The sequence below is a fragment of the Alteromonas sp. MMG017 genome (genome assembly GCF_018100795.1).
Taxonomy (GTDB): domain Bacteria; phylum Pseudomonadota; class Gammaproteobacteria; order Enterobacterales; family Alteromonadaceae; genus Alteromonas.
The window spans coordinates 519,042-576,712 of the sequence record NZ_JAGJDY010000001.1; the positions used below are offsets into that span (position 1 = coordinate 519,042).

General features: G+C 42.0%; 51 protein-coding genes and 1 tRNA gene (1 of these 52 only partly in view). 22 read left to right on the forward strand and 30 right to left on the reverse strand.

Going from position 1 to position 57,671, the window contains the following annotated elements:
• From J8L84_RS02205 to J8L84_RS02230, 6 genes are all read right to left on the reverse strand, one after another.
• Positions 1-1,993, reverse strand: partial view of an ATP-binding protein gene (locus tag J8L84_RS02205; RefSeq protein WP_211069250.1) — the 5' portion only. It extends 152 nt beyond the left edge of the window; the window shows 1,993 of its 2,145 coding nt (coding positions 1-1,993); it begins with the start codon at positions 1,991-1,993; its stop codon lies off the left edge, out of view.
• Positions 1,994-2,046: 53 nt separating this feature from the next.
• Positions 2,047-3,912, reverse strand: a complete 1,866-nt coding sequence (locus tag J8L84_RS20635) for an AIPR family protein (protein WP_211069251.1) — start codon at positions 3,910-3,912, stop codon at positions 2,047-2,049.
• The gene (locus tag J8L84_RS02215; protein WP_211069252.1) at positions 3,912-4,874 is read right to left on the reverse strand and encodes a PD-(D/E)XK motif protein; all 963 of its coding nucleotides are present in this window, start codon (positions 4,872-4,874) and stop codon (positions 3,912-3,914) included. Before J8L84_RS02215 ends, J8L84_RS20635 begins: the two co-directional genes overlap by 1 nt.
• Positions 4,874-8,038 carry a Z1 domain-containing protein gene (locus tag J8L84_RS02220; RefSeq protein ID WP_211069253.1) on the reverse strand — a complete coding sequence of 1,055 codons (3,165 nt, stop codon included), beginning with the start codon at positions 8,036-8,038 and terminating at the stop codon, positions 4,874-4,876. Before J8L84_RS02220 ends, J8L84_RS02215 begins: the two co-directional genes overlap by 1 nt.
• Positions 8,038-9,564, reverse strand: a complete 1,527-nt coding sequence (locus J8L84_RS02225; RefSeq protein ID WP_211069254.1) for an ATP-binding protein — start codon at positions 9,562-9,564, stop codon at positions 8,038-8,040. The genes J8L84_RS02220 and J8L84_RS02225 overlap by 1 nt, the downstream gene beginning before the upstream one ends.
• A 245-nt stretch (positions 9,565-9,809) precedes the next feature.
• Positions 9,810-10,448, reverse strand: coding sequence for a hypothetical protein (locus J8L84_RS02230; RefSeq protein ID WP_211069255.1), 639 nt, complete (start codon positions 10,446-10,448; stop codon positions 9,810-9,812).
• Between the two features lie 253 nt (positions 10,449-10,701).
• On the opposite strand from J8L84_RS02230, the gene J8L84_RS02235 reads away from it, so the two are divergent.
• Positions 10,702-10,950, forward strand: coding sequence for a DUF2960 family protein (locus tag J8L84_RS02235; RefSeq protein WP_211069256.1), 249 nt, complete (start codon positions 10,702-10,704; stop codon positions 10,948-10,950).
• A gap of 151 nt (positions 10,951-11,101) precedes the next feature.
• Here the strand turns inward: J8L84_RS02235 and nhaC are convergent, their stop codons facing one another.
• Positions 11,102-12,487 carry a Na+/H+ antiporter NhaC gene (gene nhaC, locus J8L84_RS02240; protein ID WP_211069309.1) on the reverse strand — a complete coding sequence of 462 codons (1,386 nt, stop codon included), beginning with the start codon at positions 12,485-12,487 and terminating at the stop codon, positions 11,102-11,104.
• 430 nt (positions 12,488-12,917) lie between these two features.
• On the opposite strand from nhaC, the gene J8L84_RS02245 reads away from it, so the two are divergent.
• Complete coding sequence (locus tag J8L84_RS02245) at positions 12,918-13,178, forward strand: helix-turn-helix domain-containing protein (protein WP_211069257.1); 261 nt, start codon at positions 12,918-12,920, stop codon at positions 13,176-13,178.
• 1 nt (position 13,179) lies between these two features.
• Positions 13,180-14,466, forward strand: a complete 1,287-nt coding sequence (locus J8L84_RS02250; RefSeq protein ID WP_211069258.1) for a type II toxin-antitoxin system HipA family toxin — start codon at positions 13,180-13,182, stop codon at positions 14,464-14,466.
• A gap of 72 nt (positions 14,467-14,538) precedes the next feature.
• Here J8L84_RS02250 and J8L84_RS02255 read toward each other — a convergent pair.
• Positions 14,539-14,615: transfer RNA gene (locus tag J8L84_RS02255), tRNA-Arg, on the reverse strand.
• A gap of 277 nt (positions 14,616-14,892) precedes the next feature.
• On the opposite strand from J8L84_RS02255, the gene J8L84_RS02260 reads away from it, so the two are divergent.
• Together J8L84_RS02260 and J8L84_RS02265 are read left to right on the forward strand one after the other, a co-directional pair.
• Positions 14,893-15,300 carry a c-type cytochrome gene (locus J8L84_RS02260; protein ID WP_013786129.1) on the forward strand — a complete coding sequence of 136 codons (408 nt, stop codon included), beginning with the start codon at positions 14,893-14,895 and terminating at the stop codon, positions 15,298-15,300.
• A gap of 107 nt (positions 15,301-15,407) precedes the next feature.
• Positions 15,408-18,008: an EAL domain-containing protein gene (locus tag J8L84_RS02265; protein WP_211069259.1), complete on the forward strand. Its 2,601-nt coding sequence runs from the start codon at positions 15,408-15,410 to the stop codon at positions 18,006-18,008.
• 116 nt (positions 18,009-18,124) lie between these two features.
• Here J8L84_RS02265 and rep read toward each other — a convergent pair whose 3' ends face one another.
• The gene (gene rep / locus J8L84_RS02270; RefSeq protein ID WP_211069260.1) at positions 18,125-20,140 is read right to left on the reverse strand and encodes a DNA helicase Rep; all 2,016 of its coding nucleotides are present in this window, start codon (positions 20,138-20,140) and stop codon (positions 18,125-18,127) included.
• Between the two features lie 172 nt (positions 20,141-20,312).
• Here rep and J8L84_RS02275 point away from each other — a divergent pair, with 172 nt between their 5' ends.
• Positions 20,313-20,576 carry an accessory factor UbiK family protein gene (locus tag J8L84_RS02275; RefSeq protein WP_211069261.1) on the forward strand — a complete coding sequence of 88 codons (264 nt, stop codon included), beginning with the start codon at positions 20,313-20,315 and terminating at the stop codon, positions 20,574-20,576.
• Positions 20,577-20,687: 111 nt separating this feature from the next.
• Here J8L84_RS02275 and ubiA read toward each other — a convergent pair whose 3' ends face one another.
• Together ubiA and J8L84_RS02285 are read right to left on the reverse strand one after the other, a co-directional pair.
• A complete protein-coding gene (gene ubiA, locus J8L84_RS02280) occupies positions 20,688-21,545 on the reverse strand; it encodes a 4-hydroxybenzoate octaprenyltransferase (protein WP_211069310.1) in 858 nt (285 codons plus the stop codon).
• A 22-nt stretch (positions 21,546-21,567) separates the two neighbouring features.
• Positions 21,568-22,137, reverse strand: coding sequence for a chorismate lyase (locus tag J8L84_RS02285; RefSeq protein ID WP_211069262.1), 570 nt, complete (start codon positions 22,135-22,137; stop codon positions 21,568-21,570).
• Positions 22,138-22,335: 198 nt separating this feature from the next.
• On the opposite strand from J8L84_RS02285, the gene J8L84_RS02290 reads away from it, so the two are divergent.
• Positions 22,336-22,749, forward strand: coding sequence for a flagellar basal body-associated protein FliL (locus J8L84_RS02290; protein WP_211069263.1), 414 nt, complete (start codon positions 22,336-22,338; stop codon positions 22,747-22,749).
• Between the two features lie 41 nt (positions 22,750-22,790).
• Here the strand turns inward: J8L84_RS02290 and glpG are convergent, their stop codons facing one another.
• The 8 genes from glpG to J8L84_RS02330 all read right to left on the reverse strand — a co-directional run bounded on the left by glpG (position 22,791) and on the right by J8L84_RS02330 (position 31,576).
• Positions 22,791-23,669, reverse strand: coding sequence for a rhomboid family intramembrane serine protease GlpG (glpG, locus tag J8L84_RS02295; protein WP_211069264.1), 879 nt, complete (start codon positions 23,667-23,669; stop codon positions 22,791-22,793).
• Positions 23,666-23,983 (reverse strand): thiosulfate sulfurtransferase GlpE, encoded by a 318-nt coding sequence (glpE, locus tag J8L84_RS02300; RefSeq protein ID WP_013786137.1) that lies wholly within the window; start codon positions 23,981-23,983, stop codon positions 23,666-23,668. The genes glpG and glpE overlap by 4 nt, the downstream gene beginning before the upstream one ends.
• Positions 23,983-25,008, reverse strand: coding sequence for an L-threonine 3-dehydrogenase (tdh, locus tag J8L84_RS02305; RefSeq protein WP_211069265.1), 1,026 nt, complete (start codon positions 25,006-25,008; stop codon positions 23,983-23,985). Before tdh ends, glpE begins: the two co-directional genes overlap by 1 nt.
• Positions 25,005-26,201: a glycine C-acetyltransferase gene (gene kbl, locus J8L84_RS02310; protein ID WP_211069266.1), complete on the reverse strand. Its 1,197-nt coding sequence runs from the start codon at positions 26,199-26,201 to the stop codon at positions 25,005-25,007. The genes tdh and kbl overlap by 4 nt, the downstream gene beginning before the upstream one ends.
• A 154-nt stretch (positions 26,202-26,355) precedes the next feature.
• On the reverse strand, positions 26,356-28,809 hold the full coding sequence (locus J8L84_RS02315; RefSeq protein WP_211069267.1) for an EAL domain-containing protein: 2,454 nt from the start codon (positions 28,807-28,809) through the stop codon (positions 26,356-26,358).
• An 8-nt stretch (positions 28,810-28,817) separates the two neighbouring features.
• Positions 28,818-30,011: a hypothetical protein gene (locus J8L84_RS02320; RefSeq protein ID WP_211069268.1), complete on the reverse strand. Its 1,194-nt coding sequence runs from the start codon at positions 30,009-30,011 to the stop codon at positions 28,818-28,820.
• The gene (locus tag J8L84_RS02325) at positions 30,008-30,340 is read right to left on the reverse strand and encodes a hypothetical protein (protein ID WP_247670497.1); all 333 of its coding nucleotides are present in this window, start codon (positions 30,338-30,340) and stop codon (positions 30,008-30,010) included. Before J8L84_RS02325 ends, J8L84_RS02320 begins: the two co-directional genes overlap by 4 nt.
• A gap of 234 nt (positions 30,341-30,574) precedes the next feature.
• On the reverse strand, positions 30,575-31,576 hold the full coding sequence (locus tag J8L84_RS02330) for a glycosyltransferase family 9 protein (RefSeq protein WP_211069311.1): 1,002 nt from the start codon (positions 31,574-31,576) through the stop codon (positions 30,575-30,577).
• Between the two features lie 94 nt (positions 31,577-31,670).
• Here J8L84_RS02330 and J8L84_RS02335 point away from each other — a divergent pair, with 94 nt between their 5' ends.
• Together J8L84_RS02335 and coaD are read left to right on the forward strand one after the other, a co-directional pair.
• A complete protein-coding gene (locus tag J8L84_RS02335) occupies positions 31,671-32,387 on the forward strand; it encodes a 3-deoxy-D-manno-octulosonic acid kinase (protein WP_211069269.1) in 717 nt (238 codons plus the stop codon).
• 65 nt (positions 32,388-32,452) lie between these two features.
• The gene (gene coaD / locus J8L84_RS02340) at positions 32,453-32,941 is read left to right on the forward strand and encodes a pantetheine-phosphate adenylyltransferase (RefSeq protein WP_057794951.1); all 489 of its coding nucleotides are present in this window, start codon (positions 32,453-32,455) and stop codon (positions 32,939-32,941) included.
• A 94-nt stretch (positions 32,942-33,035) separates the two neighbouring features.
• Here coaD and mutM read toward each other — a convergent pair whose 3' ends face one another.
• From mutM to rpmB, 4 genes are all read right to left on the reverse strand, one after another.
• The gene (mutM, locus tag J8L84_RS02345) at positions 33,036-33,845 is read right to left on the reverse strand and encodes a bifunctional DNA-formamidopyrimidine glycosylase/DNA-(apurinic or apyrimidinic site) lyase (protein ID WP_211069270.1); all 810 of its coding nucleotides are present in this window, start codon (positions 33,843-33,845) and stop codon (positions 33,036-33,038) included.
• A gap of 95 nt (positions 33,846-33,940) precedes the next feature.
• Positions 33,941-34,417, reverse strand: coding sequence for a hypothetical protein (locus J8L84_RS02350; protein WP_348771796.1), 477 nt, complete (start codon positions 34,415-34,417; stop codon positions 33,941-33,943).
• Positions 34,418-34,552: 135 nt separating this feature from the next.
• Positions 34,553-34,708 (reverse strand): 50S ribosomal protein L33, encoded by a 156-nt coding sequence (gene rpmG, locus J8L84_RS02355; RefSeq protein ID WP_013786148.1) that lies wholly within the window; start codon positions 34,706-34,708, stop codon positions 34,553-34,555.
• Positions 34,709-34,719: 11 nt separating this feature from the next.
• A complete protein-coding gene (rpmB, locus tag J8L84_RS02360) occupies positions 34,720-34,956 on the reverse strand; it encodes a 50S ribosomal protein L28 (protein ID WP_013786149.1) in 237 nt (78 codons plus the stop codon).
• Between the two features lie 365 nt (positions 34,957-35,321).
• Between rpmB and J8L84_RS02365 the strand changes: the two genes are divergently transcribed.
• Complete coding sequence (locus J8L84_RS02365) at positions 35,322-36,398, forward strand: CDP-glycerol glycerophosphotransferase family protein (RefSeq protein ID WP_211069271.1); 1,077 nt, start codon at positions 35,322-35,324, stop codon at positions 36,396-36,398.
• 12 nt (positions 36,399-36,410) lie between these two features.
• The gene (locus tag J8L84_RS02370) at positions 36,411-36,809 is read left to right on the forward strand and encodes an adenylyltransferase/cytidyltransferase family protein (protein ID WP_211069272.1); all 399 of its coding nucleotides are present in this window, start codon (positions 36,411-36,413) and stop codon (positions 36,807-36,809) included.
• Between the two features lie 95 nt (positions 36,810-36,904).
• Here the strand turns inward: J8L84_RS02370 and J8L84_RS02375 are convergent, their stop codons facing one another.
• From J8L84_RS02375 to radC, 5 genes are all read right to left on the reverse strand, one after another.
• The gene (locus J8L84_RS02375; RefSeq protein ID WP_211069273.1) at positions 36,905-39,016 is read right to left on the reverse strand and encodes a YjbH domain-containing protein; all 2,112 of its coding nucleotides are present in this window, start codon (positions 39,014-39,016) and stop codon (positions 36,905-36,907) included.
• Positions 39,013-39,756 carry a capsule biosynthesis GfcC family protein gene (locus J8L84_RS02380; RefSeq protein ID WP_211069274.1) on the reverse strand — a complete coding sequence of 248 codons (744 nt, stop codon included), beginning with the start codon at positions 39,754-39,756 and terminating at the stop codon, positions 39,013-39,015. The genes J8L84_RS02375 and J8L84_RS02380 overlap by 4 nt, the downstream gene beginning before the upstream one ends.
• Positions 39,757-39,761: 5 nt before the next feature.
• Entirely contained in the window at positions 39,762-40,445 is a 684-nt protein-coding gene (locus J8L84_RS02385) for a YjbF family lipoprotein (protein ID WP_211069275.1), read from the reverse strand.
• Positions 40,446-40,542: 97 nt separating this feature from the next.
• A complete protein-coding gene (locus J8L84_RS02390; RefSeq protein ID WP_211069276.1) occupies positions 40,543-40,896 on the reverse strand; it encodes a hypothetical protein in 354 nt (117 codons plus the stop codon).
• A gap of 94 nt (positions 40,897-40,990) precedes the next feature.
• On the reverse strand, positions 40,991-41,668 hold the full coding sequence (radC, locus tag J8L84_RS02395) for a DNA repair protein RadC (protein WP_057794966.1): 678 nt from the start codon (positions 41,666-41,668) through the stop codon (positions 40,991-40,993).
• 197 nt (positions 41,669-41,865) lie between these two features.
• On the opposite strand from radC, the gene coaBC reads away from it, so the two are divergent.
• Positions 41,866-43,083: a bifunctional phosphopantothenoylcysteine decarboxylase/phosphopantothenate--cysteine ligase CoaBC gene (gene coaBC / locus J8L84_RS02400; RefSeq protein ID WP_211069277.1), complete on the forward strand. Its 1,218-nt coding sequence runs from the start codon at positions 41,866-41,868 to the stop codon at positions 43,081-43,083.
• A 160-nt stretch (positions 43,084-43,243) separates the two neighbouring features.
• Positions 43,244-43,831, forward strand: a complete 588-nt coding sequence (gene slmA, locus J8L84_RS02405; protein WP_057794968.1) for a nucleoid occlusion factor SlmA — start codon at positions 43,244-43,246, stop codon at positions 43,829-43,831.
• A 110-nt stretch (positions 43,832-43,941) separates the two neighbouring features.
• Here slmA and J8L84_RS02410 read toward each other — a convergent pair whose 3' ends face one another.
• Both J8L84_RS02410 and J8L84_RS02415 read right to left on the reverse strand, forming a co-directional pair.
• Complete coding sequence (locus J8L84_RS02410) at positions 43,942-44,778, reverse strand: glycosyltransferase (protein WP_211069278.1); 837 nt, start codon at positions 44,776-44,778, stop codon at positions 43,942-43,944.
• Between the two features lie 280 nt (positions 44,779-45,058).
• On the reverse strand, positions 45,059-46,696 hold the full coding sequence (locus tag J8L84_RS02415) for a M28 family metallopeptidase (RefSeq protein ID WP_211069279.1): 1,638 nt from the start codon (positions 46,694-46,696) through the stop codon (positions 45,059-45,061).
• Between the two features lie 151 nt (positions 46,697-46,847).
• Between J8L84_RS02415 and J8L84_RS02420 the strand changes: the two genes are divergently transcribed.
• The 9 genes from J8L84_RS02420 (at position 46,848) to J8L84_RS02460 (ending at position 57,212) form a co-directional block, all read left to right on the forward strand.
• A complete protein-coding gene (locus J8L84_RS02420) occupies positions 46,848-47,183 on the forward strand; it encodes a DUF1820 family protein (protein WP_211069280.1) in 336 nt (111 codons plus the stop codon).
• 41 nt (positions 47,184-47,224) lie between these two features.
• Positions 47,225-48,979: a DUF885 domain-containing protein gene (locus J8L84_RS02425; RefSeq protein ID WP_211069281.1), complete on the forward strand. Its 1,755-nt coding sequence runs from the start codon at positions 47,225-47,227 to the stop codon at positions 48,977-48,979.
• Positions 48,979-49,494: a hypothetical protein gene (locus J8L84_RS02430; RefSeq protein WP_211069282.1), complete on the forward strand. Its 516-nt coding sequence runs from the start codon at positions 48,979-48,981 to the stop codon at positions 49,492-49,494. The genes J8L84_RS02425 and J8L84_RS02430 overlap by 1 nt, the downstream gene beginning before the upstream one ends.
• A 130-nt stretch (positions 49,495-49,624) precedes the next feature.
• A complete protein-coding gene (gene imuA / locus J8L84_RS02435) occupies positions 49,625-50,338 on the forward strand; it encodes a translesion DNA synthesis-associated protein ImuA (RefSeq protein WP_211069283.1) in 714 nt (237 codons plus the stop codon).
• Positions 50,338-51,741 (forward strand): DNA polymerase Y family protein, encoded by a 1,404-nt coding sequence (locus tag J8L84_RS02440; protein WP_247670498.1) that lies wholly within the window; start codon positions 50,338-50,340, stop codon positions 51,739-51,741. The genes imuA and J8L84_RS02440 overlap by 1 nt, the downstream gene beginning before the upstream one ends.
• Entirely contained in the window at positions 51,741-54,812 is a 3,072-nt protein-coding gene (locus J8L84_RS02445; RefSeq protein WP_211069284.1) for an error-prone DNA polymerase, read from the forward strand. Before J8L84_RS02440 ends, J8L84_RS02445 begins: the two co-directional genes overlap by 1 nt.
• Before the next feature lie 68 nt (positions 54,813-54,880).
• Positions 54,881-55,678: a hypothetical protein gene (locus tag J8L84_RS02450; protein ID WP_211069285.1), complete on the forward strand. Its 798-nt coding sequence runs from the start codon at positions 54,881-54,883 to the stop codon at positions 55,676-55,678.
• Between the two features lie 63 nt (positions 55,679-55,741).
• Positions 55,742-56,548, forward strand: coding sequence for a hypothetical protein (locus J8L84_RS02455; RefSeq protein ID WP_211069286.1), 807 nt, complete (start codon positions 55,742-55,744; stop codon positions 56,546-56,548).
• A gap of 136 nt (positions 56,549-56,684) precedes the next feature.
• A complete protein-coding gene (locus J8L84_RS02460) occupies positions 56,685-57,212 on the forward strand; it encodes an acyloxyacyl hydrolase (RefSeq protein ID WP_211069287.1) in 528 nt (175 codons plus the stop codon).
• Positions 57,213-57,671: the final 459 nt, after the last annotated feature.

The following is a 57,671-nucleotide window of genomic DNA, read 5'->3' on the forward strand; positions in this document are numbered from 1 at the left end:
TAGTTGTTTTAAACGGCTTTATTGCTTCATTTAGAGCTAGATTAAACCCAGGTCCATTGTCTAAAACGGCTAACGCAGGCCCTTCTTTGAAAAAAGTAGGAAGTGATTCAATTCTAATTGCAGGCTTATATGAGTTATCTTCTTTTTCGGCTTTCAAAGAGGTCCAATGAATAGAGTTATCAATTAGGTTATTCATTGCTGCTTGAAGTAAACCAAAGGGTGCGGTAATTTCGAATAAATCGGACTCTCCTGTGATTAGAGGACAAGAGATAATGATGTTATGGTGTTCAAATCGGTGCTCAGTCAATTCGACAACGCGTTGAACCAACGCCTTTATATTGAACTTTTTACGCTCATTTCTGCGAAGCAACGGTGCAAAGCCTTCCAAAAGTTTAGCTAAGTGGTCAGCGCGTTTTAAAAGCTTAGAGTAATCGTCGGCTCTCTTGATTGACTCATTTAGCTCGTCGACTCCCCGCTCAACCTCGTGGAAAATTACTGCTAGATTGATACCTGCAATCCCCGACGAGACAGTAACGTCTCTCATTTGTTTAAAGTCAGATTCTATTTGATTTAGCTTCCCTCCAAGCTCATCTTCGATACCATGTTTTCTTATACTTTTTCTCACATCTTCAATAACTTCAGAAAACTTTGCAGTGGTATCAGAGCTATCAGTAGCTTTTCCTGTCAAATATTGAGTCAATTTTTCGCGATCATGTCTATGACATATGTGGAAATGCTCTACCACGCTAGCCATTATCCACTTCAACCTTCTAAAAGTGGAGTTATCGTCAAAACCTTCTCTGTTCGTCTTTTCTTTTAATCCAGAACTGTCCTCTAAAGACAAGTCAATACTTGCAATAACCATTCCTGTATCTATTTTCTTTCCTGGACTGTTTATCCTACCCGCGTTTAAACCTAACCAATCATCATTAGGCTCCCCATAATTGAATACACGTATACCATCCCTGTAAACACGAACCCCAGTCTGCTCTTTTAAATAGCCTTTAATTGTCTGTGATGCACCTTGGGCATTTAATACTTTATTGTCCCTCATGAAAACATAAAAAGTGCCAATAATCGGTCCAATGTCCTGTATGTCGGCAGCGTTTAAAAGAAGCTTTTCTCTTATGTTTTTATCACGTGCTAAAGCTTCTTCCTTGGTGGGCTTAACTAATTCTAATTTGATATTACTTTCTTGTTTTTTATTATCTGATAGTTCTTTGAAAAGAGTCGGGGGTACATAACTGTAGGAGTACGAAAATTTACCCTCCTCATCTAAAGTGAATTCATACTTCCATAGCGCACTGTCTAAAATGTCTTGGCTTTCCATTACGTCTAATAAGTCTTTTTCTCTGCCTGGAACTGAGAAATTTACTTTAAAATCAGATGCAGATTCAAAGGGCGATACTAAACTAGTTAACAGCCGTTTTAATTGTCTTATTTCACCTCTAGTCCAACTTTTATTGTTAAGCTCTTTTATTTCAATACGCGTTCCAGTTTTATCGTTTTCAAAAAAATCTGGAGTAATAAGTTCTTCAATTTCTACAACAGTATCTTCAAGGTAATTTGCATTATTGATAAGCGAAGGCCAGTCAATTGTTATTCTGAATTCAGAATTCTCTTTAGTTTTTGTGTTTAACGTAAGTTTTGTTCCCAATTTATGAACAGCTAACCTACCCACCCCTTTTTCTCCAAGGGGTAACCTGTCAAATTTTTTACTTCTAACTTTATTTTTACTTCTTTTACTATCCGTACCAATTTCCATCCATTTGGATAAGATAGTATCCTTATCCATTCCATGCCCATCTTTATCCCAGACAATTATACTTGATTCTGACGATTCAAGGTTCAGTTCGACCTCGACGATCGTGGCATCGGCGTCGTACGAATTTTTAACAAGTTCAAAAATGGCTAGTCTATCGTCACCAATTAATTCATCACCTAGAAGTTTTAACAAATGAGCATTAGCTTTGAATGGTGCTGTTGTCTTCATAAATCAATTACTCTTTATATTACAAATAGTCGAAGCCTAGTACACAAATTCATCTATCGAGCTCGATATTTATTTATTGAATAGCTAAATACTTTTGACTCGTAAAAGGCTGTCAATTCTCTAGATGTTTTAATAACATCCCACAATTCGGACTTTTTGGCATATTCACCACAGTCGTCGCTAAGCGAATACTGTTTTATTAAATCGTTCATCAAAGAAAGTAACTTAAACAACATATCTTCTAGTTCGCCCCCGATAACTTCTTGCTTCCATAGCTTATCTAAAGCAAAGTTAACAGAATCTGGATTCCCCTCTGTATATGCATATATAGCAGCTATAGAGTAAGGAACGGCAGCTGAACGCAGTTGACCAATAGCATTTTTTCCAGACCCATAAATCTCTTCCATCTTTCGAAAGAGAATCATTTTGGCTACCAATTGTTCATAGAAATCTCTATTCACCTCAATACCGTCACCCTCTTCAGGTTCGAGTTCTTCTATAAATAATCTAAATATTTTTTCACCACCTTTCTTTACTAAGTACGGAATATCTCCCCAAGCACAATAGTATTTAGCGAGTAATTCTTTTGTAAATCGCTTTTTCGTGGGGAATTCATTCTTAAGTTTAGTTGGATTACTGACTTTTCGTACTCTGGTATTAAATTCACCTTTTGCACGTTCAAAGAACCAATAGCCGCCAGAAGGCGTCATTACGCTTTCACTTAGCCTTTTTAACTGAACGAGTTTAGGGCTTCTAGATCTGAGGTCTACTTTCGAAACTCTTGATTGACTGTTTGAATATTCACTGATTTTAGAGATTAAATCGTCTAGTTCAGAAGTTTTGTTGTTTTTGGCAACGTTTATCTTTGCCATAACTTTAACCTTGGAAATATCCAGTCCTTCTTTACGCGAAAAGTAAATACTTGCCGTAGTCTGACCACCATTTACAATTTGAAAATCTTCTAAGGAGGATAAGTACCAAGATTTTTTCTGGTAATAGACTTTGGCATCAGTAGCCGTAATTGTTAAGCCGTTATTGTATGCGATAAACTTTTCGGGCTCATTCTTAATTGTGGATTTGATACCGCGATTGACACCTTTAAATTGTAAGAAAGACCTCACATTCTTTTCTAATAATTGGGAAGAATAGCGCTTATAAAGGTCAGCAAGCATATTGGCATCTAATACACATAGATAAGATTCAAACTCACTTTCCTCTGCAGCTTTTATAACCTCGATGTCTTTGTTTACAACATCCTTAAACACAACTTTAAGAGGCTTCCCCCTACCCTGAGAGGCTAAGCAATTGGCTATGTAGTTTAAGTCAATTACTCGCCTTACAAATAGGATATCTTTTGAAAACTTCTCGCCATTTTGCTTTACGTTGAATGTTTTATTTTCTTCAGGGAAATAGATGCTTTTTAAATGTGCCTCTCCACCACGGGTCATAACTGTTATTGACAACGAAACTAAGAATATTTCTATTACGTCAAAGGCTTTTAAGCCCTCAATAGACTTTAATATAGAAACAAGTGGCTTTACTGGTTCCGAATCTTGCAAATCATCTAAATTCCCTTTAATCGCAGAAGTGATGAATCTGATGACTTTCTTAAACTCGGCATCATATTCTGAACGCTGAGAAACTAGGATTTCATTATCGCTTTGTGACAGATAGTTATCATTAACAATAAAAATCTGTAGACGCTCTCCAGTAAAATTAATGGTGTATCCATTTAGTTTTAAGTTATCAGCTTCTGAGGAAAAGTAAGCGCTATTAATGTCCTCAGAATCAATTAACTTTGTGTCGACTAAATAAGGTGGTATTTGTTCTAGAAGTACGTACTGCTGTACAAAATCATGCTCATCTTTCGATGCATCTAGGAGCTCATCTCGAATATCGATAAGGGGTTGAAATGACACTAATACCTCTCCGTGTACAAAATAAATTTATTCAAACTTGAAACATCTATTTTATATTTGACATAAAACACTTCATCATCAAGTTTGCTTCTAACAATTTTGGGGAACTTTTCGTCCAAGCAATTATAATAGGTAGCTTTCAACGCTTTGTATGAATAATTACCGTACCTTTTCAAACTTCGCTCATCTAACTTCAGGGCAATTAGACGAGCTATAAATAGAGACAGGTCTGCACCTTTTTCTAATATATTTTCTTTTATTTTGCTATATAGATCTTCGATAGTTAAACCATTTACGTCTTTTTCAACATTAACGATACAAAGCTCTAAACTTTCTACTGCCCCTAGCTCTAATTGAAACTCACTTGCAATATTTATGGAGTTTTGCGTAGTTATCTTGCTCTTTATCTCAATACTCTTATCGCTAAACGTAAAATCATGAACTGAATCTAATGGACCAGTCCAAGCCTCTAAAACTTTGTCAACTTCGATGGCTTTAAGTTTTTTCTCAACAAGGTTTTTCAGAGTAAATAGCTCCCCCCAAATCCCTAGAATTTTTTTTTCGCTATATACTTTCCTCTCTAATTTTCGAAAAAATTGATTCCACTTTACGAAGTTTTCTATTAGTCGTTGCGAAGCTATCTCAATTGATGATTCTTTACTTATTGCGTTAAACATTGACTCTATTAAATCGTCAAATAAGTCACTGAAATCTACATCAATTAACTTTATCGCGATCAGCTGTTGCGCGCGGGAATAAGTTAATACTATATTCTCATTTTCTAAATAATCGATAGATGGTTGAAAATCATCGGGCAAATGGAGAATTAGATACCGGCATCTATCTTTATCAATAGCCAGAAATAGTTCTAGTATACAGTGCACCGATAGCCTAAGAGTCTTCAACCCTTCTCCCTCTAATAGGGCACTGTTAAGTTGAGCCCACTTACTACTTAAATTCATTAACTATTCACATCGTCAGGTAAAGCCGAACCACCTTGCTCAAAATCGTTACAATCGTCTTCTTCGAGTTCATTCATTTCTTGCAAGTTATAGTCTCCTTTAACGTATACACCGCTAGGGTCTTGGTTACGACTTATTGGCGGAAAGCCTATAGCAAAGCCAACTAGCGGAATATTTAAATCTATCCCTTTTTCCTTAACCCACGCAGAATATTCCGAAGTCTCTTGGCCTTTTTCTTGTCTAAATGAATAATAAGAGTCAAAAAGATACACGACCAAAATCCCCTCTTCTGGTGATAGCTTTTCGCGGTAAACTCTTTCAGGTACATTTTTCTGCTTGGCCTTTTCTAGTGCTTCACTCTCACTCAATGTAGGGTCTAGCTTCATAAGACCCTTGGCTTGTTCTTTGTAGTATTCAATGTCAGCTACATTGGCAGTGGTTTCCGTAATTGCAGCAGCCATATCCTTACCACTAGACATTATATTTGCAGATTTTGACGTAGCTTTAAAAGTAGAGTCTTTAATTAATTCATCGAAGAAGCGCTCACCGGGCTTTGGCCCACGTCGAACAGCTAAATTTACATCTATTGGTAAACCACTTTCGGCTGCTTCTAGCTTGCCTAGCCCGTTTGAACTCTTGGACGTACCTGTTGTTTTTACAGCTATAGTCCAATTTTCAAGAAGCCCTTTTTCGTTACACTTTTTTATGTACGCTGCCATAAGTTTGCATTTCGCAGGGTCGAAATTATTTTGGGCCTTTAAGATTTCCAGAATCAATTCAGAGTTAACTTGCTTACAAAGTAAAGTTCCTTTCATCTTAGCATCGGACATTAACGGTGAGAGCTTGGCTTTAAATGCTCTCCAAACATTAGAAATATGGTCCTTTTCAACATTAATTGATGTGCTCATTTGCAAAGAGTCTTGATATGACCACTTCACCAACTCCGTGTTCTTCAAAATAGAAGGCCTTGTAATTTGAAGAACACCTTCGTGTGTTCTTACTCTTAGTTCGAAGTCACTGGGAGTGCGGCCCAGCTCATCCATCTTTTTAAACTCGGCTTTTAATTCTTCTACACAAAGAGTTGTCGAGTCATATCTATCTATTAGATCTTGAGAGGTAAAAAGCTTGCAACAGTCGAGATACCCTGGGCGATAACCAAACCATCGCCCCATTTGCAATAGCGAGTCAGAATAATTAGTAGTTCTTACAAAATAACTAGTAATCAGCCCCTCCAAAGTGAACCCCCTAGATAGCCGATTACCTCCTATAGCAATTACTTTTTTGGGATTACTCTTTTTATAGTCTAATTCATCATCGGTTTGGCTATTCAACGCTAATATATCAATATCTTTAGCGGCATCGATCAATCCTGGTAAGACAGAATTAAAAGAAGTAGGCGTCATAAATCCGTCTACATAACCTTTAGGCAAATACTCCCTGACATTCAAAACTATGTCGTGATAGTACCTTCTCCATACCTTTTCAAACGCAAGATATACAGAGCCAGGTGCATTTGGCTTATCCATCACTAGTCTCGAAATCAAATCTGAGTAATAAGATTTAAGGAGTCTTTTTGTCGTTGACTGCCATGCCGTGAATCTAGATATATGCACGAGCATTGTATTATGAGGTTGATATAGATTAGACGTAAGCATTTTGGGTTGACGCAACTCCCTTACTGCAATACCTAAAATAAAGCACATTACAGACTGCTTAAGTGAATCAGGAAGGTTTTTTGGGAATTTATCAATCGCTTTTGCGGCTCTAGTTCCTTTTCGATAATCAGAGTAGCTAATGAAATCTTTATAAGTACCAAATTTACCGACTTTCTTTTCCCAATCTACTTTAGAGTCAAAGCGCTCAACACCAATGACTTCATCTTCGACTACTTCTAAAACACGGCTTGGAAAATCATCAGAGTAATCGTCAATAGAAAATACAACCGGTAATTTAGATACACCATCATCAGATAAGGTTTCAAAAATTCGTTGAGCACCGACGTAGTTAGTTGGCGAATTTAATTGCACTATAAAGTCATCTGGGAACAAATTGTTTATCTGACTAAACTTAACTGACTTATCTTGTTGTTTTGTTTTGTAAGTCAACTCCCATGCATTATCGGGTACTTCATTTCTATCTTGGATTACGTTTGCGAACGGCGTTGCTGTGTAACCCAAATATGAACGTTTATGAAAAAGATCCAAAAGCGCTCTTATGTGGCCGTTTATCTTTGATGCATACTCACGCCCTTTGTGCCCCTCATTATTTAAAGAGGCATTATCAGCCTCGTCATCGATAAGTAAGAAGGGAGTAGCATGCTTGCTTTCCCCTTCAGGTAAATTCTCGTTAATCCAAATAAGGAGATTTTTTAGAATACTGACATTTTTTTTGCACACTAGGATATTTATAGGCTTCATTGAGAAATTGGCTTTCTCGAGTGGACTGCTGAAGTCTGCATCTTCTGAAGTTATTGAGTTAACTTGCTGGACAGATGATCCAACATCAGTTCCAAAAGACTCTATTAGCCCGACCCCTACTTTCCCTTTTTTTCCTTCACCTGTTACATCCAATTGAATTCTTTCTTGGGTTTGTACACGCAAATCATCCATCAGACCTGAAAGTACGACTATAAGTCGATAACCGGCATCAATTGCACGGTTGATTACTGCATTAAAATTCCCGGTTTTACCTGACTGCACATCGCCTTCAACCAACCCTTTAATCAAAAAGCTGTTTTCGTCTTTGGGATCGCCCAGTTTTTCAAGAATTTTTTTAGACGAATTTTCTATTTCACGAACTACCGTATCCGCTCTACCCGTATTAGATAAATGCTTTAAGTATCGTGATGTATAATTCCACTTAATTTCTGCGTTTCTAGAACCATTTAGCCATGTGTTCTTATTCTTAGACAATATATTGAGGTCATCAACTGTCGTTACTGTAGTAGCCAAAACTTCTTTTCTTATCGCATCAAAATACTCTTCAAAGGTTTCGTCTGGTATTGAAGGCCAACCGGAGATATTCGCAATGGCCACCACTGCTTCTTTAGTTTTCCCGTATGACTCTTCTAAAAACTTAGACAACGAGCCTGACGTAAATTCTTTTTGATGACGAGCAAACTGGTGTTTTATTGCATTTTGATATTCAAATTGAAAATTTAACATTACTGCTCCAGTAACTTTAAAATATTGCTTGGAAGATTACACTCGCTGATTCCGAAGTTTTGTCGTATATGTTCGATAATAAAAGAGTTAGAAAACTCATACTCTTTAGCCTTTTCAACAAAGTGTTGAAGCGAGTCAATCTCTTGCTGTGAATCAACTTCGTAATGAGGTAGTGCTTCGTGAGTATTTCGGATTTTGTTAGTAGAGTGATTCAAAACACGTAAGAGCAGATTGAAGTGGGTGTTTTGCTCATCATTTAGTGACTCCCGCAACATCTCAACTAACGGGTATGCACTATTAATTTGCAGCATGGGCCCTTTATTGGTATGAACTTTATTAAATAGCGATAAATCAACTTTCTTCCTTCGCTCAGGGAATTTACGCAAACCTCTATTGGTGTATTCCTTTGTGGCTTCCGTGGTTAAGACGCGAATGTAACCTTCAAATGCCTCTTTCAAGTCATGTGGAATAATAACCGCTGATTTCGCTACATTTAGATGTAATAAGTGGTCTGCACTATTGCCGATATCAACTCGCAATCTAGCTAGTTGTAGCCTCGGATATTTCTTAATTAGGCCATTCCAACCGCCATATAAAATCAAACGATTAGCTCTATATACATATACCCCTTCCATATCAATCAAACTTTTATTCGACGTAGTCCAGCAATTTTTTTCACTTTTCACTTCATCAAGCGCGATAGACGGGAGTACAAAACCTTCTAATTTGATATTGTCACTACCAAATTGCTTTTGCCTGTATTCAATGCTTCTAAGCCCTTTATGAGTCTCGGGGAATGGATTGAAAGGCGGAATTAGATGGTTGTTCACTCTGATTTTTAATGACATTTTCTTGCTTTCAATAAACCTATGAAACACGATTCCCAAGTGGTCATAGACATTTATTGAAACTTCACGATTTAGCGCTTTTGAGCGGTTTTTTTCATTTAAGTAGTCTTCAAATTTGTATAGGCCTGACCAAATAACAATTGTGTTCGCTTCGAATCCTTTAAGGGGGTTAACATAAGTACCTCTCAAACGAATATAGTCTTGTAATAGACGATCTACTTCTGCATCTGAGTTTACTATTAAACGCCACTCTCCAGTTTTCTTGATAAAGTCAACATCCCAAGTAAAAGCATGGTAGCGACTTGTTCCTTTTTTTCGCGATAAAACAGTAAACTTTCTGGACTGTGAAAAAGACGCGGCTTTCATTCCTAAGCCAAACCGACCCAAATCCATAGCATTTCTCGCATGCTCTGGCGAACTACTTGGAAACTTACAATTTTGTTCTAACTCTTCTGGAGACATGCCTTCGCCGTTGTCACAAATGAGGAGCTGAAATGGTGTTTTTTCAGTTTCTACAAGTATTTCAATACTATCGCAGCCAGCGGTGATGGAGTTGTCTGCAAGGTCAGCGATTGCAGCTTCAAGAGAATAACCTTGCTCAGAAATTGACTTAATTAGATATTCAGGATTTGGAATTGCGGAGACGTATTTTCGTTCATCGCTTTTGGATACATTCATTCCAGCTAATATTCCCTATAATTTTTCGTCCATTAGCTAAAAAATAGCTAGCTTTACTTCATGTAAGACAAAAAGTAACACATTGAATTAATAAAAAAACATGTTTACAGTTTATTAATTATATATTCAACCCTCTGAATATAATAACTTTTCTCAGAAACACTTTATCCTATATCGTAAACGCAGTTTTGATAACTAGCCCTTTTCGATAGTCGAGTGCGTTTGAAACTTCAGCGCGAGAGCACTTAACTCTTAAGATCTTTTTCTTTGATCGACCCATGAAAAACCTCAACCGCCTTATCAAAGCTTTCATCATGCTCATAATAAAGCTGACTTAGCCGGCTTTTCTTTATCTGGTATGTTTCGCTGGCGAAGGCTAGTGCTTCTTTGAAACTCTCAAATTCTTGGTCGAACACTTTAAACACTTCGCGCTGCGGTTTTGCTACCCGGGTTATGCTGCCGTTTACTTCATAGTCGAACCCTGCAAAGTGAAGCCGTGAAAGGGCTTCTTTGCCTAAACGCATGCCGCCTTTTAGGCTTATTTGAAATGCAGTATCCATTTCTTCAATTTCATCCATGCTCCAGTGGTTAAACACTCTAATGGCTTTTTTATACTTTTCTTCCAATAGTTTTTTTAACACAGTTATTCTGGGTTCTAGCGTACCGATGTTTTCATTTTTAAGCAGGTCGAAACATTCATTGCATGAGGGTACTGAAATAAAATCAGCGTTTGAGTTCGTGTCTCGCCAGTCGTGAATAAATTTTATAGGTGGGATAAAGTCGGAACGTGCAGCTTCGCAGCCACAGTAAATACAGCGGTGAAAGTCAGCCGAATGTACCGCGTTTAGTGGCTCGTAGAATTTTTGATAATTCTTTACAGACATAGTGCTACTTGCTTGAAAATTTAGCCTTGTTGAGGCTGATTACGTTAACACAGCGAGTTACTAGGAAAAGTTAATTGTGCCGTTATAAAAACAAAAACGCCGCCTAACATGCCAAGTGTTGGGGCAAGTTTAAGCGTAATGTTCACCTTACCTCCACAGTTTTATTATTGCGCTTTTTGATTACGCACCGCTAATTGAGTTTATAATAGCGGTTAAACAGTTTTCGAATTACATCGACCAACCTGAGTAGAACATGGCCCATAAAGTACGTTATAAGTTTAATGGTGTGGCAAAAGAGATAAATTTTTCTTACAGTCGCTATCAAAATATGCATGAAGCCGTGGCCGATGCTGAAGGAATAGATCTTTCCCAGTTTTTGCAAACTGAACAGCAACTTGCCTCAATCAGTAAAGACAAAAAAACCGTAAGAAACTTTAGAGATGCCGAGTTTGTAAAAATGGGTTTTTCTGATTTGTACTTCTTAAAAAATGGTCAAGAATGATGGCTCAACTCCCTAATTCGCACAGCTATAGTTAAATGATTTGCAGGCATTAGTACGCGCAAAGTTAAACGTTAAGAACGCGTTGGAAAACTGGACAACAACCCCGTTTGAACCATTAGCCGGTTTAGCGGGCGGGCTGCTTATTGGTACGTCAGTGGTGTTGTCCTCTGTTTTCTTTCAATAAACCTACGCCCAATGCAGCCATGGTGATTGCAACAACACCATTTAGGTAGTTAAAAAATGCATAGGGCGCGTAGTCGAGAACCTCAACCCCTAGGGTTGCAGAGTAAAACGCCCCCGCGGTTGTCCAAGGAATAAGGCCCGTGGTCATAGTAGCGCCCTCTTCCACGGACCGAGAAAGCACGGCAGGATCAAGCTTCTGTTGCTGATATTTTGATTTAAACAATTGGCAATTTAAAATAATAGAGATATACGCCTCGCCCATTGCCACGTTACCTAAAAAACCTGATGCTATGGTGACGGCAATTAACGATGCCGTACGCTTTATCCGTCTAATAATGCCCGACAATAAAGCCGCTAAAAAGCCTGTACCGTGCAATATACCGCCCAATGCTATGGCCATTAACGCGAGTAATAGCGTCCAGCTCATACTGCTGATGCCACCCCGGCCGAGTAATGCATCTAAATTTGCTATACCTGTATTTTGTGGGGTGTTTTCCCAAAGTGCATTAAGCACGCTAATCGTGTTTGCCTCTTGGTAGAAAATAGCGATGATAACGGCAAGAAGAATGCTGCATGACATGGCGACTTCAGCGGGCACTTTTTTAATGCTCATTACCGTTAACAACACTAGCGGTAACAAGGTAATGTAAGGCGCAAGGTGATAGTGGCCGGCAAGCGCTGCTTTGATTTTGTATATCTCCTCAACATTCAAACTTTGGCTTGCGTAGGTAAACCCCATAACTAAGAAAATTACGAATGTTAGAAGAAAGCTAGGCAGTGTAGTTAGCAGCATGGCATACATATGCCGATAAATAGTGGTGCCCGCACTCATCGACGCGAGATTAGTGGTATCAGAAACCGGAGACATTTTATCGCCAAACGTAGCACCACACACCACCATGGCGGCAACAATAGGTAACGGTATATTCATAGCTTCGCCAATACCCATTAGCACTACCCCCATAGTCCCCACCGTGCCCCACGACGTACCTGTGGCTACCGACATTACCGCACACAGAATTAACCCCACCGCTAAGAATATACTGTGGTTTAGCCAACTAAGGCCGAAATAAATTAGGGTTGAGATAGTGCCGCTTTGCATGAAGCTGGCGATAACCATTCCAATAAGGATAAAGATATATATTGCCGGCATTGCCCGTGTTAATGCACTGGTCATTAGTTCACGGATTTGCAGGTACTTGTACCCCAAACTAAAGGCATTAATACCAGCCCAAAGCAAACACAAGAAAATTAATGCATGCAGGCTAATGCCTAAGCCAAACAAACCGCCCGCTATCAACGCTACAATAACGCTGAAACATAGCAATGACTGGGCAAAGCTGGGGCTACGCATAGAGTGAGGCGAAGTTAAAGGCAAGTTGGCGCACTTAAAAATGAAGTAGTGAGAAGGAGTATAACTACTTTGAAAAGTCTTGTGACTAAGAAAAATTAATACATTAAGAGAAATGGCGCACCCGACAGGATTCGAACCTGTGACCTTCGTCTCCGACGGAGGCCCGTCAAAAAGGGCTTAATCGCTCTCCCCCGGCGAAAAGCATCTACACAGCGTGTATAAAGGGATTGAGAGTTTCATGACCACTAGCCGATTTATAACGATTAACACCATTGGTCACGATTACGTCACAGGAAATGCTTTATAATAGATAACACCCTGTAAGGTATAATTTGACACTTATACCGTTAAGGGTATATTGAACTTAATATACCTTTTAGGGGCTAGGCTTAACGTTATACCTTAAAGGGACTAATAGTGGAGAGGCATAATGAAGCTTAATAACTCAAAAGAACTGGCTGATTATATAAAGCTGCATCGAAATAATCTGGCACGAACGCAGACCGATGTTGCACAGAATGTTGGTTTAAAGCAAAAAACCATCTCGGCTATTGAAAATTCCGCCGGTACCTCCCGTATTGATACCCTCTTTAAAATTGCGCATGAACTAGGCCTCTCTATTGAGCTTAAGCCAAAGCAAGAAAATGAAAGCGGCCAAAAGACCGAAAGTGGCTGGGATCAGGAGTGGTAATATGGAGTTAATGGTAAGCCTTAACGGGGTCAAAGTAGGTACACTGTTAAAAGATAAGAACGGTGGGCTCCATTTTTCTTATACCGAACATTGGATGAAGCGCTCAGGCGCACGCCCTATTTCTTTGTCGTTACCTATTACAAAGCAAAAATACTCTGGCGATCTCGTTTATAACTTCTTTGATAACTTGCTTCCCGACAATCCATCCATACGAAATAAAATACAAGCTAGATTCTATGTAGGCTCTGGACATGCGTTCGATCTTTTAGCGGCGATAGGCAAAGATTGTGTGGGTGCTATTCAATTATCTTCAGAACAACCTGAGTACGTACAACAACTAAACTACAGGGTGTTGTCAGATGAATACGTTGAGAAGTTATTGCAAGGCTACAAGCATACAGCGCTTGGAATGGAAAATGACGATGATGACTTTCGGATTTCAATTGCTGGCGCCCAAGAAAAAACCGCGCTACTCAAAATTGGTCAACAATGGGCGAAACCGACGGGCTCAACTCCAACAAGTCACATAATGAAATTACCCATGGGCGAGTTACCGCAAGTGGGTATCGATTTAACCGATAGCTGTGAGAACGAATTTATTTGCCTAGAGCTGGCGAGAGCCTTTGAATTTAATGTGGCTAATTCAGAGGTGCTTTACTTTGGCGACCAGAAAGTTCTAAGCGTTGAACGCTTTGACCGTAAATATGCTTCTGACGGTTCATGGCTCATGCGCCTACCCCAAGAAGATTTTTGTCAGGCTATGGGCATTTCATCTGCTCAAAAATACCAATCTGATGGTGGCCCAGGAATAACAGACTGCTTAAATTTGCTCACGGCTTCGTCTAACGGGAAAGATAGAGAAACTTTTTTTAGGACTCAGATATTCTTTTGGCTAATTGCTGCTATTGACGGTCATGGTAAGAATTTTAGCGTATTTTTAGAGCCTGAAAATACATATAGAATGACTCCTTTATATGATGTCTTGTCGGCGTTTCCTGTTATGGCTAAAAAAGCCTTACAGCCACAAAAGGTCAAAATGGCCATGTCTTTAAAAGGCAAAAACACTCACTGGAAATGGAACGATATTCAGCCTCGCCATTTTGTATCGACTGCAGTTCAGGTGAAATACCCCTCAGACAAAGCTGCATCGCACTACGAATACTTTGTCGATAATGTTGAGAACGCGATTGCAAAAGTCGAAGGTAAAATTCCCGATAACTTCCCACCCTACGTAGCGGAGGCAATTTTTTCCGGCCTGAGAAAGCAAGCATCTAAAAAATTGTTATAAATAGCCAGTGATTAAGTGCAACTGCCTTGACCGGTTGCTCTGTTAAAGTTCTACACGAGTATCCGAGAGAAATGGCGCACCCGACAGGATTCGAACCTGTGACCTTCGCCTCCGGAGGGCGACGCTCTATCCAGCTGAGCTACGGGTGCATTGAAAATAGCTTAATATGATAAAAATTTAACCTGTTCTAAAGGAATAAGAACGTGGTGTGGTTAAACTTCCTGCTTAAGCGCGGCGTAATAATACTTAGGCCATGGGCTCGCATCAACTGGTTTGTGTAATTCTCTTACTTTAATAGGTTTTGAAGGTACTTTATCCCTACTTTTTATAGGTAATTGGTAGCAAATAGTTGTTCGGGCTTGAATTCCCGTTATAATCTGGCCAGTTATACTTTAATTTAAAGTTCATGATTGCCTGGAGACAGATGTGAAATTGAAAACCTGGTTTATTGTTGCAGCTACAGCACTTACTGTGTTTGCGGCGCAAGCACAAGAAATGAGTAACGACGATATTGCTAACCGTATTAAACCGGTTGGTCAGATACACGTAGCTGGCGCGGAAGCTGCTGGCCCTGCTGCTGCAGGTGGTGGTGCTAAGTCGGGTGAAGATGTTTATAACTCTGCCTGTGTAGCGTGTCATAGTTCTGGTGTGCTTGGTGCACCTAAAGTTCACGTAGCCGCTGATTGGCAGCCGCGTTTAGACGAAAAAGGCCTAGACGGCGTATGGCAAAATGCCCTTAACGGTATTAATGCTATGCCACCTCGTGGTACCTGTGCTTCGTGCTCTGATGATGAAATTAAAGCCGCAATTGAGTACATGATTGAAGGTATCTAACCTTCGCCATTTACTAACAATGTGTTGGAAAAAGTAGCGTTTTTCGAGTAGATCGGGTAATTTAACCGCATCTAAGAATAAGCTCTTTTTACTTGCCGGCGAACGGAATGTCATCAGATTCAACGCAATATGAGTTGACAGAAGAAGAGCTGCGGGAAATTATACCGCAGCTTCAACAACTCACTAATAAATATAAGCGTGCTGAACGAGTTCAGAAAGCGCTATTCGACATTTCCGAGCTTGCAAGTTCTGTTAGTCATCTAAACCGTCTTTACACCGCAATCCATGAAATCATTGCCGATTTCATGAACGCCGATAACTTCTTTGTTGCCTTCTACGAACAAGACAGCCAAATTGTCGACTTCGCCTATTTCGTTGACGAGTTTGACGAACAAACCGTAAAACAGTTACCCGCCGATTCCTTAATGGATGGCATGACGGGTTTTATATTGCGCACCGGCCAGCACTTATTCTATAAACGTGAAGAAGAAGAAGTTTTTGCTGAAGATCACGGTATTAAATTAGTAGGTTCTCAGCCTTTTGAGCTTCTTGGAGTTCCACTTAAACGTGGCAGCCAAGTGATTGGCGCTATGGTGGTGCAAACCTACGATGAAGGTGTGCATTACACTCAAGAAGATTTAGAAGTACTGCTGTTTGTTTCACAGCACATTGTTACCACGGTAGACAGGGTTAAAAACCGTGAACTCACCGAACGTACCATTCGTGAACGTACTCGCCAGCTACGAAAAATTAATGACGACCTTCAAGAGGAAATTCTTGAGCGTCAAAAAGTAGAGTCGTTACAACAAGCCTTATTTGAAATTTCTGAATTAGCAGCAAACCTAGAAGGCGATATGTCGGTCTTCTATTCTAGCTTGCACGAAATTCTAGCCCGCCTTATTAGTGCGCCAAACTGCTTTATCTCTATTATTGATGAATCGAAGCAAATGCTAGAGTTTCCGTATTTCAGTGATGTTGAAGACACCGGCGTTGAAGCTAGGCCCATGGGCTTAGGTTTAACGGAATTTGTACTGCGTACCGGCCAAGCTGAACTGATTAACCCGCCACGGGTACTGGAACTTGCCGAAGCGGGTGAAATTGATGTGTCTGTTGCCCAAAGCATGTTAAACAGTGCCAACTCTTGGCTGGGGTCGCCCCTGGTGGTAGATGGTGAAGTGTTTGGAGTTATTGCGGTGCAAACCTACGGTAAGCATGCCAAATACAACGCCAGAGACTTAGAGTTACTGCGCTTTGTTTCACACCATATTGCGGTAACCATGGAGCGTAAGCGCAGTACTGAAGAAATTCATCGTCACAACAGTGAGCTTGAGCTCAGGGTTGCCGCGCGTACTGCCGAGCTCGATAGAGCCAACAAATACTTAAAACAGCAAATTGAAGAGCGTAAGGAAATTGAGCTTAAGCTTATTCACGATGCGCATCACGATTCACTCACCGACCTTCCGAACCGTTCAATGTTTACCAGCAGGCTTGAACTAGCCATTGCCAGTAAGCAGCGTTACACCGAAAATTACTTTGCGGTGTTGTTCATCGACTTAGACCGATTCAAAGTTATTAACGATACCTTAGGCCATCACGCCGGTGATGAGTTCTTAGTTGAAGTGGCTAGACGCATTGCACTATGCATTCGTGGGCACGACTTACTGGCCCGCTTAGGTGGCGATGAGTTTGTGGTTTTACTCGATAACTTTGAAGATTTAACCGATGTGCAAGAAGTGGCATCTCGTATTATTAACTCGATTTCAGAACCATTCTTGCTGGAAGGTCGTGAAATGTATTCGGGTGCCAGTATCGGCATTGCTAATTTAGAGTCGTATTATCGTAGTGCCGATGAAGTGCTACGTGATGCTGATGCTGCTATGTATCAGGCAAAAACATTGGGCCGAGGCCGATTTGTTATGTTCGATAAGAGCATGCGCGACCGCTTAATTGAAGAACTTGAGCTAGAAAACGAATTTCGCCGTGCCTTGCGCGATGAAGAGTTTGAATACTTCTTGCAGCCTGTTATTGATATAAGAGACAACACAACGCTTTATAACGAGATGTACGTGCGTTGGAGTCACCCGACTTTCGGCAAAATAGCCCGGGAGCAGTTTCGCCAAGTGGCCGAACAAAGTGGCTTAACCTTAGATTTAGATTTGTTTCAGTTACGCAAAGCTTGCGAGTTACTGGCTCACGCGAAAACAACAGGCGAAGACACCGGCCGTATTGCGGTAAACGTTTCTATTATTCATTTGCTACAAGCGTCTATGGTGAATCAGATGATTTCGCTTATAGACGAATACAAAATATCGCCCCACGATTTGGTATTTGAGTTTGATGAAAACGATTTAAATCGTCGTTCGCAGTTTATTTTGCCCGCAATTAAGAAGTTGAAGCGTGCGGGGGTGACCTTAGTGCTAGATAACTTTGGTAGTGGCTTGGCGTCGCTTAGTTACTTATTCGCCTATCCGTTCGACTTCATCAAAATTGACCACAGATTTGTGCGTTCGCTACCCCGTTCACAGCGAAACCTTAAGCTTATTCAATCGGTAATGCTTATTTCTGAACACCTTAAATTTAAGGTTATTGCCGAAGGGGTAGACTCACCTGCACAGCTAAATGCGCTTACCGACATTGAGTGTAATTACGCCCAAGGTAAAGTGCTTACTCGCGCGACTGTACTTGATATGAAACAGCTAGCAGGCTAGCTGTTTGTTGCTATATTCCCCTGCTAGTTATCACTAACGCCTTTTTTAGATTATCAGCGCGGTTTGTTGCTGGTACTTGTATTACCTTACGTTCATAGCCGTCAACGTTACTAGCACTATTTCTTACCCAGCATATCTCTTAAGTTAGCAATACTACTTTGGCCTTTTTGCTGGCGTACCTCGGCACTTTCTTTCGGCTTTTGGTTTTCCCATTGAAGGTCGTCTATGGGCAGCTCGTAAAGAAAGCGGCTTGGTTCAGGGTTTATAACTTCACCGAACTGGCGGCGCTCTTTCGCTAGGCTGAAAATAAGCTCTCGCTGCGCACGGGTAATGCCTACATACGCGAGGCGGCGCTCTTCTTCTACGTTGTCTTCATCTACACTGCTTTGATGGGGTAACAAACCTTCTTCCATGCCTACTAAGAACACAATTGGAAACTCTAGTCCTTTAGAAGCGTGCAGTGTCATTAGCTGTACTTGGTCACCATCGCCGTCGTCTTCGCCTCGCTCCATCATGTCGCGCAAGATAAGGCGGTTTACTACTTCGGTAAGGTTCATGGGGCTATCAAGTTCGTTGCCTTCTAGCATGTCGGTTACCCAGCCAAATAACGTACTTACGTTCGCCATGCCCATTTCAGCCGCTTTAGGGCTAGCGCTTTGCTCGTATAACCACTCTTCGTAGCTCATCGACTTGATCATGCCGCGAAGGGCATCTTTAGTTTCGCCACGAGTCGCGTTATCAGACACTTCCACTATCCAACGAGCAAACCCCGATACGGCATCGTATGCCCTATCCGACAGCACGCTGTTTAAATTTGGGTGAGTGGCCGCTTCAAACATGGGCACGCCTAAGCTGTTCGCAAAGTTACCTAGCTTTTCTAGTGTCACGCGCCCTATGCCGCGACTTGGCGTATTAATTATACGTAGTAAGGCATTATCGTCGTCTTGGTTCACCAACAAGCGCAAGTAAGCCATGATGTCTTTCACTTCGGTACGCCCGAAGAACGACATACCGCCACTAATTTTATAAGGAATGCGGTTGCTCATTAGTAACTTCTCGAACAAGCGGCTTTGATGGTTCCCTCGGTACAAAATAGCGTAGTCTTTGAACTTAGTGCGGTTCATAAACTTGTGCGCTAGCAGTTCTGCTACCACTCGTTCAGCTTCATGTTCTTCGTTTTTTGCTTCTATAACTCTAAGCGGTTCGCCGTATTGCAGTTCAGAGAACAGGGTTTTATCGAACAAGTGCGGGTTGTTCTGAATAAGAATGTTGGCGCAATGCAGTATTCGCCCTGAAGAGCGATAATTCTGCTGTAGCTTAATAACGTTCAAGCGCGGGAAATCTTGCTGTAGCAAGTTTAAGTTTTGTGGCTTGGCACCGCGCCATGAATAAATGGATTGGTCGTCGTCGCCTACCACAGTAAAGCGCGAACGTTCGCCTACCAATAGCTTTACCAGTTCGTACTGACTGGTGTTGGTATCTTGGTACTCATCCACCAGCAAATAACGAATTTTGTTTTGCCACTTGGCCCGTACGGTTTCGCTGGTTTTTAATAACAGTGTGGGCAATAAAATAAGGTCATCGAAGTCAAGGGCGTTATAGGCGCGTAAGTTATCTTGGTAACGCTTGTAAGCTTCTGCAAACTCTCGTTCACCGGTACTGGTAGCTTGCTTTAGTAACGCCTCGGGCAGCAGTAAATCGTTCTTCCAGTTTGAAATACAGCTTTGTAATAGCGAAAGCTGATCTTTATCGCCGTCTATCGTGTCTTCGGTTAAATCGGTTAACAGTGCCAACGAGTCTTTGTCGTCGAACAATGAGAAACCAGGCTTTAAGCCTAGCTCTTTAATATGGGCTTTTATAATGGTTAGCCCCATGGTGTGAAAGGTACATACCTTCAAACCACGTGCTTCTGGCTTACCTAAGGTTTCAGCTACCCGTTCTTTCATTTCTCGGGCGGCTTTGTTGGTAAAGGTTACCGCTGCAATATACCGTGCTGGCATATCGCAATTTCTAACTAGGTGCGCAATTTTGTTGGTAATAACCCGAGTTTTACCACTGCCGGCGCCGGCTAATACTAAGCAGGGGCCAGACACAAAGGTGACAGCTGATTGTTGCGCATCGTTTAATTTCATCGCGTTCCTAAATTACGTTCCTAAAAGCTAACAGGTGTAATGAGTGCCGTGCTTACTCTAAAGCGCCTTACGATAAGGCTTGTTTTTGTTTAACGTGCTTTTTCATTGCAAGAAGTGGCGATACCGATAGAATAGAAGCCTATTCTAACGAAGCGCATTATAAGGGAAATCCATGTTGGATCCGAAAAAACTCGAAGATTTAGCGAAACAGATTGCTGACGCCGTACCACCGGGTGTGCGTAACATGGCTGAAGGCGCAGAAGGTAAAATTAAACAGGTTTTACAGTCGCAGCTTTCAAAACTTGATTTAGTCACTCGTGAAGAGTTCGATATTCAAAGCCAAGTGCTTATTCGCACTCGCGAAAAGTTAGACGCAATGGAAGCTCGCATTGTTCAACTAGAAGCTAAAGCAACAGAAGCTGCTAAATCTGAGTAGCTAAACGTTTACGTCCACACTCCCTTGCACTGCACATCGTAATAGCTCTATACAGCGCATGTGATGCAAGGGGATGCTTATTTGCTAAGCCTTTAGCCTCTACAAAAATACCTAGCCTATCCAAAAATTCGCCACTAACCCTAACGTAAATACCAAGCCTACATAGTGGTTTTCAATAAAGGCAGTAAAACACCCTTCTCGCTGACGGTGCTTAACAAATTGGTACTGGCGATAAAACAACCCGGCCCCAATAATTAGCGATAGGTAATACGGCCAATGCGCCTCGATAGCCCCGCCAATAAAGTACAAAATGGTTAACGTAGCAGCTTGAAACCCAATAATAATGGACACGTCGTACTTACCAAATAAAATGGCGGTAGATTTAACCCCTATTTCCAGGTCGTCGTCTCTGTCTACCATGGCATACATGGTGTCGTAGGCTACCGTCCATAATAGATTTGCCACAAACAACCACCAGCCATAAGCAGGCACAGTTTCAGACACCGCCATAAACGCCATCGGAATTGCCCACCCAAAAGCAGCGCCTAATACCACTTGTGGCAAGTGGGTATAGCGTTTCATAAAGGGGTAACTGGCTGCTAGTAACAGCGCGATTACCGACAAAGCAACGGTTTGCCAATTCAGCATTAGCACTAACAAGAAGGCCAGTATAATTAGCCCTCCAAACAGGTTTAACGCTTGTTTTGGTGTTACCTCTCCTGTGGCCAATGGCCGCGTGGCGGTGCGCTTTACGCTGCCATCTACTTTTCTATCGGCGTAGTCGTTAATGACGCAGCCCGCTGAGCGCATCACTACCACGCCTGCGGTAAAAATAAGCGCGATGCCTAAACTGGGTAAGCCTTCAGATGCCATAAGCAATGCCCAAAAGGTAGGCCAAAGCAGCAAGTAAATACCCACGGGTTTGTCTAAACGCATCAGGCGAATATACGCAGATGGATGCTGTTTTATATGGTTGAGGTTCTGGGCTAAATTAAGATTCAGTGCCATTGTCGTACCTTGAATAATAAACGGGTGCGTCGGGTAGAAAAACTTCGGCCACTATCATGCTGTCTTCACCCAATGTAAATAATGAACGTCGGCCCCATAATTGCTGATTGCGCTCAAAGCCTAGTGCCGTGGCAGGCAATTGGCACAATTCAAACTCAGAGCGTATAAACCTAGCATCGTTAAACAGTCGCTTACCTAAGGGTTCACTACCTAAATTTGCTAGCTCTGCTTCTACCAAACGCTGGGGAATAACGGAACGGGCAAAAACCCATGGCAGGGTGTTACCACATAACAGTACTTCTCGTACCTGAAATACCTGCGAAGGCTGATGTGATTGCTGGTCCGACAGCAGGCTTTGCTCATTAGCATGAAGTGCGGTTTCAGCCTGCCCTAGCACGTTTAACGTAAATTGATGGCAAAGCGACTGCACGCGCTCGGTTAAGGAGCCTGTGTCTAGCAACCAATTTTTTAAATACGGATTGTTACGGGGCGCACTGTAGGCTTGCATCCACTCTACATTTAAGCCAACGGGAAAGCTGCTAGGAAAACTCACTACCAAATCTCTGTCATAATTTTACACGATAAAAAAAGTATCATATCACTTGTTGGTGACATGGTGGTTTATCTGATTGCTAATAGCTAGCATATTGATTTTACGTGTACCTTAGTACTTTTGCAGTAGTGTCATTAACCTATGATTTGCTACACTACAGCCTGTCATCTAAATTAATTGGTATTTTTGGCTCAAATCATGACAAAGTCACTTGCTTCACGTTTTATAGCTACCGCTCTATTAGTTAGTAGTGCTTTCACGCCTGCATTTGCGCAAGATAAGGCAAATTTTGCTTATCTTGGGTTAGAGCCAGACATCGTTACCAATTACATTGGCGAGTCTTCAAGAAAGCTTGGTTATGTACGCGTTACCGTTGAATTAATGATTTATGACGTAGATCAGCTGGAAATTGCAGAACACCATATGCCGCTATTACGTGCAACGGCCATCGATATCTTCGGCAGACAGCCTGAAGAAAAAGTAAAATCGCTAACGGGCAGAGAAGATATTCGCCGCGCCATTCTAAAAGCGCTTCAAGATCATATGAAAAAAGAAACCGGTGGCGAGGTTATCAAAAACGTTATCTTCACCAAGTATTTATATCAAGGCTAGGCGCTACTACAGCAGCACCTAGTCAAGCACGAAAGCTTGCACTATTGCCCTTGCTTTCGTTTATCGGCACCAAGGCTTAGTAGCCCTGCTAACAAACAGCCGGTAATTAACCCCGCAGTGTGCGCCGCATTGGCCATATTCACCCAAAGCACATCGGCAAAGCCTAATACTAGCCACACCAACATAAACCCTATTACCGATTTAGGCAGCGACAAGCCCCACTGTGGTTTCAGCCAACCTAACCACCACACAAAGCCCATTACGGCGTATACCACACCTGAAAGCCCACCGAATAACATTAAGTTACCCTGAACTGGCGTGGTAAACATGGCTTGAGCCACGTTCGATATAATGGCCGATAGCGCAAACACCACAAACAACATGCTTTTACCAAAGGTACTTTCTATTTTGGCGCCTAACATACACCACCAAAGTAGATTGAAGATAATATGCAGTGCGCTGAAGTGAATAAACGCGGGCCCTAATAGCCTCCACCATTCATGGTTTTCAGCAAGTACACTAAGCGGCTGCATGAGTAGATGTTGCGCGATGGGGCTGAACAAACCTAGCAACGACAAACCATACACCAGCACACAAAGTACAAACACAATACTGGTTAACGGTACCGACAATGCATTATTGATGAACCCTTTCATATCGAACTGACGTGAAGGCACTAAATCAACGTTCTCGCCATGCTGCCAAGCAGCTTGCTGATATTTTGGATTGTTCGGTTGCTGAATAAATTCTTCAGTTATGGCGCGGGCTTTAAGTGCATCGTTATCGTCTTCCAACAATACAACAAACTCATCACCCGCTTCAGTAGGCTTTACCGTGGCGGTGATATTCTGGCTACCTAAGTAGTTAGCCAGTAAATGCGCCACGCCTTGCTGGCGAAAAGCAATTAAAGGATGGCTCACGAATTTTCAGACACCACAGACTGGCCTAAGCGCCATGCTTCGAAACCACCGTCCATACTATAAACGGTGTTAAAACCTTGCTCAGCTATAACCTGTGCGGCTTGCTGACTGCTTACGCCGTGATAGCACACCACGACTACAGGGGTTTCTTTTGGCGTTTGTTCTACAAAGGCCGCGAAGTTATCGTTATTCAACGGCTTCGCTTCTGGCATGTGACCATTAGCAAAAGATTGCGGGTCACGAATATCTACGATGGCTACATCGCCATTGAAGTTTGCTACGTCTTGTACACTAATGTGTGAAAATGCTGTCATTATTGCCAGTCCAGTATAACTTTGCCTGATTGTCCTGAACCCATGGTATCAAAACCTTTCTGAAAGTCATCAACCGAAAAGGTATGTGTGATGATTGGCGACAAATCTAAGCCACTTTGCAGCAAACTTGCCATTTTGTACCAGGTTTCGAACATTTCACGACCGTAGATACCTTTGATCACCAACCCTTTAAAAATAACTTGGTTCCAATCAACCGATACATCTTGTGGTGGAATACCTAGCATTGCCACCTTTCCGCCGTGATTCATTTTCTTTAGCATGTCGCGAAAGGCGACCGGTACGCCCGACATTTCAAGGCCAACATCAAAGCCTTCACTCATACCAAGCTCGTTCATCACGTCTTGCAAGTCTTCTTTGCTAACATCAACAGCGCGAGTTGCGCCCATCTTTCTAGCAAGCTCTAGGCGGTACGGGTTAATGTCGGTGATAACCACATGGCGAGCACCAACATGACGCGCCACTGCGGCTGCCATAATACCAATGGGGCCTGCTCCGGTAATCAGTACATCTTCACCCACTAAGTCGAAGCTAAGGGCGGTGTGCACAGCATTTCCAAATGGGTCGAAAATAGACGCCAGTTCATCACTAATGTTGTCAGGTATTTTAAATGCGTTAAACGCCGGAATAACCAAATACTCGGCAAATGCGCCTGGGCGATTTACACCTACACCTTCGGTATTACGACATAAATGGCGACGGCCTGCACGGCAGTTTCTACAGTGTCCACACGTAATATGGCCTTCACCAGATACCCTATCGCCTATAGCAAAGCCGCGTACTTCTTGACCCATACCAACCACTTCACCCACGTACTCGTGACCCACTACCATAGGTACAGGTATGGTTTGCTGCGACCATTCATCCCAGTTGTAAATGTGCATGTCGGTGCCGCAAATGGCGGTTTTACGAATTTTGATTAATAAATCGTTATGGCCAACTTCGGGCTCTTGGGTATCTTGAAGCCAAATGCCTTTCTCGGCTTTTGCTTTAACTAGCGACTTCATGCAATAACTCCCATTTCACGGCCTACTTCAATAAACGCATCAATGGCTTTGTCTACGTGTTCAATAGAATGCCCAGCTGACATTTGGGTGCGTATTCTAGCTTGCCCTTTAGGTACTACAGGGTATGAGAAACCAATCACGTAAATACCTTTTTCAAGTAGCTTGTCTGCCATCTCGCTAGCAACACGCGCATCGCCTAGCATCACAGGAATGATAGCGTGATCTTTACCTGCAAGGGTAAAGCCAGCATCTTCCATACGAGAACGAAAGTGGGCTGAATTGCGCCATAGCTGTTCACGTAGTGCTGCGCCCTCTTTCATCATCTCGAATACTTTCAGTGAAGCCGATACGATAGGCGGCGCAACAGAGTTTGAGAATAAGTACGGGCGAGAGCGTTGACGTAACCACTCAACTACTTCTTTTTTGCCTGATGTATAACCGCCTGATGCGCCGCCCATCGCTTTACCCAAAGTACCAGTGAGAATATCCACTCGGCCCATTACGTCGCAGTATTCATGACTGCCTTTGCCGTTTTCGCCTAAAAACCCAGTCGCGTGGCAATCATCTACCATTACCAGTGCATCATACTTTTCGGCGAGGTCACAAATACCTGCAAGATTAGCAATAACACCGTCCATCGAGAACACGCCATCGGTAGCAATCACTTTAAATCGTGCGCCGTCGGCAACGGCTTGCTTAAGTTGATCTTCCAGTGAGTCCATGTCGTTATTGGCATAACGGTAGCGCTTAGCTTTACACAAACGTACACCGTCAATAATGCTGGCATGGTTTAGTGCATCAGAAATAATGGCGTCTTCTGGGCCTAGCAAGGTTTCAAATAACCCGCCGTTGGCGTCAAAACAAGATGGGTACAAAATAGTATCTTCTGTACCAAGAAATGCGCTAATTTCAGTTTCTAGTTGCTTATGAATATCTTGGGTACCACAAATGAAGCGCACAGACGCCATACCAAACCCGTGGGTTTCAAGGCCATTTTTGGCTGCTGCGATAAGGTCTGGGTGGTTAGCCAAACCTAAATAGTTGTTCGCACAGAAGTTGATGACATGCTCGCCGTTGGCCACGTCTATATCTGCTTGTTGCTGTGAAGTAATAACGCGCTCTTTTTTATACAGACCATCTTCTTTAGTGGCCTCAATTTGCGCTTGCAGGTGAGAGATAAATGCCGCTGACATGTCAGACTCCGAAATTAATAAAAAATGTATTTTAAAGAAAGCGATATAAAGGTTACACAAGGAAGGGGGCGTTTTAACAGTATTAAAACTTGTAGCTGTAAACTTTTTAGCACACTTGTTAGCTGTGGCTAAAGATCTAGCTGGCTAGGCTGCCCTATTCGTTAGACCGCGTACTGTCCCATATGCCCATGTGTACGTTTTTACTTAGGGTGGTCCAAATATCTGGCTCTGGAATAGGTCGACTAATTAAGTACCCCTGCCCCATCTGACAATCAAAATGACATAGCATTTCAAACTGCTCTGCTGTTTCAATGCCTTCAGCTACCACAATTAACCCCATTTTTCGCACCATGGCAATGGTTGAATGCACGATGTTTCTATCGTCGGCATTCTCAATGATATTGGCAACAAACGAACGGTCGATTTTTATGAAGTCGGCAGGCAGTGATTTCAAGTAACTAAGAGACGAGTAGCCCGTTCCAAAATCATCAATGGCCAATGTACACCCCATATCTCTAATAGTACGCATAATAGAGGTTGCTCGTTCAATATCGGTGACCAATACTGTTTCTGTTAATTCCAAACATACTTGGGATGGCGAAATATCATTGCGAATGATTTGCTGCTGCAAAAAATCAGGAAGACTGGGGTCAAGAAACTGCCCAGCAGACAGGTTAATCGCTAACTTCACATTAGGATAACCATTCGCGTTCAGTTCTCTAATAAGGTAAGTGGCCTTGGCTATTACCCAATAATCTAGCTCTAGCATGAAAGAGGTATTTTCAAGCGGAGGGATAAACTCTGCCGGTGATATGGCCCCCTTAACAGGGTGATACCAGCGAAGCAGTGCTTCGAAGCCTATTAATTCATTGGTTCGTAAGTCGATTTGAGGCTGCAAGGCTAAACTGAACTGACTTTCTCTTAGTGCTACCCGCGCTTCGGCTTCTAGCTCAACCTTTTTCATTACCTTCAAGTTCATGGTGGCATCGTAAACTCTAAAGCCCGCCCCTTTTTTCGATTTTGCTTCGTACATAGCAATATCGGCATGCCGCAACAATTCCACTGGCGTAGCTCTGGCATGGCGGCTCACGGCCACACCTATACTAATAGAGACATAGAACTGCATGCCATCCACTTCAATGGGCTGCTCAAACTCTTCAATGATTTTCTTCGCGACGTGTTCCACTTGCTCTTTGTTTTCAATGCTCGATAACAATACAACGAACTCATCACCACCAAATCGTGAAGCAATATCAGTTTCTCTAATAGGCCGCGAGATCCGCATAGCCGCGGCTTTTAAAAGCTTATCTCCCACGTCATGACCATAGCTGTCATTTACTTTTTTAAAGTCATCTAAGTCCATGAACATCAGTGCGACTAATCTATCATCTCGCGCAGAATGGGCGAGCTGGTTTTCAATTTGAAAGGTCAGCATATTTCGATTGGGCAAGCCTGTGAGCACATCGAACATAGCCATTTTTTCAAGCTTGGCAGTATTTACGGCCATTTGGCCATCGAAGTCTTCTAGCTGTTTTGCCAGCGCATTCGCGGCTTCTTCTACTACATCAAGCTCGTCATTTAATTGCCAAAGTGATGAATGATGCTTTTTTTCGACTTGCTTGCGGTATTCGACAAACTTGTGGTCGGCCAGCATAGGCAAGCGTTCACTTATGCCTAATAGCCTAATGCGGTACTGATTGAGAAAGAGTCTTAGAAGCAATGAAAACAAAATAAGCAGTATAATTGCACTCGCTATGACCAGTAATTCGTATTGCTCTTTTTGATTTACCAACGCAGAAATATCTTGCACAACCATGAGGTAAGGTTGCTCTGACATACTGTGGGCAAAGGGTAATAAGCTGACCGACAACTCTTTTTCCTGAAATGATATTCGAAGCCCTTTAACCACCAGCTTTTCAATACTCCAATTTTTTGGAAAAGCAGCAATAAGCTCGGTTAAATAGTCTTGATTAGATTGTGAAAGCTGGCTGGACAGCGTTAGCATAGGTTTGTTGTCATCATCTGGCTTGTGCTGAACCATCACGACCTTATGGGCATCAGTAGAGCGATTAAACAACGACAAAAGTTCACGCATTGAAGCAGAAAGTATAACGACAGGTACTACCTCGTCATCAGTCATGATAGGCACAGATAAATAATGAGTGCACACACTCTCGCAGCGAATTAACGCTCTGCTGCTAAGAGACTGCTGGGTGCTGCGCACTAATTTTAGAACAAAATCACTAATGGGGGTGGATTGCTCTCCCACTACGCCGTTTCGGTCAAACAGATAAAGCTGTTCCACATGAAAGTTCAGCATCAGGTATTCCTGATTTCGCTGAAGATTTTCATAAAAGTACTCTAAATCTTGATGCTTCGACATTTCTATGTGGCTAAACATGTCTACCCACAACACCATACGGTTATGCAGAATATCTTCGAAAAGCTGTAGTCGACGTTGGTTTTTTAGTTGCTCATCTTGCTGCTGAAAAACTAAGCTTGAATCAGACTCACGAATGAGCACCATAGAGATAACCACAGTGACGGTAAGCACCATCGCCATCAGCATAATGATGGTTTTAGTGGTAAACGACATCTCCACTTTCATGATTGAGCCTAGAACCAATACATAAGTTGTACAGACCACATACGCCAGTGCTCCTGTGAATGATTCCGTATGCTAGGGTCAAGCAAGCTTACCACTCTTGCGGCTCCATCAACCCAGTGATGCTCTGCCTGTAAACGCCACCCTGGCGAGATATCCCATCTTGCCCCAACGGTAACTGTATCCATATAACCAAAATAAGAAGGAACAAGGCCACCAGTACTTATTTCAAGGTCTTCGCCATTTGGATCGTTGCTGTTATTCACATAGGTGTCGTAACCAATAAGGCCGCTAAAGCGGTTGTTAAATAAGTATCTAAATTGAACAAACCCGCCTTCTCCGGTGATCCTATCCACATAATCAGGGGCGAAGAGACCATTATATTCTTGTAATTCTCTAACTAGCTCGCTGCTAAACTGCCATTTTTCACTAAAGTATTGCATGGAGAACATGAACCTGCGGATATTCGCACCGCCGTCTAACCGATTGTCTTCCTGTGCTGCGGTGTATCCAAAATCGGACTCAAGCCAACTTAGGCCTACTCTCCACGCCATTGTGGCAGGTTGCCAAAATGCGCTGGCTTGATGTACAAAGTCTTGTTCTATTTTCCCCTGAGCATCGTCACCTAGGAAGAAGTCTCTTTGGGCGTCATTTAAAGGAGAACGCCCGTAACTCCAATTTACTTCCCAAATGTTGTCTGTTGAGTATTTCTTAAATTTTGCCTGTAGCCCATCACTTCCCAACGCAATATCGCGAAAACCATCGAAGTAAACTGATTGAGGAAGCATCGTGGTATCTCTAGTTTGAGGTACATCGCGAGTGACTGAATATAACCAGTGCGTATTTTTAAAGCGGCCAATGTGCACTTGCGCTTGCCACCCAGCTACATTGGGGATAGACCAATCTATAAACAGATAATCTAACCTTGTACCCTTTTCAAACCGATTTCCCGCATCAAGATAAACCACCTGCCCCGCTACTGATAAATTGCTATTCAAACGATAATGGCCGTTAATACCGACTTCAGACAACTCACCAGTAATATTATTATCTTCGGCAATAAAATCGCTATCAATAGACTGCGTTAGTCCTTGAGCTATGTAGCCATGCCATGAAAACTTGGGCTCTTCTTGTGCCATGACCATTGCACTAGGAGCTGTAAGTAAAACAGCGCGTAGAAACCATACGAACACTTGCTTATTCATTGTTCACGCACCTCGATAACTTGTACATCTTTTACTTTGCTGATATCAGCATATCCAATAGCACCAACCGTATTCTCAACCATGTTGAGAAGGGCTTCTTGCGATGACACCCGTGTAGGTGTAACTCCTTGACCAGAATAAGTAAGTTGATCCCAAAGCCGAGAGAGTTGATAGGGAAACATTTGTATATTTTCACGACAAAAGGTTTTATGCAGAATGTGAACATCCTCAAGAACAACAACATGGATTTTTTCTCCGTTGCTCCAGTATTGTTTGTGGCCTGTAAATATTTGGCGTAATTCTGATTGAGTAAGGGATGTGTTATCCACCGACTCATTTGCGACAACAACGGCCTGTTGTGCAAGAGCAACGGGACTACAAGCTAAAAATAGCATGCTGAGCATCAGTGCTGAGTACTCTGAATTGCTAGTTAAAGCTCGTATTCGTTTAATCAATGCGAGCATAATCACCAAAGGGCGCTCTCCATGTCTTAGAAAAATTGGCGCGTATACGCTAAGTGTAGATAACGGTTAGAAGAAATTCCCAGAAATAGTGTTTATTCGTTAAAGCAGTGCATTAATTTTTGAAAATACCGCATCTGTGGTAACACCTTCCATCAAGTTATCGCCCTTTGCGCGAATTCCCCAAGGTAATTGTTCCCACTTTTTTCCTTTTTGCTTTTCAATACACTCATCGTAAACGGAAACCGTGTTATCTATATTGTTATACGGCCCAGTGCGGATAGGGTTTGAATGAGCATACAATCCAATAACGGGCGTGCCTACTGTGGTGGCCATGTGAGCAGGCCCAGTGTCAGGTGCAATCACTACACTCGCGTGCTTTAACAATACCAGTAATTGGTGAAGACTGGTTTTGCCAGTAAAATCGGCTTTAATTGTGGGCTTACACGCTAAAATAGCATTGGCAGTGGTTTTATCGAGCTCTCCTGGGCCACCCACCAATATGACAGATTTACCTTGTTGCGATAAATAATCAGCGGTTTCAGCATACCTTTCGGGAAGCCAGTTACGTTCAGCTTTGCTGGCGGCAGGCGCAATAACCGCATAGTCACCTAAAGTTTCGGCTTGGTTTTTACCCCAATGCTCATCTTCTTCGCTAACAGGGATATTCCACGATGGGGTATCGACTTTTGGCACGCCTAGCGCGTCGGCAAAATCCATAAAACCGTCGAGCACATGAGCATGTTGGCGAGGCGCTACGCGCTCGTTCGCGAATAACCAATGCAGTTCTTTGCTTCTGGCCCAGTCGAAACCAATTCTGCGCTTCGCCTTTATCACTCTAGAGGCCATGTTTGCGCGTAGGGCAACTTGCATCATTAGCAATGCGTCGAAGGTTTCACCTTTCACTGCATTTTTTAAGCTTTCAACCGCTGCTTTGCCTTGTTTTTTATCAAAAATGATAAAGCGCACATTCGGCATAAGTTTAACCAGTTGATACTCTACCTTGCCAATGACCCAAGTTAGCTCAGCGTCAGGCCAATGGGTTTGAATACGTGTTACCATAGCGGCTGCATGGCACACATCACCAATAGCAGATAGACGCATTAAGCAAATCTTTTTTCCCACAAATGCTCTCTCGTTGCTGAAATGCCGAAATAATTCATTAGAATGGTAAATTTTACCATAAGTAACGGACGTCATGGCGATAATACGACGAGACTTAGGTGCAGGGCATCACTTCTTATATAACGATAAGTTAATGACTGAACCTAGCGTAGATATGTTCAGCCATGAATTTTGGCTATTTCAAAATAAAATTACCGGTGAGGCCAAAGGCCGTGGTACCACTATTTTTATTGAGCATGATACGCAGCATTGGGTACTTCGTCATTTTAGACGGGGCGGCCTAGTAGGAAAGTGCTTAAGTGATCAGTACTTTTTTCTAGGCGTTGAACGTTCCCGCCCGTTTGAAGAGTTCCGTTTGCTCGCCAAAATGCGAGAGCATGGCTTACGCGTGCCAGTTCCTGTTGGTGCCCATATACACCGCAGAGGCTTTATTTATCGAGGGAACCTTATTACTCAGAATATCCCTGAAAGCCAAGATTTACATCATGTGCTTACTCGCGAACCGTTAACCAAGGCTGATTGGTATGCAGTGGGCGAAGCATTAGCCAAAATGCACGCTTGCCAAATTTATCACCACGATGCCAACATCAGAAACATTATGATGGACAATGAGCGTAATATTTGGCTAATAGATTTCGATCGCTGTCATGAACGTCGCGGCAATCATTGGAAGAAAGATAACCTTTCCCGTTTGTTGCGCTCGTTGAATAAAGAGAAAGGCTTGAATACCCAGTTTTACTGGACGCCTGATGATTGGCAGTATTGTTTAGAGGGCTATAGAAGCAACTGAATTGCAATTGCATCTACCCATATTTATCGATACTGTTGCCTTACAACTATAAAGATTAGATTAACATGCATACACGAGCACTTTATCCAGGCACTTTTGATCCCATTACTAATGGGCACGCAGACCTGATAGAAAGGGCATCACAGCTTTTCTCTCATGTAATAGTTGGTATAGCCGCTAACCCCAACAAGCAACCATTGTTCACCCTTGATGAGAGAGTGGAAATGATTCGCAAGGTTACCGCCGATTTACCTAACGTAGAAGTGATGGGTTTCACGGGCTTACTTGCAGATTTTGCCGATGAGCAAAAAGCTACTATCCTTATACGCGGATTACGTGCGGTATCTGATTTCGAATACGAATTTCAACTAGCGAATATGAATCGCCGTTTGAATCCAAAATTAGAAAGTGTGTTTTTAACCCCTGCCGAAGAGAACTCTTTTATATCATCTACGTTAGTAAAAGAAGTTGCACTGCATCGGGGTAAGGTAGGTGGTTTTTGCCATCCGGTGGTCGACCAAGCATTGCAAGATAGACTGCGCCGAGAAGACTAAAACGCTTTAATAAAAGCGTTAAACACACTGCGCTCAACATGCCTATTGAGCGCATTGTGTTTTATCTAACGTGATCTATCTCGGTGTATTTAAACTAGCGCTGGCACTGTTTACAAAAGAACGTATTTCGCTGGCCAATCACCTTACTTTGTATTTCTGTTTTGCATACCTCACACGGCTCTCCTTTTCTTCCATACACATTCAAATGTTGTGCAAAGTAGCCAGGGTTCCCATCGGTTTGCGCAAAATCTTTTAGTGTAGTGCCGCCTTGCTCTATCGCCTTTGCTAATACTTGCTTAATAATTTGCGTAAGGTTTTTGTAACGAGCGCTACTGACTTTGCCCGCTTCTCTTCTTGGGTCGATACCCGCTAAAAATAAAGCTTCATTGGCATAAATATTCCCTACGCCCACCACAACAGCATTATCCATGATGAAGTTTTTCACGGTACTTTTTTTGCCTCTAGATAGCGCGAACAAACGCGCATCATCGAAATCGTCAGTTAACGGCTCTGGACCAAGGTTAGCAAGTAGCTTTAAGGATTCGCCCGGGGGTTGCCATAAGAAAGCCCCAAAGCGTCTTGGATCGTTAAAGCGTAAGCATTTCCCTGTCGCCATCACAATATCAACATGATCATGTTTCGCAACCGGTGTAGACGCATCAATAACCCGCAATTTACCCGACATACCTAAGTGCAAAATAAGCGTACCCGCCTCGGTTTCTATCATGAGGTATTTTGCTCTACGCTTAACGGCTGTCACTTTCTGACCGATAGCTAACGACACCTCTTCGGGAATAGGCCAACGCATTCTACGTTCGCGCACAATAATATTGTCTATGGTTTCGTTTAGCAGATAAGGGGATACGCCTAAACGGCTTACTTCAACTTCGGGTAACTCAGGCATTTTCCCCTCCAGCTTTGGGTAGTTTAGTTCGTTGCAATGAAGATTAGTTAAGCGTCATCGGTTACTGACAATCGTGACTAGGCTAATACGCTTGATTAATTAGCGGGTTCACTAAGCCAAGGAAGAAGCGCGTTCAGTTCAGTATTTTCAAGGGTGTACCAAGCACCGTTGTACTTTACGGTAACCGGCTGCGTATTGTTATAAAACGCAAAGACATGGCCATTCGTTTGCCCTGCTAGCCAGATAACCACCACTATGGGCTCAATTGACTGAAATGCGTTGTCTACCAAAGACGCCGTTTTAAGCTGAGCGGCTTGCCACGCTGCAATTTGCTCCTGTGCTGATACAGGCAAGGCCCCTTTAGAGGACACTTGACGCCACTGTTGCCCATTTCTCTCTAACTTGTTACTGGCATGCTCTATTTTGAGTACATAGGCGTCAGGTGGCAGTAGCGGCCTTAATTCGGGAACGGCACGTTTAGGCAGGAAGCTGTCTAAATTGAAAAGCGCAATCATGACCAACATAGCCACAATAACCACATTGTTCATCGCGCGTTGTGAGAGTCTTGCCACCAGCAATCCTATTTAACGAATATAGCTTGTATGGTAATGCCTGAGACAGTCATATTCCAGCAGCAATATTTTCAAACTCAGAAAAGCAAAAAACCCAGCAAAGGCTGGGTTTTCGTGGAGACAAAAGCAAGTTTATTACTTGATTTTGGCCTCTTTGAACATAACGTGCTTACGTACAACAGGATCAAATTTTTTGATCTCCATTTTACCAGGCATGTTACGTTTGTTCTTATCAGTGGTGTAGAAGAAACCTGTACCTGCTGAAGAAACTAATTTAATTTTATCACGCATTGTAGGCTTCCTTAGATTTTCTCACCACGGGCACGGATGTCAGTTAGTACTGAATCGATACCATTTTTATCGATGATACGCATACCTTTAGCAGATAAACGTAGCTTAACGAAACGGTTTTCGCTCTCAACCCAAAAACGGTGAGAGTGAAGGTTTGGTAAAAAACGACGACGAGTCGCGTTTCTTGCGTGCGAACGGTTATTACCAACCGTAGGGCGCTTACCTGTTACTTGACATACTCTTGACATTGATTTGTCTCCAGAACAACGATAACTGTCGCGTCAATCGATTCCACCTATCAAAAGGTCACTGGATCAAATGACGTATTACTATAAATTAGAGGGCGCATTTTATACAGCAAACAGATCCCAATTTCAATAAGAAAAGGAAAAAAGCTCAATTTTTGTCACATTTTTAGTCAAAAATGACGATTATCTTTAAAAAGAGCTAAAAAATTACACTTAAGTGTAAAGTCATCGCGCTTTAAACTCTGTTACTGTTTTACGAACGCGCGCTATACTGCGTTAAACGCAGATTATACGCAATAAAAATAATAATAATCGACGGTGCGTCTGGTTAATAACTTTGCCGCCGCGATGTCGGAGCGTTTCAAATGCTAGGTAAAGTCCTCTTTGATGTGCAACACCTTTACTACCTTCCCCAATATTTACCTGTGGCTCGTACACTGTCAAAAGCGGGTATTCTATGCGAGTTCGTTCTACACCGAGAAATCGGTTTAGATACTCTGAAACAAGAAGTCATAGAGAAAGAAGGTTTTCAATTTCAGTTTATTTCAAATAAAGCTGAAACACTGTCCCTTTACAGCAAAAGTAACGCTGACTGGATTGTATTTGGAAATCGCCCCTATTTTAATGCCGAACAAAAAAAGCATATTACTTCACGCCTCGCACTTATGTTGCACGGCATTGGCCCTAAAGCATGTTATTACGATGTCTCTGAATTTCCCTTCGATGTTAGGTTTGTTGAAGGGGAAAGTCGCCTTGAACGACTAAAAGAAATGTACCCTGATAGACACTTTATAAATTCAGGCTACGCGAAACTCGACCCAATATTTAATGAAACCGAACAACTTATTGACTTGTCAGCATTGGGGCTAGACTCAAACAAGCCTACTGTACTGTATGCGCCCACCTTTTTCCCATCAAGTATCGAGTGCTTTCCCCCACATTGGCCAGAAACCCTAAGCAACGTAAATATTATTGTTAAGCCTCATTTCTTTAGCCTGACAAAACCTAAATACAAATCTCAAAAACAAAGGGTTGAAGCATGGGGCCATTATGAAAATGTGTACTTAGCCAATGCAAAAGACTTTGACCTACTGCCATTCATGCAAATCGCCGATATTATGCTTTCTGATGCATCTTCCGCTATTTTTGAATTTGCTTCGATAGATCGCCCAATCGTATGGTGCGACTTTTTTCATACACGCTGGAATTACTCAGGACTCTTCAATTTCAGATTGAAGAAACGGCTCGATCCCGATATCACCTTGTTTAAGCAGATATCACATCGAGCTAGCAATGCTTTTCAAGCGAATATGTTAATAGTAGAGTGCTTAAAACAGCCGATGGAATTAAGCGTAAATCGCCAAAAAATCACGCAAGAAATGGTAGGCATTACTGATGGCCAATGCAGCAACCGCATTGCCGAATATCTTACAACACAATAATCAGGTGGCATTTTGAGACGCGTTATAACCTTCGGTACCTTCGATGTACTGCACATTGGTCACATTAGGATTCTTAAACGTGCTCGCGCAGAAGGCGACGCACTTATAGTGGGTCTTTCTTCAGACGAACTCAATTTAAGTAAAAAAGGGCGAACTCCTATTTATCCCTACCACAGTAGGGAGGAATTACTTGCATCCTTGCGCTTTGTCGACAAAATTTTTACCGAAGAATCTCTAGAAAAGAAACGTGATTACATTATTCAACATAAAGCGGATGTGCTGGTTATGGGTGATGACTGGTACGGTAAATTTGATGAGTTTAAGGATATATGCGACGTGATTTATCTTCCTCGAACCCCCTCTATTTCAACCACTGAAATTATTGAAATAATAAAGGAAAGCAGCGAGTAACCCGTTGTTAATGCTATCAAAAGCTTGTAGAAAAAAGCTTAAGTTTCGATGAAAATAAGCACGGAATAATCGTTATTCCGTGCTTACCTAACTAGCTAGTCGTAAAACGGTGAGCGTACTGCCGTGGAATCGATAAGACGTACGGGACGTCTCAACACCTGACCACCATCACGAGAGATTGGTACCCAAGGGAATGTTCCTCGACCCTTCGAAGGTTGCAGTAAGAACAAGTCTGAAGGAATCGAGATATAGAAACCTTTGGTAAAACTACCTTCCCCATATTCTTCAGATGAGACATCGGTGAAAGCCGCATATGCACCTACAACAATTCCACTATCGAAACGTTTTGCGAAATCGATATTAACGCCTTTGTCTTTTGCCAAAAATTGCCCAGCACTGACCGTTAATTGCGTACCTTTAAGCATTTCGGGTTGCCAATAAACACTGGCATGGCCGGTGATAGCATCATAATCTAAGGTTGAATATTGGTTGTAAGGATCTCGCTGCTGCACATAGTTTATATCAAACCCATATGCCAATCGGCTATCGACAGGACGATATAAAATCTCACCACCGACACCAGCAAACATAGTTTCTAGATAACCCGCGTACACCTGCCCGAATACATTCTCACTAATATTATCTTTATAGTGAATGAAGGCAGTATCCATCCCTACTTTATTCTCAGAAACGTACTCTCGTACTCGCGTTCTCACTCGTGGTAACGCAGTTTCCTCGTTATCAACCAAAAAGTTAAATTTATCAAAGTTATCTAATAAGGTAACCCGGGCACTACCCATAACAGATAGCTTATTATTGAACGCATAACCTGCATTCAAAATTAAACCTGTTTGATACAAATAAAAATCTTCAGGGTTACCGAATGATTGCGTCCAGAAGAAGTTAGCACCATAAAACAGCCCGTGGGTATTCGTGGGCTCGTAAGCATCCATCACCTCTTTAGAGGGTGTGGTTCTTACATAAGACTTAGTGATGTCCGAATCTATCGACTCATAGCGTGCTGCCGCAATAAACTGTTCAGCATCTATTGTGGTATCAACCATTGGCTGACCACCGCTATTTTCAATAATGTGATAGTTAGTCACTGAATCAGGAAGCTCTGAAGCCACTATGCGCCCTATTCGCTCAATCGCTTCATCTTGGTCACGGTACGCAAACTGGGTACCATAAAATACAGCTTTGTCTTCCTCAATACTGGCATCAGATAATGCAAACCCGGCTGAGCGATACAAGGTATTGTACAACCTTGATTTATCAACTTTATCTATAGTGTCAGGTACTTGCCTAGCCATTAACGTTTTGGGTGGTTTATCATACTTAACTTGGCTTAGGGTGTTCATGTTGAAGCGATACGTTACGCCAAAACCAAACGTATTTCCGCGCTGATAATTCATACTGAAATCAAATTCTTTCCAGCGATAAACCGCGCCCACATTCCAGCGAGAATCTTGCTCCAACTCGCCAGCTCTATCTACAGAGTAATCGTTACCTTCAAACTCAAGCTTAAGCGTTAATGGCTCCCAAGGTGTTTGATATTCAATACCACCGAAAAAGGCCGTTGTTCCTTTGAAGAACTGGTCGTAATCAACTTTTCCGCCTCGCCCCGAAAATCCTGCCGGTCGATCACAGTAACTGTCTCTAAACTCACAAAGTGGGTTAGTGATATCGTCTGCCGTACCTAAGTAGCCCCACCCTAAACCTAAGTGAACATCAAAGGGACCGAACGATTTACTGGCGTTAATATATTCACTTTCAAAAAAACCTGTACCGCCAAAGTCGCGAAAACCAACCGAAATATCTGGTGTATAGTAGCCTTCTTTCCACAACCTAAATTTTACGTCTAAGCCTTTATCTTTAAGGGTTTGGTCACCACTGAACGATTCAACATTACTATAAAATTGTGTACGAACGTCGGTATAGCGAGCCGTCGCTTCCATCCAATCGAATAATTGTAGGTTTACTGACCAAAAGCGATATTCACCGTTATCGGTATAATTTATGGCTAATCCCCCTTCTTCACGCATACGCGCTGTAGGGGTTTGAATAAGCCCGTTACCACCTTGCACCATTTGCGAAGGAATAACCCGAAACTCGGTATCGATGGTATCTGTATCAGCCAAAGCGGGACAGGCTGATGCACTAATGATGAGTGCTAAAGATGTTTTCTTATAAGGAAAAGCGCTCATTGAGGAAGGATCCTATGTACTGCTAAGTTTGCGATGCGAGTATTGAGTGCATCCAACGTTGAACTGAATATCTGCCCTGTAATGGGAACATAAACTTGGCTTCCTGGCATTAATTGCGAGTAATCAATATTCCAGTAGGCAATACCACGTTTCTCTATCTCGCCCATTGGAGTAATCACGAAAGCATGGCTTTTATCAGCATCGGAGGCTTTAGTGACTGACTTTGCAGTAGAAAAAATAGAAAGGTCATCACCGTGCCTATAAGCGCCAGGCTTAATAACTAGCCCTGAAAAGTGCACAACTGACGGACGAGGACTAATACGAAGCAAATAACGTCCAGGTTGGAACATAGGGTTTTCTTCAGCAATTAAACGTGCACGGTTATAGGATATTGGCGTGATAACACGAGTAGATACTGTCCAAGAAGAAACCTGCTGATACAGGCTCTCTAGCGCGCGGTATGTATCGCTGTTCGCATTGTAGTCTTTCATAACCATACGAATTTCTGATAAAACAGCGTCTTTTTCTCGCTCAGCATAAGCGTCATTCAAGTTGTAAATACCTGAAGTTGGCCAATACCAATCACCAGATTCAGCCACAATTGATAATACACTGTTAAGTCTAATGGGCTGGGCAAACTCGTAAGATTGCTTATTAATTATGATAGTCACTTGAGCAGTTGCAGACGCTGTAAATAGCAAAAGCCAAAAACTCATTAGTAAGGTAATAAAAAATCTCATTTTATTTACTGCTCCTTACTTTTCATTAAACGTACGACTCGACTTAAATACACCATGTCGTATACATCACCTTGCGGGCTTAACTTTTGCGTAGAGGCTATAAGTTGTTTTGATTTGGCTTCAAGGTAATAGGTATTTTTCCATTCTAAATTGGTGTCGATAAAAGGCGTGGTTTCTGGAAAAGTAACCGTTTCCGTTATTTTAGTGACCGTGAAAGTAGTACCTAAATAAGTCTGACTTTCCTCACCATGCACTCGCCAAGTAGAACTAACCGGTAGCCCATAACCTACGTTTTCTAAGTCGAGCTTTCTTTGCCACGAGTAGGCTAATATGTCGTTACTGGCTAAGGGGTTATGCTTTAAATTGCCCGTATAATACAGTTCATTATCTAGCCCTTCAGTACGAACAATCACACCATGATGCATGGTAAAGATAACCTTATCGCCTGATACCCAGCGGTATTTATCACCATCGATATAAGCAAGCGCAAGTGAAGCAGCATCACGCCCACCCGCTTTAATTTGTAGTAAGTCTGCTTTACTTGCCGCTATTTCATCTACGGTGTAGGAAACGGTGCGATCCTCAAGAGCAAGACTAATGGTTTTAATATAGGCGTTAACGGTGGTGGAGCACCCTGAAACAAGAAGAGATAGCAGGCTGATAGCAATCAGTAATAGGGATGTTTTCATTGAAAATTTCGACAACTATTATTTAGTAATAAGAACACTTTCTTGGCATAAATAAAAAAGCCGCTAATGAAAGCGGCTTTTTCGAAACTATTTATTATTACTGTACGGTCGGTGCGTAAGTAAATGTCACTGGAACAGTGATAGTTGTGGTAGCAGTTGACGTACCAGTTACAGTAGTAGTATTAGTGTTAGTAGTACCAACACAAACGCCGTCTACTAATGGATCATCGCCTTCACAAGTAGCTGTACCTTCGCCACCATCATCAACAGCTGTTGATGAATTGTTAGAAACAACACCAGCAACAACGCCAGCAACAACAGCAGCAGTTGCTACAACTGGAGCAGTTACAGCACCAATTCCTGTAGTTCCAGCTCCGCCTTCGGCGTCTTGAGCGCTAACACCAGCAGACATAGCTGCCGCTGCAAACAATGCAATAATTGACTTTTTCATATTAGTCCTTTCAGAAAATTTACCCATTAGAGTCATATGCTAAATCATTTTCAACGATTTGACTAGATTATATTCGATGAATGACTAACAAAATCTATGTTAACAGGCCTCGCTGGGCAAATGAAACCGTTTCTGTGTCTCCGACAACAAAATGATCGAGAACAGAAACATCGATCATTGCCATCGCATTCTGGATCTCCCCGGTCAGCCTAATATCTGCCTGACTCGGTTCAGCCACGCCTGAGGGATGATTATGGACTAAGATCACGGCCGCTGCATTATCTTTCATCACTTGCTTTAAAAGCTCTCGGGGATATACCGCCGCACTATTAATAGTACCTGTAAACATGGTTCTACATGCAATAAGCTGATGCTGACTATCTAACATTAATAGTAGGAATTTTTCTTGCTGACAGTCCCGTAGTTTTGCTTGTAAATAACGCTTTGTATCATCCACATTATTAAATACGTCTTGTCTAGCAAGTGGAATTTCTAAATTACGCCTAAATATCTCAAAAGCAGCTTGAAATTGTGCAAATTTACAGGCGCCGAGACCATTCACATCGGTAAACTCTGATTCGTTTGCCGCAACCACGCCTCGTAGCGATCCCACTTTCTCTAACAGATCTCTGGCCAAACCTAATGCCGTTTTCCCAGCTACTCCAGCGCCTAGCATAACGGCAATTAACTCAGCGTCACTTAAGTATTCTGCACCATAATAAAGTAGCTTTTCCCTCGGCCGTTCTTTAATAGGCCACACTTTTATCGACATTATTAATTTCTCACACACAAAATGAATATAGGGTTATAGCGCAGTAGTCTATTTATAATCGACTGATCATTGGGCGAGTTCTTGTTGAAATGCCTTACTCATAGGTGCGTTTGAAATAGTGAGTGTACTTTTGTTCAGCTACCGCAAAAATAGCCATCATGATAGTCTTAGGTTATGTAAAAAATGATATTTCAAATATGTCTTTAGCAAATAAAAATGTTCTGCTTGGTGTTAGTGGTGGGATTGCCGCTTATAAAACCCCAGATTTAGTGCGTAAGCTTACCGCGCTAGGCGCTAATGTACGCGTAGTACTAACAGGCTCTGCGGCTGAATTTGTAAGCCCTCTTTCGTTACAAGCGGTTTCAGGTAACCCGGTGCACCAACATTTGCTAGACCCAGCTGCAGAAGCGGCGATGGGTCACATCGAATTGGCTAAGTGGGCAGATGTTTTGCTTATCGCCCCCGCTACAGCCAATATTATGGCTAAGCTGGCGCATGGATTGGCTGACGACTTGCTCACCACTTTATACTTGGCCACAGAAGCGAAAGTTTTTATTGCTCCTGCAATGAATCAGCAAATGTGGAAGGCGACTGCAACGCAAGTAAACTTAGGCATCTTGACGCAGCATGGCGCATTGTTTATTGGCCCAGCTGATGGAGAGCAGGCTTGTGGTGATGTAGGCTCAGGCCGCATGGTAGAGCCAGTAGAAATTGCTTCAACCATCAACAGAAGCTTAAGTGCACCAAACGATAAGATTTTATCAGGTAAGCACATCCTTATTACAGCAGGGCCAACTCGAGAACCACTGGATCCCGTCCGCTATATTTCCAATCATAGTTCGGGAAAAATGGGTTTCGCTATTGCTGATATGGCCATTAAAGCAGGCGCCGAGGTTACCCTTATCGCTGGGCCAGTAAACTTGCCAACCCCTGATGGGTGTAAGCGTATTGATGTGGCTACCGCCGATGAAATGTTAGTGGCATGTGAGCAAGCGGTTTCTCAATCCGATATTTTTATCGCTACCGCTGCGGTAGCAGATTATAAAGCGGTGCAGGTTGCCGAAAATAAAATTAAGAAAATCGGTGATGAGTTAACACTTACTTTTGTTAAAAACCCTGATATTCTAGCAACGATTGCAATGCGAACTGACAAACCTTTCTGTGTTGGTTTTGCCGCAGAAAGCCAAGATGTGGAATTGTACGCCCGTGGAAAGCTGAAAAACAAAAAGCTTGATATGATTGCGGCGAATGACATAACTGCAGACGGACTTGGTTTTAATAGCGACCATAATGCGTTACATGTAATTTGGGACGATGGCGATAAACACTTACCTGCCACCACAAAACCTAAGTTAGCTGAAGCATTGTTACTACTTATTGCGAATCGATTTAACAGTAAAACTATTGTTCAATAGCCAAGCTTAGAACATCACTCAAAAATAAAAATAACGATATACGCTAATACAAGTATTCTGCGTGTCGATAATAACAAGAACTCATAATAACGATTTGGCCTGAGCCAACTTAACATGGAACGGACTTCTTAAGTCCGGTTGTGGAGGAATTACTCTCATCATGCCTGCTGTCAAAAAAACAAATCGCAGAGCCCAAATTCTGCAAGCCCTAGCGGGAATGTTGGAAACAAACCCTGGTCAACGTATCACTACAGCAAAATTAGCTGAAAAAGTGGGCGTTTCAGAAGCGGCGCTATATCGCCATTTCCCAAGTAAAGCCAGAATGTTCGAAGGACTCATCGAGTTCATCGAAGAAACCTTGTTTACCCGCATTAATAAAATAGTTAACGAAGAAAAAGACTCGCTTACTCGATGTCAGCTGATTCTTCACCTCATTTTAGGCTTTGCCGAGAAGAACCCAGGTATTACTCGTATATTAAACGGTGATGCTTTGATGGGTGAGCAAGACAGATTGCGTGCGCGTATTGCAAAACTCTTTGAACGCCTTGAGACTCAGCTTAAGCAGGTACTACGTGAGCGCAAGTTGCGTGAAGGAAAAACCCTAGCAGCCGATGAGGCGATAATTGCTAACATGCTTATTTGTTACACCGATGGCCGCATTAACTTGTTTATTCGAAGTGGTTTCACCCGTAAACCAACTGAACAGTTCAATGAACAGTGGGCTGCTTTTAAGCAGATGTTTATTTAAGGAAAATCACGGATTAAAAAAGGCGCTTTATTACAGCGCCTTTTTAGTTTGTGTAAGGTTAAATAATTTCCGTAGATTAGATTTTCTTTATTTTCATCTATAATAATTAACTAAGAAAATAACCTTCTCTCTAATAGCTTGAAGTTAACTTTCCAATTTGTTTTTAGCTTATGCTTAAAATCGCCCGCTCTGTTTAACTGAAGATCTTCTGCATTAGATTTAAAATTTTCTAATGCTTGTGGGTGCAGATTAAATAAATCAATAGCGCTCTTTGCTACGTTACCATAGCCTTTATATTCATTTGCTTTGTTTTCAATGTGTATAACTGACATCCACAACCTTTTACCACGAATAGGACTCACTGCTTTTACGCTACTCCAATAACCGTGTCGTTCTTGAGTCCATATTGTTTTAAAGTTTTCACTTTTTTCAATCAAACTCATAAATGGGTTGTGAACATGTGAGTGTTGACCAAACCTTACCCGCGGTGCAACTTGCAGTGTATAACCGTCAACAAAATCTATAACCCTAAATTCTTGCTCAGCGAATTGACTGTGTACTTCTTTTACAAAATCTTGATGAAGGCTATCGTCGTTATCTAATCTAGTTGTAATTAAATAAGGCTCTGTAAGGCGACTTTTTATTTCTCTGGTAATAGACGGTAAAAAATCATCCATTCCATCTGCATAAATAGGTATAAATTGGGGAAAGAGTAAAGAGAGCTCGCTAATTTTTTCACGAAAAATTTGTGGTGTAGTTTTATCGAAAAACACTAACCATTCAAAATCCTTTTTAGTTTGGCCTTTTATCGAAGAATAACAATACTGTTCAAACAGTTTTAATCTATTTTCCATCCAGCTGTGGGTTAAAACTTTAGATTGAGATTTTGTCTCATCCCAACCTTTTTTCCTAAGATTGAAGCGAGTTAATATAAAGTGCTGAAACATAATGCTGCCAGTAAAAATTTAGAAGATACTTTTTTACTAATTGATAACTCAAACGTAAAAATTCCATTTAATACCCAACTTAGAGTAACAAAAAGCTCACTAGTTCTGTTTTAGTGACAAAAAGTAGGTTTAAAAATCCTCTAGCATCAATTTCCAAGTGCAATATCGATACGGGCTATGCTTAACCTCAAACGGCTTTCAAATCGCGTAACGTGATCAAAATTCACCTACAAAAAAAGCAGCATATATATGCTGCTTTTCTATTTAGAATAAAGATACGTTACTTACTAAACGTATTACCGAAGAAGTCACCTTCATTCCATTTCGGCTTGTCTTCTTGATTAGCTAGGGTCCAACCAATTTGTGCATTTACTTTGGTAAAGGCTTCAGCAGCATTCCAATTAAACGGCTGGTTAATATCATCGCTAGGTTTGTGGTAATTCGTTGATAGGAAGTGGCCAAACACTTTACTACCATCTACCTCTGGATCTTTTGATGTTAAACCAGGCACTAAAAATACTGCTGGTACGCCTTGTTTAACAAATGCGTAGTGATCTGAGCGAGTAAATAGCGCTTGGTCTGGCCAAGGATCTGGGCTTAATGAAATATCAGCATTACTTGCAGCGGTTTCAACCGACGCTTTTAAGTCACTGTGGTTTGCACCAAACGCAATGACGTCGGCAAACTCATAAGTTAAAATGGGCATATCAAGGTTAACGTTTGCCACCATTGACGTCACCGGCACGGTAGGATTGCGAGCAAAGTAATCTGCCCCTAATAATCCTTTTTCCTCACCTGTTACCGATACAAACAATATCGAACGCTTAGGTTTTACGTCCATTTCGCTGAATAAGCGTGCAGTTTCTAGCATTACCGACGTGCCAGAAGCATTATCCATAGCACCGTTGTTGATATTGTCTTTCTTAACTGTTTTCGCGAAACCAATGTGATCAGAGTGCGCAGAAAAAACAACATATTCATCTTTAAGCGCGGGATCTGAACCTTCAAGCACGCCAACAACATTCGGGCTAGTCACTACTTCGTGAGTGCTTTTTTTACTTAAGCTTACTGTGCCAGGTAACGCAAAGCCTGTTGGTACTTTATCTGCTTCAAGGTCGGCATAAATATCGTCAAGTTCTCGCTCAGCCCCTTCAAATAAGGTTTTTGCTGCAGCTTCACTTAAATAAGCACCACCTTTAATTTGTGGGAAGGTATTAGCAGGTTTGCCTTCGTCGTTTAACCAAGCCATACGCGGTGTATGAATATAGCTTAAGCGACTTTGATAAGGCCGTACTTTTTCGTTTTTAGGCGTGGTGATGGTGATCATGCCAATTGCACCATGCTCAGCGGCGTATTTTTGCTTCTGATACCCTGAGGCAAAATGAGCACCTTCTTCCGAAGGAAAATCACTGGGTTTACCGGCTAGCGAAACCACAATTTTGCCCTCCACATCGATATTTTCATAATCGTTGTGAGACAACTCGTCAGCCACTATGCCATAACCAACAAACACAAGTTCACCTGAAACATTAGCATCAACGCTAAGTAAACTAGGACCTGCTAAATATTCTTTTGGGTAAGCAAAAGCAATTTTTTCGCCATTACGAGTAAGCGTAAATTCTGGCGACTCTTGCAATAGGTTTGCTTTACGGAAGCTCACCTGTTGCATGTAGCCTTCTGTACCCGCTGGCTTTAAACCATATTTTGCAAATTCTGTCGCAATATACAGCGCGGCAATTTCATGCCCTCGAGACCCCGTATCACGGCCTTCAAGTAAGTCATCGGCTAGGAAAAATAAGTGTGACTTTATACGCTGAGTATCAGGGTTAAAGCTATTTTCTGTCGTTTCATGGTTATGCGCAGTGGCAGCAAACGCCATCGCCGTCATCGCACTTCCAAGTAATAGTTTTTTTATCATTGTATTTCCACTATTTTTGAGGTCTTTACATATTACCTTACCCAAGCGATTCCGTAACGTTTAAGCCCAACGATTTTCGATCATTGCCCGTATTCATAGTCCATTGTAATATTCACGCTCTTTCAACCATCATTGAACTAACGACACCTTTATGACAAAAACCGACCCTTTGTATCGCGTGCAGTTCGTCAGTAATGGCGAGCGCTACGATGTGTACGTCAAATCACTTTCTCAAAGTGGCTTATTTGGATTCGTGGAAATTGGAGAATTTGTGTGGGATACCCATACTGGCATAGTAGTAGATCCCAGCCATGAAAAACTCAAATCAGAGTTCGTAGACGTCACCAGCACTTATATTCCTATGCATAACATCCTTCGAATTGATGCGGTCAGTAAAAAAGGCACAGCCAAAATTACTAAATTAGATAATAAGTCTGATAAAGTGATGCCTTTCCCTAGCCCAATTTATACACCTAACAAAGAGTAACCCACCGTGGATAATCCGGTCTAAGGTTACCGGAGGCTTCCATGTACCGTTATTTGTTAATTTTTATACTCGCATTTACTAGCTTTACGTCGTTGGCCAGCACCAATGAGGATAAGTCGTTTTATGCGTTGTTAGATGAAATTTGGAAATACGAACTAAGTGTTTCCCCGCTTCTAGCCTCGAGACAAGGTGACAGTTCGCAAAATAACAAGTTACCAGATATTTCACCACAAGGCTTAGCCACTCAAGATCAACAATGGCGAGCGTACCGTAATGCATTGAAAGCGTATTCTAAGGAAAACCTATCTGACGACGCTTTTATCTCGTTGCTTATGCAGCAGTATCGGCTAGAGAATTATATTAGCCAATATCACTTTCGCGCTTATCTTGTCCCCATTAACTCCGAATACGGTTTTCATGGTGCCATGGCATCCTTGCCAAATTTATCTGTATTTAAAACGGTGGAGGATTATCATGCCTACCTGTCTCGTTTGGATGCACTTAAACCCTACTTTGAACAACAAATCACCTATATGCGCCAAGGACTAAAAGAGGGTTACACCCAACCTAAAGTGGTTCTTGAAGGCTTCGAAGATGCGGTAGCCGCTTATATTATGGACGACCCAAAGAAAAGTGGGTTCTACAGTCCATTTACTCGATTTCCAAAACATATTGATGCTTCACAACAAGCTGCGTTAGCCCAACTAGGCCAACAAGCCATTACCACCAGCGTTTTTCCTGCTTACCAAGCATTTTATGACTTCATGGTTGATGAATATATTCCCGGCGCCCGAGCCGCCATTGCTGCTAACGAGTGGCCTGATGGCAAAGCTTATTACGCTAACCGCGCCAAGCACTACACCACCACGGATATGAGCCCCGAAGACATTCATACTCTTGGCTTAAATGAAGTGAAGCGAATTCGAACTGAAATGCAAAGCGTGGTAGATAGCCTTGAATTCGATGGTAGTATTAATGAATTCATTACCTTTTTACGTGAAGATCCGCAATTTTATGCCACCAGCGCAGAAGATCTGCTTAAAGAGGCCTCATTTATTGCGAAAAAGATGGACGCTAAATTACCATCGCTCTTTGAATATTTACCTCGTACGCCCTATGGCGTTGCCCCTGTACCCGATAGTATCGCCCCAAAGTACACCACGGGTCGTTATATTCACCCTAGTCGAGACGATCAACCTGGTTACTACTGGGTAAATACTTATGCGTTGGACAAGCGTCCGCTTTATGCCCTTCCAGCTCTTACCTTGCACGAGGCGGTTCCTGGGCATCATTTGCAAATATCTTTAGCTGCGGAATTAGAAAATTTACCCATGGTTCGACGTAACACTTATATTTCAGCTTTTGGTGAAGGTTGGGGTTTGTATTCTGAATTTTTAGGAATTGAAGCAGGAATGTATGAAGACCCTTATGATAATTTTGGCCGCTTAAGCTATGAAATGTGGCGTGCGTGTCGTCTTGTCGTAGATACCGGCATGCACACCATGGGATGGAGCCGAGATAAAGCGGTTGATTTTATGATGTCCAATACGGCTTTGTCAGAGCATAATGTAAATACCGAGATTGACCGATATATATCATGGCCAGCTCAAGCCCTATCTTATAAGATTGGTGAAATAAAAATAAAGTCGTTGCGTGAGAAGGCTGAAACTGCGCTAGGGCAGCATTTCGACGTACGTAAATTTCACCGAGCAGTATTAGAAAATGGCTCTGTGCCATTATTCATTTTAGAGCAAAAAATCATCCAATTCATAGAAGAACAAAAGGCGGCAAGATAATGATATTTGCATTTGGGATCATAGGGCTGCTTGTCCTGTTTTTGATTTATTTAGCGCTTCGTGTGCAAACGCTACAACGAGAGCTTACGCTTACGCGCTCATCTGCAAAACAAAATGGTAATAAAGTTAATCATGCTTATAAGAATTTAGTGCTCGTCACTGATGCATTAGAAAAGACATATGCAGCGCGCATCGAAAGTGCCTACAAAAGCCGCCTGATAAGTCAGCAACAACATACTGCTCTTATGCCGCTTATGCTTAATTTCTCTAGTATCGTAATGGCGTGTTGTGAAAAAGGCGCTACGTTAGAAGAAGCGTTGGATTCAGCATTAAGCAGCACCGATGTATCACAAAGCGATGTGCGAGACGTGATTAAAGAAATGCCCGGCCCCATTCGTATGGCTTGGTCTAAAAACAGCGCTGATGGCTTTATTGCGGCCTGCCAGTTAATTACCAGCTCGGTGGGCGGTAACACTAAAAAAAGCCCTGCTAGCAGCGATGCCAGTACGGCGTAATTATTTGAGTAATTATTTAAGCATTTTTATCAAATAGTTAGATGCCCTCACAGCCTTAACTATTTAACCCATCTTGAAAAGACAAACCTCTACACTATAATACTGTACATACATACAGTATTATAGTGTTATGAATATTCCTATTTCACCCATTAATGAAGCTCGTTCAAAGGCAGCGCTTTTTGATAAGCACCCTCATATATGGCGAGCTCGAGAGAAGCCTGTAAGCGAAAACAAGTTTTTGCTGGGTAATCATGTATTGGATGAAGCCCTGCACGGTGGTATCGCCACATCAGGCGTCGTAAGAGTTGCGTCGTTAACGGGTATTGGAGAAATCACGCTTTTTAAACATATTTTGACTGCGCATCGCACTCATAAACTGCGTGTATTTATAAAGCCACCTGCCCAGCTCCAAGCGCCCTGGCTAAGCAGCTTAGGCGTAGACTTAGAACAAGTCATCGTTGTGCTTCCAAAAACAGATCAAGAAGCCTTGTGGGCAGCAGAGCAATGCTTAAAAAGTGCAGCTTGTCATTGTGTATTGCTTTGGAATAACACCATGGATGCAAAAGCAGCGCGGCGTTTGCAAGTGGCGGCATCGCATAACGATACACTATGCTTACTGTTTACTTCCCCTAATCAACAAAGTGCTTCTTTTCCAATTACCCTAGATTTAAGTCTGCATATTCGCGATGCGCAATTGGTTGTTAATATTATTAAACAGCGTCATGGATGGCCCGTAACCGATATTGTGATCCCCCATTCATGGACCCCTAACAACCGCGCCATTCAATCGGCCATGCAAAATAATAAGAACACCGAGCCAGCATTACACTCGGTGATTTAATGATGCTATGGGCTTACTTTTACTGCTATCAGTTAACTCTTGACTCCCATAAAAAAGATGGCGGATTCACAGAAGATGAAATACCCACTGTGGTTTATCACGAGCAGGGCAACCAAGTAGTGCAAGCTAATTCTCAGGCTATAAACGAAGGTGTTGAATGTGGTCAAGGCCTTGCACAGGCCGCAGCGCTCTGTCCTCACGTGCACATTTTAGCGTTTAATCGTGATACCGAAAAAGAGACCCTTCTATTTCTTGCACATCGGTTATACCCACTCGCATCAGATATTGTGATTGATGCTCACAACGCCATTGCTATTCGACTAGACAATTTACTGCAGTATTACGGTGGTATTGATGCTTTATGGCATGTCCTTACAAACGAACTACATTCTGCTGGTATTCACTTTTATTTCGCCACTGCATGGGGAGTGGATGCAGCACGCCTTCTCGCTAAAAATAAAACCAATCGCTATACCGATAATAAAGAAAACATAACTCTGTTATTGTCACGCTGTAAGCTAGAACAAACTGCCCTTGATTCGAAAACCATTGCCACACTTGCTAAAGTCGGTGTTAGACAGGTAGGCCAACTACTTAAACTTCCCGTCCATGAACTTGGGCAACGATTTTCAAACGATACTATTCGCTATTTAACCGCACTGCGGGGGGAAACCTTTCCCAAATACGTTTTATTCAGGCCATCGATAAGCTTCAAGCAGTTAAAAAATTTATCGTATGAAGTGGAAAATACGCAACACTTATTGCCCAGCATTAAAGCGCTACTCATTACGTTAGAACACTACTTACGCGCACGCAATTTACTCACGCCATCTATTCTTTTTCAGGTGCATTTCAGAGAAGCAGAGCCCTTATCTATAGCGGTAAATGGTGCTATGCCTTTTGCCACGCAGAAAGACTGGTTAGCGCTGGTTGAGCTTAAAGTTGAAACCCTCTTGCTGCCCGAGCCCGCTATCGCTATATCCCTAACCTGCCAGCAATTCGAACCCATTGAAAACGATGGAAATGATTTTTTTTCCCATCGATTTACTTCAGTGGCACAAAAGCAACTTATTGGACGATTAAAAGCCAAATTAGGCGATAACAGCACGCTTCACCCTAAAGCTGGAAACAGCCATAACTTTGAAGGCATGACAGTCAATCAAGTAGAGGAAACTACACCCGCCTATGCAGCCGATATAACTCCGGCGTTTTTGTTTAAGCGTCCCATGCCCCTTAACCAAGCGACACGTATTTGCTTTGGACCTATACGACTTCAAACGCAGTGGTGGAGTAGCGCGGCTAGCCAGAAAGATTATTTTATCGCTGAAACCAATCATGGTGTACGCTTGCTCGTCTTTAAAGACGTAAATGCCTGTTGGTGGACACAAGGTGTATACAGCTAATGTATAGCGAACTTTTCTGTCAGAGCCACTATAGCTTTTTAACAGGGGCGTCTTCGCCTGCACAGTTAGTGACTACCGCCTCTTTTCTTGGATACGAAGCGTTAGCTATTACCGATGAATGTTCTGTAGCGGGCGTAGTGCGAGCTTATGCCGAAATTACACAGCAAAAACTCCCTATTAAGCTCATTATCGGCAGCTATTTTCGCTTCGATGATACCTTGTCTTTTATATTACTGTGCCCTAATAAAGCGGCATATACCGAACTATGTCGAATAATAACTAATGCAAGAAGACGTAGCCAAAAAGGTGAGTATCAACTTGCAGAGTGGGACTTACGTACGATACGTCACTGCACGTTTATATGGCTTCCTACTACCGAGCAAGAAAAAGATAATTACTGGGCGACTTGGCTAATCAGCCAACCCAATATAAAAACGCACATAGGCGCACAACGTTTACTTGATGGGTATGATCATCATCGATTTGCGACTTACACACAACTACAGGAAAAATTTGAATTTCCTATTATTGCGTGTACTGGCGTGCTTATGCACCATGTAGATAGCCTACCACTACAACATGTTCTTCATGCCACCCAAGCACATACTCAAGTAGACAAATTGGGGCGAGCTGCACTAAGTAATGCTGAGCGTAGCCTGCGTACGGTTTCAAAATTAAAAAAGCTATTCCCTGAAAAGTGGATTTCCAATGCCATTGATGTGGCGAGAGGCTGCCTGTTTTCGTTAGCAGAATTACGCTATCAATACCCTTCTGAAATTATCCCCCAAGGTACATCGCCTACTAGCTATTTAAGAGAGCGTGTAGAAGCAGGCATAAAAGTGCGTTTCCCAGATGGCCTGACGGATGCCCTTAGAGCTCTTATTGAAAAAGAACTCTCACTCATTCGTGAACAAGAGTACGAGTACTTTTTTCTTACCATTTATGACATTGTTCAATTCGCTAAGGCGCGCAAAATCCTCTATCAAGGCAGGGGGTCAGCAGCCAACTCTATTGTGTGTTATTGCTTAGAAATTACCGCCGTTGATCCACGGCAAATTAATGTGTTGTTTGAACGCTTTATTTCCAAAGAACGAAACGAACCACCTGACATTGATGTAGATTTTGAACATCAACGCCGAGAAGAAATTATTCAATACATCTATGAAAAGTATGGCAGAGAAAGAACGGCTATTGCTTCTACTGTCATATGCTATCGCTTTAAATCGGCGTTTAAAGATGTGGGCAAAGCTTTGGGCTTCAGCGAGTCGCAATTAAGCTTTGTGATGAAGCAAATTAATCGCCGAGACAGTATCATTCCATGGCAGTCTCAGCTTTCAAATTTAGGGCTCGACCCAGAAAATGAAAGGGTCAAAATTCTCATTAGTATTACAGAGCAACTTCTTGGTACCCCTCGACACCTTTCTCAACACGTTGGTGGCTTTGTTATTAGTTCAGGGCCATTGTATGAGTTGGTCCCTGTTGAAAACGCTGCTATGCAAGAGCGCACAATTATTCAGTGGGATAAAGATGATATTGAGACGTTAGGGCTACTTAAAGTTGATGTATTAGCACTGGGCATGCTAAGTGCTATTCGACGCACTTTCGACCTACTTAACAAGCAATTCCCTGTCGATATAGATATTCCTTTCATTACCAAGTTAGGCGATGACAAACAGGTTTACGATATGATTTGTCAGGCTGACACCGTCGGCGTATTTCAAATTGAATCTCGCGCACAAATGTCGATGCTGCCTCGTTTAAAACCTCGTCGTTATTACGACTTAGTGGTGCAAATAGCTATAGTAAGACCAGGTCCTATTCAGGGTGATATGGTGCACCCTTATCTACTACGACGGCACGGAAAGGAAGCGATAACCTATCCTTCTGAAGAAGTGAAAGAAGTGTTGTCGCGCACCATGGGCGTTCCAATTTTTCAAGAACAAGTCATAAAACTGGCCATGGTAGCGGCTGGCTTTAGTGGCGGTGAAGCAGATCAACTACGACGCGCAATGGCGAGCTGGAAAAGAGACGGCCGTATTTTTGAGTTCAAAGAAAAGCTGATAAAAGGCATGGTATCACGAGGCTACGATGCCTCTTTTTCAAATAATCTATTCGAACAAATTAAAGGCTTTGCTGGCTATGGTTTTCCAGAATCTCACTCAGCATCCTTCGCCGTATTAGCTTATGTGTCTTGCTGGTTAAAGTATTATTTCCCTGTAGAGTTTTATGTTGCTTTGTTAAACAGCTGGCCAATGGGCTTTTATTCGCCTTCACAATTGGTACTAGATGCTAAGCGTCATCATATTACCGTACATGCGCCTTGTGTGAATGCATCAAATTACGAACATTTGATTGTTGAATGCAAAGGCGAGAAGCAAATTCAGCTTGGCCTAAGGCTTATTAAAGGTCTAAGTGAAAAAAGTGCTCAGCTTGTTGTGAGCCTCAGGCCGCCTACCGGGTTTGATAATATAGAGGCAGTACGTAAACTCGACATTCGTTCTGATGAGCTGGAGTCGCTTGCTAGCGCAGATGTATTTAGGAGCATTGCGGGCAATCGCTACCAAACACGTTGGCGACTAATGGACAAACAAACCAATTTACCGCTGTTTGAAAATACCCTTAATACGGATAGTTTTAGCACTGCCCCCAGCGTGGCTGAAAACTTGATTGAAGATTATGCATCTATCGGACTTTGTGTAAATGATCACCCTGTTGCACTTTTACACGAAGAACGAGATTTATGTTTTATTACTTCAGCGAAAGCACTACTTTTAAAACCTCACAAATCTGTTGTAAAAATACTTGGGTGTGTGACTGGGCGACAAGCGCCTGGTAGTGCTGCTGGGGTCACTTTTCTAACATTGGAAGACCATACAGGTAATATAAATGTCGTTATATGGCAGTCGACTGCACGTGCACAACATAAAACCTTTTTAAAAGCTAAACTTATGCAGGTTAATGGTATTATTGAACGCTCTAAGGAAGGAGTGATTCATATTATTGCGGGAAAGTTAATTGACCGAACACCATGGCTTGAAAATATCACTATGCCATCCAGAGACTTTCATTAAGTCCAATTGCGTATATACACCTTTAACAGTGTTCGGTATTTTAGTATCAAAATAGGTAGGAGTATGGCATGAAACAGGGGTTGTTTTGCCTTTTACTGATATGGATTAGTACGACGGCCACCGCTGATAAATTTATTGTGGGCTCACAAAACATAGAATATTACCCTCACTATAATTTTGCTTCTCCTATCGATAAGGGAGTAGGCTGGGCAATACTGGAAGCATTTTCAGAGTCATCCGGCCACGAATTTTCTTATCTATCGATGCCTGTTCGACGTCTTCAAATGGAAATGCTTAAAGGGCATGTGGATTTTGTCTATCCCGATAATCCCGGTTGGTATAACGATGTCACTAATAGCAAAGAAAAGTATTTCTCAATTGCGCTCACCCGAGCGGTTACAGGTACATTTGTAAAACCCAAGAATGTTAATAAAGGTATTAACTCTATTAAGAGAATTGCTATGCCTCTTGGCTTTACACCGGTAAATTGGCAAACGCGATTAGATCAAAACCTTATTAGAATAGTTTCCATCTCGGATACTTTTGCAGGTTTATCTTTACTCCAGTTAGAGCGTGTAGACGCCATAGATTTCGAATACCATGTGGGTAATTACTATTCCAACCAGTCCCCTCAAATTGGTCCTTTCATATTAGATATTACTCTCCCTCACAATGAGATCCCTTTTATGCTTTCTTCTCTAAGACACCAAGACGTCGTTGAGGAGCTAAATGCTTTTATAAATAACAACCCAACAATTATTGATTCAATTAGATTGCGCTATGGCATTACTTCGTTAGAAGCACTGACACAGCAAATACAAACTGAATTTAGTATTGAAGATAAAGACATTTGGCAGCCTCAATAAGCGTTTATGCGCTACTATTAAACTCTGTGTTCAATAATAGTATTCATTAATAAGGTAACCTCAGTGGGCTACATAAAACGGACTTTCTACTGCCTTCTCTTTATTTTCGGCGGCAATTTAGCGCAAGCAGAACAGTATATTATTGGTGCTCAAAATATTGAGTACTTTCCGCACTATGACTTTACTTCAAATGTTGATAAGGGTGTTGGCTGGGCAATTTTAGAAGCATTCTCTGAAGAGTCTGGACATGAGTTTGTATATCTAGACATGCCCGTTCGAAGGTTACAAATTGAATTAAATAAGGGGAATGTAGACTTTGTCTATCCTGATAACCCTCGTTGGAATAGCGAAGATACAGCCTTAGGTGAAAAAACTTATTCTAAACCTGTTGCTCATACCTTATCTGGAACACTCATTAGATCGGAAGATATTGGAAAGGGGCTAAACTTCATTAAGAAATTAGCGATTCCACAGGGGTTTACGCCGGTTAAATGGCAAAAGATAATTGATGATAACCTTTTATCTTTAGTTCCGATTGAAGAAACTTATAATGCACTTTCACTACTTCAACATAAAGAAGTGGATGCTGTAGATGTTGAATATCATGTTGGAAAGTATTTTACGCAGAGTTACCCTCAACTAGGTCCTTTTTCCGTTGATGTTACACTTCCTTTTATTGATGTCCCTTTTCTATTATCCACTTTACGTCACCCTGAAATAATAAAAGAGCTAAACCTATTTTTAGCGAATAACCCTAGGTTGATATCTACCATTTACGAAAAATACGGTATAAGTCTACCTGCAGACCTTATAGAAAGGTTTCGAACAGAGCAAAATGTTGAGAAAGACGATGTGTGGAAACCCCTGTAATAATTACTTATTTCAAGGAAATTATTAAATCGCTAAAAATTCATAAGCATTCCAAACAACGTTAATACTCTGAAAATGATAGGTTTTTATTTCTGGTCATGATTTTGCTTCTCTCCTTGTATATAAAGGAGACAACATGTTCAAACATACATTCAAACTTACCGTCCTAGCTTTGCTTTTAGTACCAAGCTTAGCGCAAGCCAAACAAACCGTCAGCGTTGATTACATGAATGGTTTTGACGATATCGAAGGTATTCGATTTGCCTATCGCCCCATAGAACATAACTTAAGCACTGGATGGTTTGGTGATATCAAACTTTACTGGGAGCTTAGCGCATACCATTGGGAATACGGTGAAGAAAATAACCATAGCACAAGCTACGCGCTATCAATCACGCCAATTTTTATGAAACAAATTAGCACTGTGTATGACTACCCTTTGTATGTTGAAGCAGGTATAGGGGCAAGTTTCATTAATGATGAGAAAGTAGCAGGTAAGGATATAGGATCTAATTACCAATTTGAAGATAGGCTCGGCTTAGTGCTTGAGCTTGATGAAAGCCAACACGTCGCTTTGCGCTACATGCACTTCTCTAATGGTGGATTTAATAGTGACAACCCTGGGTTGGATTTCATGAACCTGTCGTACGCATACAGCTTCTAATAGTCATTACTTCTAGTGTAGTGGGCTGCATGACCATAACTACTTTTATGTCTATTCTACTTGGTGAGTCTTATGAGAATATCTAAATTTGCTAAATTGAAAACTTATTTTCTAAAACAGTCAGATAAGCTATGGCGTGAAATCTGTAGCTTAGCCTACTAGATATATGTAATTTTATACTAAGTGATTTACTATGAAGCATGTGAGGGCGTTTGTTTTACCCTGATGTCATCAGCAGCAGAGCATCTTGATTTAGACCTTCATATCCCCCTACTTCATACCGGAAAGTCACAGTTGCTTTTCACTAGTTTTCAATAAGATCTTAATGGCAGACTTTGGCAACTGACTTACAGAGAAGCTCTTCTAGATAAACGCTCATTGATTAACACTTATTGATAGGTGCTAGTTCACGGGCATAGTGCTGACTAGCACTTTTCTTCAGGCATAAAAAAAGGGCTA

Excerpts from the sequence above, each read along its gene's own strand:
- J8L84_RS02215 (WP_211069252.1), bottom strand. The coding sequence starts at position 4,874 with ATGAATTTAAGTAGTAAGTGGGCTCAACTTAACAGTGCCCTATTAGAG.
- J8L84_RS02220 (WP_211069253.1), bottom strand. The coding sequence starts at position 8,038 with ATGTTAAATTTTCAATTTGAATATCAAAATGCAATAAAACACCAGTTT.
- J8L84_RS02225 (WP_211069254.1), bottom strand. The coding sequence starts at position 9,564 with ATGAATGTATCCAAAAGCGATGAACGAAAATACGTCTCCGCAATTCCA.
- J8L84_RS02230 (WP_211069255.1), bottom strand. The coding sequence starts at position 10,448 with ATGTCTGTAAAGAATTATCAAAAATTCTACGAGCCACTAAACGCGGTA.
- J8L84_RS02235 (WP_211069256.1), top strand. The coding sequence starts at position 10,702 with ATGGCCCATAAAGTACGTTATAAGTTTAATGGTGTGGCAAAAGAGATA.
- nhaC (WP_211069309.1), bottom strand. The coding sequence starts at position 12,487 with ATGCGTAGCCCCAGCTTTGCCCAGTCATTGCTATGTTTCAGCGTTATT.
- J8L84_RS02245 (WP_211069257.1), top strand. The coding sequence starts at position 12,918 with ATGAAGCTTAATAACTCAAAAGAACTGGCTGATTATATAAAGCTGCAT.
- J8L84_RS02250 (WP_211069258.1), top strand. The coding sequence starts at position 13,180 with ATGGAGTTAATGGTAAGCCTTAACGGGGTCAAAGTAGGTACACTGTTA.
- J8L84_RS02265 (WP_211069259.1), top strand. The coding sequence starts at position 15,408 with ATGTCATCAGATTCAACGCAATATGAGTTGACAGAAGAAGAGCTGCGG.
- rep (WP_211069260.1), bottom strand. The coding sequence starts at position 20,140 with ATGAAATTAAACGATGCGCAACAATCAGCTGTCACCTTTGTGTCTGGC.
- J8L84_RS02275 (WP_211069261.1), top strand. The coding sequence starts at position 20,313 with ATGTTGGATCCGAAAAAACTCGAAGATTTAGCGAAACAGATTGCTGAC.
- J8L84_RS02290 (WP_211069263.1), top strand. The coding sequence starts at position 22,336 with ATGACAAAGTCACTTGCTTCACGTTTTATAGCTACCGCTCTATTAGTT.
- glpE (WP_013786137.1), bottom strand. The coding sequence starts at position 23,983 with ATGACAGCATTTTCACACATTAGTGTACAAGACGTAGCAAACTTCAAT.
- tdh (WP_211069265.1), bottom strand. The coding sequence starts at position 25,008 with ATGAAGTCGCTAGTTAAAGCAAAAGCCGAGAAAGGCATTTGGCTTCAA.
- kbl (WP_211069266.1), bottom strand. The coding sequence starts at position 26,201 with ATGTCAGCGGCATTTATCTCTCACCTGCAAGCGCAAATTGAGGCCACT.
- J8L84_RS02315 (WP_211069267.1), bottom strand. The coding sequence starts at position 28,809 with ATGAAAGTGGAGATGTCGTTTACCACTAAAACCATCATTATGCTGATG.
- J8L84_RS02320 (WP_211069268.1), bottom strand. The coding sequence starts at position 30,011 with ATGAATAAGCAAGTGTTCGTATGGTTTCTACGCGCTGTTTTACTTACA.
- J8L84_RS02330 (WP_211069311.1), bottom strand. The coding sequence starts at position 31,576 with ATGCGTCTATCTGCTATTGGTGATGTGTGCCATGCAGCCGCTATGGTA.
- J8L84_RS02335 (WP_211069269.1), top strand. The coding sequence starts at position 31,671 with ATGGCGATAATACGACGAGACTTAGGTGCAGGGCATCACTTCTTATAT.
- coaD (WP_057794951.1), top strand. The coding sequence starts at position 32,453 with ATGCATACACGAGCACTTTATCCAGGCACTTTTGATCCCATTACTAAT.
- mutM (WP_211069270.1), bottom strand. The coding sequence starts at position 33,845 with ATGCCTGAGTTACCCGAAGTTGAAGTAAGCCGTTTAGGCGTATCCCCT.
- rpmG (WP_013786148.1), bottom strand. The coding sequence starts at position 34,708 with ATGCGTGATAAAATTAAATTAGTTTCTTCAGCAGGTACAGGTTTCTTC.
- rpmB (WP_013786149.1), bottom strand. The coding sequence starts at position 34,956 with ATGTCAAGAGTATGTCAAGTAACAGGTAAGCGCCCTACGGTTGGTAAT.
- J8L84_RS02365 (WP_211069271.1), top strand. The coding sequence starts at position 35,322 with ATGCTAGGTAAAGTCCTCTTTGATGTGCAACACCTTTACTACCTTCCC.
- J8L84_RS02375 (WP_211069273.1), bottom strand. The coding sequence starts at position 39,016 with ATGAGCGCTTTTCCTTATAAGAAAACATCTTTAGCACTCATCATTAGT.
- J8L84_RS02380 (WP_211069274.1), bottom strand. The coding sequence starts at position 39,756 with ATGAGATTTTTTATTACCTTACTAATGAGTTTTTGGCTTTTGCTATTT.
- J8L84_RS02385 (WP_211069275.1), bottom strand. The coding sequence starts at position 40,445 with ATGAAAACATCCCTATTACTGATTGCTATCAGCCTGCTATCTCTTCTT.
- J8L84_RS02390 (WP_211069276.1), bottom strand. The coding sequence starts at position 40,896 with ATGAAAAAGTCAATTATTGCATTGTTTGCAGCGGCAGCTATGTCTGCT.
- radC (WP_057794966.1), bottom strand. The coding sequence starts at position 41,668 with ATGTCGATAAAAGTGTGGCCTATTAAAGAACGGCCGAGGGAAAAGCTA.
- coaBC (WP_211069277.1), top strand. The coding sequence starts at position 41,866 with ATGTCTTTAGCAAATAAAAATGTTCTGCTTGGTGTTAGTGGTGGGATT.
- slmA (WP_057794968.1), top strand. The coding sequence starts at position 43,244 with ATGCCTGCTGTCAAAAAAACAAATCGCAGAGCCCAAATTCTGCAAGCC.
- J8L84_RS02410 (WP_211069278.1), bottom strand. The coding sequence starts at position 44,778 with ATGTTTCAGCACTTTATATTAACTCGCTTCAATCTTAGGAAAAAAGGT.
- J8L84_RS02415 (WP_211069279.1), bottom strand. The coding sequence starts at position 46,696 with ATGATAAAAAAACTATTACTTGGAAGTGCGATGACGGCGATGGCGTTT.
- J8L84_RS02420 (WP_211069280.1), top strand. The coding sequence starts at position 46,848 with ATGACAAAAACCGACCCTTTGTATCGCGTGCAGTTCGTCAGTAATGGC.
- J8L84_RS02425 (WP_211069281.1), top strand. The coding sequence starts at position 47,225 with ATGTACCGTTATTTGTTAATTTTTATACTCGCATTTACTAGCTTTACG.
- J8L84_RS02430 (WP_211069282.1), top strand. The coding sequence starts at position 48,979 with ATGATATTTGCATTTGGGATCATAGGGCTGCTTGTCCTGTTTTTGATT.
- imuA (WP_211069283.1), top strand. The coding sequence starts at position 49,625 with ATGAATATTCCTATTTCACCCATTAATGAAGCTCGTTCAAAGGCAGCG.
- J8L84_RS02440 (WP_247670498.1), top strand. The coding sequence starts at position 50,338 with ATGATGCTATGGGCTTACTTTTACTGCTATCAGTTAACTCTTGACTCC.
- J8L84_RS02445 (WP_211069284.1), top strand. The coding sequence starts at position 51,741 with ATGTATAGCGAACTTTTCTGTCAGAGCCACTATAGCTTTTTAACAGGG.
- J8L84_RS02450 (WP_211069285.1), top strand. The coding sequence starts at position 54,881 with ATGAAACAGGGGTTGTTTTGCCTTTTACTGATATGGATTAGTACGACG.
- J8L84_RS02460 (WP_211069287.1), top strand. The coding sequence starts at position 56,685 with ATGTTCAAACATACATTCAAACTTACCGTCCTAGCTTTGCTTTTAGTA.